Origin of the sequence: Mesobacterium hydrothermale (assembly GCF_035818635.1) — a bacterium.
GTDB lineage: Bacteria > Pseudomonadota > Alphaproteobacteria > Rhodobacterales > Rhodobacteraceae > Mesobacterium_A > Mesobacterium_A hydrothermale.
On sequence record NZ_JAYLLH010000001.1, the window covers coordinates 113,484 to 169,832 of the forward strand.

Here is a 56,349-nt window from a genome sequence, read left to right on the forward strand (position 1 = left end):
TCCTCCATGTCATAGGCGGTGCCACGGATGCCGATCTGGACCACGCGTTTCGGGTCGAGCAGGCCTTCTTCCACGGCGCGGCGGAAAGGTGTGCCGTGGGTGTACAGGGTGCCGCCGAAATAGCTGTGGAAGAGGTCGGTGTGGCTGTCGAAATGGATCATCCCGACCGGTCGCTGGCGGGCCAGCGCGCGCAGCACCGGCAGGCTGGTCAGGTGGTCGCCGCCGGCAGTCAGCGGCCGGATGCCTTCCTGTACCAGCTGTTCGTAGAAGGCGGTGATCCGGGTCATGCTGTCCTGGATATCGGCCGGGTTGGGGCCGACGTCGCCAAGATCGGCGCAGTTGACCCGTTCGAACGGGCGGAGGCCGGTGATGCCGTTCTGTGCCCGGATCATGGTGGAGGCGTCGCGCAATTGGCGCGGCCCGTGGCGCGGGCCGGGGCGGTTGGTTGTGCCGCTGTCCCAGGGTACGCCCACCAGGCCGATCTGCACGTCGCCGAAGCGCGGGTGATCGGGGGCCAGGTGCGGCAGGCGCATGAAGGTGGGCACCCCCGCGAAGCGCGGCAGGTCAAACCCGGAGACGGGGTGGAAATAGGGATCAGAGGACATTGTCGGCTCCTTCGCGGTTGAGCGCAGACTGTCGGGCCGGGACGGGTTTGGCAAGGGTGCGCGGCGCGTGCTGGCGGGTCAGGACAACCGGGCGTGGCGGGTCAGCGGCCCGTCGCCCTGGGCGTCGATCCGGGTGAGGGCAGTGGCGATGGGTTCGTAAGCCACGGTCATGGTCCAGGCGTTGGCGTGAATCAGGGTGTCGGCGTCGACCGCCATGGCGACATGGCCTTTCCAGAAAAACAGGTCGCCGCGTGTCGCCGGCGTGCCGGGGGGCAGCGTCTGGCCCAGGGACTTTTCCTGCAGGTCGCTGTCGCCGGGGCAGTCGATGCCGCAGGCGTGCAGCGCGGTTTGCACGAGGCCGGAACAGTCGATGCCGAGCGCCGAGTTGCCGCCCCAGAGGTAGGGCGTGCCGAGCAGGCGTTCTGCGACGGTGACCGGATCGGAGTCCGGATGCGGGAGGGGGGCGAGGTTGTTGGCGCGGAACCACTTGGTGTCCGTTCCGATGCGGACCCCGGCCCAGGTGTCGACCTGTTCGGTCACCTGCACCGCGCTGTCGTAGGGCAGGACAACCGGTGTGCCCGGCTGCTTGACGCTGCGGCTGTCAAGGCCGATGGCGCGGGCGACGGCGACGCGGTGGGTCCGCGGTTGCGCCGGGCCGAGGTGGTGCGCCGCGACCCAGCCGACATAGCCGTCGCGGGTGGCAAAGCCGAAGGCCCAGGGCCCCTGCGTGTCGAGCAGGGTAAAGCCCGCGCCGGTCAGCAACTGGCGGTCCCGCTTGCCGTCCGGGGCGTTCAGCAGGTCGACCGGGTGCGGGGCGGTGACCATCTGAGGGGTGCCGTCGGTGAACCTGTCCGCGGCAATCAGGCCTTGCAGGCTGCTGTGGGCGACGTGGCCGTTGCTGCGCAACGGGCGGCGATCGGTGGGGGCGGTCACAGGCCCAGCACCTGCGGCAGCGCGTCGAGGATGGCGCGCGGGCCCTGACCGACGCCGCCCTTGGGGCGGGCGGGGGCGTTGGACGGGTTCCAGCCATAGATGTCGAAATGGGCATAGCGCGGCGTCGCCTCGACGAAGCGGCGCAGGAACAGGGCGGCGGTGATCGACCCCGCCATGCCGCCGCCGGGGGCGTTGTCGAGATCGGCGATGCCGGGTTCGATCATCGCTTCATAGGGGGTGTGGAAGGGCAGGCGCCAGACCGGATCGGCCATGCGCGGGGCAGAGTCGGCCAGGGCCTGCGCCACGTCGTCGTCATCGGTGAAGAACGGCGCGAGATCAGGACCGACGGCGACACGCGCGGCCCCGGTCAACGTGGCCATGGAGATCAGGAAATCGGGCATCTCTTCGTCGGCATGGGCCAATGCGTCGGCCAGCACCAACCGGCCCTCGGCGTCGGTGTTGTTGATTTCCACGGTCAGACCCTTGCGGCTGGTCAGGATGTCTCCGGGGCGGAAACTGTTGCCCGAGACCGCGTTTTCCACCGCCGGGATCAGCACGCGCAGGCGGATCGGCAGGTTCAGCGCCATGATCATGTGGGCCAGGCCCAGCACGTTGGCGGCGCCGCCCATGTCCTTTTTCATCAGCGCCATGGAAGAGCCCGGTTTCAGGTTCAGCCCGCCGGTGTCAAAGCAGACGCCCTTGCCCACCAGCGTCAGCGATGGGCCGGTATCGCCCCAGCGGATGTCGATCAGGCGCGGGTCGTCATCGGCGGCGCGGCCGACGGCGTGGATCATCGGGAAATTCTGCGCCAGCAGTGCCTTGCCCACGGTGACGCAGATCGTGGCGCCGAATTCGGTGGCAAGCGAGCGCGCCGCCTCTTCCAGCGCGGTCGGACCCATGTCAGAGGCCGGGGTATTGATCAGGTCGCGGATCCGGGCCTCTGCCGCGGCGTAGATCTGAAGGCGGTCGGCGTCGATGCCGTCGGGGGCCACCAGCCGGGCCTGCGCTGGTTTGCGGTCGCGGTAGCGGGCAAAGGCATAGCCGGTCAGCAACCAGCCAAGCGCCTCTTCCGCTTGTGCGGCGTCGGGCAGGCCCGAGGCGATGCGATAGGTGCCCGCGGGCAGGCCGGGCACGGCGGCGGCCAGCGCAAACCGGCCCCGGCGGCGCTGCGCCTTGGTACCATAGCCGATCAGCACCGCCGCTGCGGTGCCGTCCTCGGACGGGATCGCCAGGCTGCTGCCGATGCCAGCGGAAAACCCGTTGGCGGTGACCCAGGCGCGGACGCGGTCGGACTGGCTGTCGGCCCAGGCATCGACCTGGTCAGGGGACAGGACGTGGACGGGACAGGCGTCGGCGTCGGGCAGGGCAAATTCGATGGGCATCTTGCGGGTTCCTTGGGCACTTGCCTGACAAGGGTACCTGCCCAAGGCGCGGCTGCAAGCGGAATTGGTGTCAGACCAACTGGTCGTGGGTGTCCCAGATCGCGGTCAGCGACTGTTCCCCGACCCGGATCAACCGCGCGGTGGTGGCCTGCAACGCGGTGCGGTCGCCATCGTCCAGGCATTGCTGCACGTCGCCGGCGACCCGTACAAGGCCCGCCAGCCCGATCTGTGCAGCAATGGCCGCCACAGAGCGAGCCGTGCGATGCAGATCTTTCATGTCTCCGGTTTCCAGAAATCGTTCGACCCTGCCCAACCTTTGGCCCAGTTCCTCGAGCGCGCGACAGATGACGCCTTCGGCCACGCTGGTGCCCAGTTGTGCCCGGAGCAGGTCAATCTGATCGGATTCCACAAATGCCCGTTCTTTCACGGGCAGCACTGTAATTTGTCCCACCGGGACCCCCTTGATCACTCACCGGGGGCAAGAATGCGTGTCGGGGGTTCCCAAACGGTTAGCCGCGTTTCATCTTTTCTCTCGAATTTCGGGTGAATCCTGCGTATCGACACGACGACTCAGAACAGGAGAGACCTTGATATGCCCGCACGTGCGCTGCCGTCCTATCTGATCCAACGTTACCAGGGCTGGAAGGCCACGACCTATGCCGAGAATGGCGCATGGTACAAGCGGCTGGCAAGCGAAGGCCAACGTCCGCGGGCAATGGTGATTTCGTGCTGCGATTCGCGTGTACATGTGACGGCGATCTTTGGCGCCGACACCGGCGAATTCTTCATCCACCGCAATATCGCGAACCTTGTTCCGCCGTACGAGCCTGACGGGCAGCAACACGGCACCTCTGCCGCGGTGGAATACGCGGTGACGGCGCTGAAGGTGTCGCACCTGATCGTGATGGGGCATTCGAACTGCGGCGGGGTTCAGGGCTGCCTGGACATGTGCACCGGCAAGGCGCCGCATCTGGAAGAAACGTCAAGCTTCGTCGGGCGCTGGATGGATATTCTGCGGCCCGGCTTCGACCGGGTGGCGGGCATCGCGGACGATGCCGAAAAGGCGCGCGCGCTGGAGAAAGAGGCCGTCGTTGTCTCGCTTGAGAATCTGATGAGCTTTCCCTTCGTCAAGGCCGCCGTCGAGGCGGGCGACCTGACCCTGCACGGGCTGTGGAACGAAATCGGCGCGGGCGAGCTGGAGTGGTACGACAGCAAGACCGGGACCTATCAGCCGGTCTGAGCCTTAGACCTGCAACGCCGCAGTGGTGCCGCCCGGCGCCATGCTGACCACCGGCCGGCCGATGCGGCCTGCCAGGCTGCGCAGCGGCACGCCCAGCGATTGGCCAGTGCAGATCGCGCTGCCGGAGTCGCGGTCGATCACAACGAGGCGGCCGTGGCGCAGAGCCAGGCCATAGCCCTTTTCCCCCAGCTTCTGGGTCAGCCCCCGCCAGTCGGTGGCGGTTTCGAAGATCGGGGTCAGGAAGCCGCGCAGCAACAACAGCGATTCACTGTCGAGCGGGGCGGGCAGGGCGTCGGACTGCTGGCCGTGCCAGTCTGTATCGAGGTTCGGTTGCATGTGCATGGTCGGTCTCCTGCATGTGCAATCAGGCTGGGCGCGGATTCGGGCCGGAAAAGGGCCGGTGCGGACCGATTTTGCGGCTGGCGGGGGGATTCTTGCGGGCGGTTGCTGCAAGCAACGCCTTGTTTGCGCAAACATATTTTCCGGCCGATCCGGCAAAGAAAAAGGGCGGCCCGCGGGACCGCCCCTTGCAATCGTTTCCGGTCGGACGATCAGCCCTTCTTCAGGCACTCGCGGCCAAGAAGTTCGGCGATCTGCACCGCGTTCAGCGCCGCGCCCTTGCGCAGGTTGTCGGACACGCACCACAGGTTCAGCCCGTTCTCGATGGTCGAATCCTGGCGGATGCGGCTTATGAAAGTGGCGAAATCGCCGACGCATTCCTTCGGCGTGACGTAGCCGCCGTTCTCGCGCTTGTCGATTACCATGATCCCCGGTGCTTCACGCAGGATGTCGCGGGCTTCATCCTCGTCCAGGAATTCTTCGGTTTCGATGTTCACCGCTTCGGAGTGACCGACGAAGACCGGCACCCGCACGCACGTCGCGGTGACCTTGATCTTGGGGTCGATGATCTTCTTGGTCTCGGCCACCATCTTCCACTCTTCCTTGGTCGAGCCGTCGTCCATGAAGACATCGATGTGGGGGATGACGTTGAACGCGATTTCCTTGGTGAACTTCTTGGCCGGCACGTCGGCGGTGGGGTTGTAGACCGCCTTGGTCTGTTCCCACAACTCGTCCATGCCGTCCTTGCCCGCACCCGACACCGACTGGTAGGTCGAAACGACGACGCGCTTGATCGTGGCGCGGTCGTGCAGCGGCTTGAGCGCGACAACCATCTGCGCGGTCGAGCAGTTCGGGTTGGCGATGATGTTCTTCTTGGCATAGCCATGGACCGCCTGGGGGTTCACCTCGGGGACGATCAGCGGAACGTCGGGGTCGTAACGATAGAGCGACGAGTTGTCGATCACCACGCAACCGGCGGCCGCGGCCTTGGGCGCGTATTCCTTGGTCGGACCAGAGCCGACGGCAAACAGCGCCATGTCCCAGCCGGTGAAATCGAACGTGTCCAGATCCTTGGTTTTCAGGGTGGTGTCGCCAAAGCTGACCTCGGTGCCAAGGGATTTTCGCGACGCGAGCGCGGCGATCTTGTCGACCGGGAACTGGCGCTCGGCCAGGATGTTCAGCATTTCACGGCCCACGTTTCCCGTGGCACCGACGACTACGACCTTGTAGCCCATGGTCTTACTCCTTTTACGGTCAGCCGGGCCGGACGCGACATGCGCGCGGCGCGGACTGGCGCGCCTCTTACCGCAGGCGGGGCGTAGGTGAAAGGGGTTTGGCCGCGGGTTGCGCGGATTTCATGACCTGCGCAAAAAACGGGCACGCTTTTTGGTTGCGCTATCATCGAAATCGAGGGATTTTGCCCGTGAAGCGGGCGTCGATCCACGTCTTGACCAAAAAAGACGCATTAACCCTCGTTTCACCGGTGGAAATTCGCCGGTCTTTGCAGGTGCAGAAAAACTTTGCTTGTCCAAGCTTTGTGCAAATCGGTATAGAGATGCTGAGTATTTAAGATGGCGTTTTGGATTCAGTACGATTCTGTGCGGGTTCTGTGTGTGCTCCGTGGGTGTTTGCGGAACAAGAAAGAGCGGCGGTTATCGCGAGGGAACACGAATTGCTTTATCGGTTCGTCACATCATTGAACTGGCGGCAGAAGGGCGGGATTTTCCTTCTGCTTGACGTCCTCTCGGTCGTCGTCGCGTTCGTGACGTCCGTTTACCTGATGATGCCGTCTTACCGGTTCAGCGCGACGCTCTATGATCTTCTGCCGATGCTGGCGTTTCTGGCCGCGCTGAGCGTGCTGGTCGCCGTGCGCCTGGACCTGCCGTACCTGCGGCTGAACGCCTACGAGTCGCGCGGGCTGCACCGTACGGTGCAAATGGCGATCGTGCTGGGCGCGTCGGGGGCGCTGATCAACCAGTTCCTGCAAGTCAACGTACCGCTGTCGCTGTTTTTCGTGTTTACGCTGATGGTCGCATTCCTGGGGATCACGTCGCGGCTGGCGCTGCGGCAGATCACACTGTGGATCTACAGCCAGAACAATGACCGGATGCGGGTTCTGATCTATGGCGCGGGCCAGACCGGGCAGCAGCTTGTCGCGGCGCTGCGCACCGACGACAAGGTCGTTCCCGTGGCGTTCATCGACGACAATCCCACTATTCAAAGCCTGACCGCCGCAGGGTTGCCGGTGTTTGCCCCCAGCAGCATCACCGAACTGGTGCGCGAGAAGAAAATCGACCGCGTGGTTCTGGCGATGCCGTCGCTGAGTCAGCCGCGGCAGGCGCGCATCGCTCATGGGCTGCGCGAAATGGGCTGCGAGGTTCATGCGCTGCCATCCTTCGCCGAACTGGTGGGCAGCGGTGACCTGGACAAGCGGTCGACTCCGGTGGCAATGGACGACCTGCTGGGCCGGACCGGTCTGGCCTCGGAGTTGCCCGGCGTCAGCCATGCCTACAGCAACCGCCGCATTCTGATCACCGGGGCCGGCGGGTCGATCGGATCAGAGCTTTGCCGCCAGTTGATCGCCTGCAAGCCCGAGCGTGTGGTGCTGCTCGATCACAGCGAGCTGGCGCTTTACAGCATTGACAAGGAACTGCGCGACCTGACCACCGGACTGAAGATCGTTCCGGTTCTGGGCTCGGTCTGTGACGAGGACCTGGTGCGCCAGACGCTGGTCGAGCACGAGATCGACGTGGTTTTGCATGCTGCGGCCTACAAGCATCTGCCGATGGTGCAAACCAACGTGATCTCTGGCCTGAACAACAATGTGATCGGCACCAAGATCATGGCCGACGCGTCGCGCGAGGCAGGGGTCGAGCGGTTCATCCTGGTGTCGTCGGACAAGGCGGTGCGCCCGACCAACGTGATGGGCGCGTCGAAACGTCTTGCGGAACTGGTGGTGCAGGACCTGGCGACGCGGTCTGACAATACGATGTTTTCGATGGTGCGGTTCGGCAACGTGCTGGGCTCTTCGGGGTCCGTCGTGCCGCTGTTCGAGGAACAGATTTCCCGTGGCGGTCCCGTGACGCTGACACATGGCGCGGTCACCCGCTATTTCATGACGATTTCCGAAGCGGCGCGGCTGGTGCTGCTGGCGGGATCGTTCGCGCGTGGCGGTGACGTCTTTGTTCTGGACATGGGCGACCCGGTGCCGATCAAACGCCTGGCGCAACAGATGATCGAGGCAGCGGGCTATACCGTGCGCGACCGTCATAACCCCAACGGCGATATCGAGATCAAGATCACCGGGCTGCGCCCCGGCGAGAAGCTGCACGAAGAATTGCTGATCTCTCCTGACATGCTGACCACCCCGCACAACAAGATCCTGCGGGCACAGGAAAGCTATTTGTCGGAAATCGAGATGGCGACCGCGCTCAAGGACCTGCGCAGGTCGATCGAAGGGCGAGACGTGGACGGCGCAATGGCGGTGATCAACCGCTGGGTCGAAAGCAGCGTCGAGAAAAAGCCGAGCCGCGTAACCTCTTAAAGACTGGCCCGCAAGGCTTGAAGCGTAAGGTCAGGCGGGGCGTCAGCGCCCCGGTATGTCCTCTCTTGGCGCGACAGGCCCCCAGGTGTCGATGATCTGTACCGCCTCTTCGGCGGTTTCGACAAACCGGAACAGGTCCAGATCCTCGGTGGAAATTGTCCCGGCCTCGGCCAGGGCGTCCCAGTTGATGATCTTTTCCCAGAACGCGCGCCCGAACAGCAGGAACGGCACCCGCCGCATCCGGCCAGTCTGGATCAGGGTCAGCGCCTCGAACATTTCATCCAGCGTACCAAAGCCGCCGGGAAAGACGCAGATCGCGCAGGCGCGCATCAGGAAATGCATCTTGCGGATCGCGAAATAGTGGAAGTTGAAGCACAGCTCTGGCGTGACATGCGGGTTCGGGGCCTGTTCATGCGGCAGCACGATGTTGAGCCCGATCGAAATGCCGCCCGCGTCCGCCGCGCCCTGGTTGCCTGCCGCCATCACGCCGGGGCCACCACCGGTAACCACCACGTTTTCGCGGTTGTTCGAAGCGACCGAGCGTTCCGTCATCAACCGGGCGAAGTCCCGCGCGACGTCATAGAACCGCGACAGTTCGGCCAAGGCCGGGGTCTTGGCGCTGGCTTTGTTGGCGGGTTCGGGGATGCGCGCGCCGCCGAACAGGACAACCGTCGAGGCGATCCCCTTTTCGTCCAGCAGAAGCTGCGGTTTCAGCAATTCCAGCTGCAGGCGGACCGGACGCAGTTCGTCGCGACACAGGAAATCGTCATCGGCAAAGGCCAGTCGATAGGTCGGGGACCGGGTCTGCGCCGTGTCGGGCACATGGCCCGCGGTGTCGCGGTCAAGATGGGCGTCGCGGAAAATGCTGTGGCGGTCTTCGGTCATCTGGGTTTCCTTGTTCACCATCCTCAATGCCTATAGCGTCCGGTGCAAATGCACCAGAGCAGGGGACGGCAATGACCGATTGGACGGCAGAGATCGACGCGGCGGCAACACGGATCGCGGGACATGCGCAGATCACTCCGGTGATGGAAAGCGCGGCCCTGGGGCTGCCCTGTGCGGTGGCGCTGAAGCTGGAGCAGTTGCAGCACACCGGCAGCTTCAAGGCGCGGGGGGCGTTCAACACGCTTGTGGCGTCAGATGTGCCGGCGGCCGGTGTCGTCGCGGCCTCGGGGGGCAATCACGGGGCGGCGGTCGGCTATGCCGCGCGGTCGCTGGGGTATCCGGCGCGGATCTATGTGCCGGAACTGGCGGGGCCCGCGAAAATCGCGCTGATCGAACGGACAGGGGCCGATCTGACGGTGGTTCCGGGCGAATATGCCGATGCGCTGGACATGGCCCGGCGGTGGGAGGACGAGCAGGGTGCGATGCAGATCCACGCTTATGACGCGCCTGCGACGGTGGCCGGGCAGGGTACGGTGATGCGGGAATGGGAAGCGCAGGGGCTGCAGGCCGACACGGTGCTGATCGCGGTGGGCGGTGGCGGGCTGATCGCCGGCGCGCTGGCGTGGCTGCAGGGGCGGCGCAAGGTCGTGGCGGTGGAGCCCGCGACCTGCAACACGCTGTCGGCGGCGCTGACCGCCGGCGCGCCGGTGGATGTGCCGGTTTCGGGCGTGGCCGCCAACGCGCTGGGGGCGCGGCGGATCGGGGCGATCTGCTTTGGTCTGGCGCAGACCCATGGCGTGACAAGCGTCGAGGTGACGGATGCCGCCATCGTCGATGCGCAAAAGCGGCTGTGGCAGGCGCACCGGCTGCTGGTAGAGCCGGCGGGCGCTACGGCGCTGGCGGCGCTGACCTCGGGCGCATACACACCCGAACCGGGGGAAAAAGTCGCCGTGCTGGTCTGCGGCGGCAACATCGCGCCGGACCCGCTGGGCTGACGCGCGGTTTCTTCGCATTGTCTGCCACCGGTTGCGCGGCTATAGGGCGTCCAACATCAGATTCACCGGGAGGGTCCCCAATGTCCAACGCACAGCTTGAAACCGCCATCGAAGCCGCCTGGGAGGCGCGTGACACCATCACCCCGATGACCGGTGGCGAAACCCGCGAAGCCATCGAGGATACGCTGAACGCGCTGGACAGCGGCGCGCTGCGCGTGGCCGAGAAAATGGAGAACGGCGACTGGCATGTGAACCAGTGGGCCAAGAAGGCCGTGCTGCTGGGGTTCCGCATCAAGGGCATGGAAATCCACGACAACGGCCCGCAAGGGTCCGGCTGGTGGGACAAGGTCGACAGCAAGTTCAAGGGCTGGGGTGACACCCAGTGGAAGGCGGCCGGGTTCCGCGCCGTGCCGAATTGCGTGGTGCGCAAGTCGGCCTATATCGCGCCGGGCGTGGTGCTGATGCCGTCCTTCGTGAACCTGGGCGCCTATGTCGACGAAGGCACCATGGTGGACACCTGGGCCACCGTGGGCAGTTGCGCCCAGATCGGCAAGAACGTGCACCTGTCGGGCGGTGTCGGGATCGGTGGTGTGCTGGAACCGATGCAGGCAGGCCCCACCATCATCGAGGACAACTGTTTCATCGGTGCGCGGTCCGAGGTGGTCGAGGGCTGCATCGTGCGCGAAGGCTCGGTCCTGGGTATGGGCGTGTTCATCGGCAAATCCACCAAGATCGTCGACCGCGAAACCGGTGACGTGATGTACGGCGAAGTGCCGCCCTATTCGGTGGTTGTCGCGGGCTCCATGCCGTCGAAGAACGGCATCAACCTGTATTGCGCGGTGATTGTGAAGCGGGTGGACGAGCGGACCCGGTCCAAGACCGGTATCAACGAACTGCTGCGCGACTGATCGCACAGACGGGGGCAGGGTGGGTTTGAAACCTGCCCTGCGCCGACAAGGGGGCACGCATGTCCAAGGACAAACCAGCGAAGAAACAGCAGGTCTATACCCTGCTGGTGCAGGTCGGGCGCAAGAAGGACGACGGGCTGCCCAAGGGCAGCACCGGCGCCGCGCTGATGTGTTATGCCAGCGGCGTGGACGAGGCCGAAGCGGTGCGCGAAACCGTGGCGATCCTGAAGCAGGCCGATCTGGCGCCGCTGGACGTGACCGGCTACGGCACCGAGGACGAGCGCCGCGCCCAAGGCCACGTGATCGACGAGGAAGAGGCCGCGCTGATGGCACGCGCGCTGGAAGAAAACAGCGTCATCGTTGCGCAGATGACCCCGTTTTTCGACAAGGACTGAGCGTTCAGGCCGCGCGGGTCGCGGCCAGCGACGCGGTTTCGGTTGCGCCCAGCAGCGGATAGGGCGACGGCCCGTGTTCCGGCAGCAAGTGCAGCGGGCCCTGCGCCAGAAGGCTTTGTTCCAGCCGGTCCTTCTGTCGCCGGATGCGGCCGATGTTCAGTGTATCGAGCGGCACGCCATGGCACAGCACCGCAACCGGTTCGGGCAGGACAAGCTGGGCAAGGTTGACGAAAGGCGCGCGGTGCGGCGCGTCATCGGTCTGCGCAAAGCCGCGTGGCAGGTTCGAGATCGCAAGGCGCACGGCATCAGCGCCATAATCATACTCCACATCGCCCCCGGTCACCACCAGCCGCTGCTGCGGCGTGGCGACCAGATCGCGCTTCAGCCCGAAATGGGGCGCGCGCAGCCGGACCGGGCGGAAACTGCCGACTGCCGGAACGGACCGCCGGACGACCTGCAACACCGGCATCACCGCGCCGGACAAGGTGCGCACCGTGTCACCCGGCTTGAGCTGTTTCAGCGGCACCGGGCCGTGCGGCGTGTCGATCGCGGTGTCGTCATGCAGCGACGGGGCCGGTCCGATGGGTTCGACCCCGTCAGAGACCGCCATGAACCCGGCCTGCGCAGCCAGCCCGTTCAGGTGCCGTTCGCGCGCCAGCGCCCACATGTCCGACAGCATCAGCGCGGCCGGGGCGCGACCCATCGCATAATGCAGGCTGTCGTCATCGGGGTTCTCGACGGCCAGGCGCGAAACATTGGCCGGACTGTCCCAGGAGAAACTGATCCGCAGCCGCGCCGGATCGCCGGTCAGCGGCAGCGAGGCGTGGAACACGTCGCGCCCCACGGTGATAACCAGAACGATGCCCATCGCCGGCACCCATTGCAGGGAAAACAGGCCCTGTGCGCCTTCGGTGCGGGTCATCCGCAGCAGGGTGGGGCCGGTGGCCAGCGTCGGCGCGGGTGTTTCGACAATCAGCGTGCCGCGCGGGATCGCCTGTTCCACCCCTTTCAACCGTCGCGCCGCCAGTTGCGGGGCAATCCAGCTTTGGCCGTCGCCGTCGAATGATAACCAGCCCATGCCTGTGTCCTTCTGCTTGCCGCCGTGCGGACAAATCGGAAAAATCGTCAGTCTTGAAAACGCTGCCCGGCCGTGAACGGCTCTTTTTATGCTGGGTTGTGTAGCACAAGCCCGAGTCTCGCCCAAGCAGAATTGCGGTTGCGGTTTGCAGCGGATCGCCAGACCGGGTAGCAAATGGGCAAAGCTGACCAAGGACATCTGCCCATGACGCCGCTCGATCCTGCCGACCTGACCGCGAAACTGATCCGCTGCCCCTCTGTCACGCCCGACGAAGGCGGCGCGCTGGTCCTGCTCGAAGAAGTGCTGAGCGCAGCCGGGTTCACCTGTACCCGTGTCGACCGCGGCGGCGTGTCGAACCTGTTTGCCCGCTGGGGCGACAAGGGGCACGACCGGACCTTTGGCTTCAACGGGCATACCGACGTGGTGCCGGTGGGCAACCCGGACGACTGGTCGGTGCCACCGTTTTCAGCCGAGATCCGCGATGGCTGGATGTATGGGCGCGGTGCGACCGACATGAAGTCTGGCGTGGCGGCCTTTGCCGCGGCGGCGGTGGATTTCGTACGCGAGACGCCGCCGGACGGGGCGATCGTGCTGACCATCACCGGGGATGAAGAGGGCGACGCGGTGGATGGCACCGTGGCCCTGCTGGACTGGATGCAAGATCAGGGCGAGGCGATGTCGGTGTGCATCGTGGGCGAACCCACCTGTCCCGACCACATGGGCCAGATGATGAAGATCGGGCGGCGCGGGTCGCTGTCGGCGTGGTTCCGGGTGTTGGGGGTGCAGGGGCATTCAGCCTATCCGCACCGCGCGAAAAACCCGCTGCACGCGATGGTGCGGTTGATGGACCGGCTGGCAAGCCACGAACTGGACACCGGGACCGACCATTTTGACGCCTCGACGCTGGCGGTGGTCAACATAGACACCGGCAACACCGCGACCAACGTGATCCCGGCGGAATGCAAGGGCGCGGTCAACATCCGGTTCAACGACGACCATTCCGGCGCCAGCCTGTCGGACTGGCTGCGGGCCGAGGCGGCGAAGGTCGACGCGGAATTCGGTACGACGACCGAGGTGGCGATCAAGATTTCCGGCGAAAGCTTTCTGACCCCGCCGGGGCCATTGTCGGACCTGGTGTCGCGCGCGGTGGCGGCGGAAACCAACCGGGTGCCCGAGATGTCGACGACCGGGGGCACGTCGGATGCAAGGTTCGTGAAAAACCACTGTCCGGTGGTTGAATTCGGCCTTGTGGGGCGCACGATGCACCAGGTCGATGAACGGGTCGAGGTGGCGCAGATCCACCAGTTGAAAACGATCTACACCCGGATGCTGCGGGACTATTTCGCGTGATCATCACGGTGACGGACGATCTGGCCGCGTGCCACGCGCTGCGGCGGGCCGTGTTCATCGAGGAACAGGGCATCGCCGAGCCCGACGAGTGGGACGACCTGGACGGGCAGGCGGTTCATTTCCTGGTGCTGGATGACGCGCAACCGGTGGCCACCGCGCGGCTGATCCCGGCGGGTGACTTTGGCAAGGTCGGGCGCATCTGCGTGCTGCCGTCGCATCGCGGCGCCGGGCTGGGCGCGGCGCTGGTGCGGCACGCGGTCGATCATTGCCGGGCGACGCCCGGCGTGACACGGGTGTTTTTAAGCGCGCAGGCCCACGCCATTCCGTTCTATGAACGGTTGGGCTTCGTGCCCGACGGCGTGGATTACGACGACGCCGGGATCCCGCATCGGGACATGTGGCTGAGCCTGTGACCCGTCATCTGGTTGTCATGCTGAAAGAGCCGCACCCGGGCCGGGTCAAGACCCGGCTGGGTCGCGATATCGGCATGGTGGCGGCGGCGTGGTGGTTTCGGCACCAGACCGCAGGGCTGTTGCGGCGTCTGCGCGACCCGCGCTGGCAGGTGGTTCTGGCGGTGGCCCCCGATGCCGAGGGGCTGCAAAGCCGGATCTGGCCCGGGGATTTCCCGCGTCTGCCGCAGGGGGCGGGCAATCTGGGCGACCGGATGGCGCGGGTTTTCCGCAGCCTGCCGCCCGGCCCGGTCTGTATCATCGGCGGCGATATTCCCGGTGTCCGGCCGCCCCACATCGCCCGCGCCTTTGCCGCGTTGGGCGATCACGACGCGGTGTTCGGGCCGGCGCCCGATGGCGGCTATTGGCTGGTCGGGCTGAAATGCAGCGCGGCGGTGCCGGCGGGCCTGTTCGACGGGGTGCGCTGGTCCAGCGCGCATGCGCTGGCCGACAGCGTCGCCACCCTGGCGGGCAAGCGGGTGGCGCTGGTCGATGAATTGGCAGATGTCGACACCGCCGCCGATCTGCTGCACCTTGGCAGGTGACGGCCCCCGCGCCGCGTGCTAGGCCAAAGTCATGAGCAAGCTGCCCACCAAGGCCGAGATTCTTGAATGGATCGCGGCGAACCCGACCCTTTCTGCGAAACGCGACATTGCCAAGGCCTTCGGGATCAAGGGTGCCGCGCGCATCGACCTCAAGCGCCTGCTGAAAGAGCTGGAGGATGAAGGCCATCTTGAAAAGCGCAAGAAGACCTATCGCGATCCCGACCGGCTGCCGCCGGTCAGCGTATTGCAGGTCAAAGCGCCCGATGCCAACGGCGACCTGTTCGCCCGTCCGCTGGAATGGCACGGCGAAGGGGTGGAACCCACGGTTCTGATCCTGCCGCGCGCGTCCGATCCGGCACTGGGCGAAGGCGACCGCATCCTGGCCAAGTTGCAAGCGGTGCACGAGGCCGACCACAACTATGAGGCGCGGCTGATCCGGCGGATCGGGGCCAACCCGCACAAGATCGTCGGGATTTTCCGCAAGACCGCCGAGGGCGGACGCATCCTGCCCATCGACAAGGGCGCGGACAAGGAATGGTTGGTGACCGCCGCCGCGACCGGCGGCGCGCAGGACGGTGAATTGGTCGAGGCCGAACAGGCCGGGCCGAAGAACCGTCTGGGCCTCCCCAAGGCGCGGATCGTGATGCGGCTGGGCGATCCCAGCGCGCCGCGCGCGGTGTCGCTGATCGCGATTCACCAGCACGGCATCCCCGACGATTTCCCCGACGACGTGGTCGCCGAGGCCGACGCGATGAAACCGGCGGGCCTGAAGGGCCGCACCGACCTGCGCGACTTGCCGCTGATCACCATCGACCCGGCCGATGCGCGCGACCATGACGACGCCTGTTTCGCCGAACCGGATGATGATCCGAAGAACCCCGGTGGTCATGTGATCTGGGTCGCGATTGCCGATGTGGCGCATTACGTGACGCCCGGATCGGCGCTGGACCGCGAGGCGCGCAAGCGTGGCAATTCCAGCTATTTCCCTGACCGGGTGGTGCCGATGCTGCCCGACCGGCTGTCGGGCGACCTGTGTTCGCTGCACGAAGGCGTGCCGCGCGCCTGTATCGCCTGCCGCATGGTGGTGGATGCCGACGGCAACAAGCGGTCGCACAGTTTTGTGCGCGGGCTGATGCGATCACCGGCCTCGCTGAACTATGCCGAGGTGCAAGAGGCGATCGACGGCACCCCCAACGACAAGACCAGGCCGCTGGTCGAGCTGGTGCTGAAGCCGCTGTATGCCGCCTATTTCGCCCTGCGTGCCGCGCGTGAACGGCGGCAACCGCTGGATCTGGACCTGCCGGAACGCAAGGTGGTGTTGGATGACGATGGCAAGGTGACCTCGGTCAACTTTGCCGAGCGGCTGGATGCGCACCGGCTGATCGAGGAATTCATGGTGCTGGCCAATGTCTGCGCCGCCGAAACGCTGGCCGCGAAGAAGGTGCCGCTGCTGTACCGCGTGCACGAGGAACCGCCGGCGGAAAAGCTGGAGTCGCTGCGCGACACCGCGATGGCGGCGGGCCTGGTGCTGGCCAAGGGGCAGGTGCTGAAGACCGCGCATCTGAACAAGCTGCTGCACGACGCGCAGGGCACCGAGGATGCCGAACTGATCCACCTGGCGACGCTGCGCAGCATGACGCAGGCCTATTATTCGCCCGCCAATTTCGGGCATTTCGGGCTGGCGCTGCGGTCTTACGCGCATTTCACCTCGCCCATCCGGCGCTATTCCGACCTGATCGTGCATCGCGGCCTGATCACCGCCCATGGCTGGGGCGACGACGGTCTGTCGCATTGGGACATGGAAAACCTGGAAACCACCGCCCAGCACATCAGCGACACAGAACGCCGGTCGATGATGGCCGAGCGCGACACCACGGACCGGTACCTTGCGGCCTATCTGTCGGACCGGATCGGGGCGGAATTCACCGGCCGGATCAGCGGGATCGCCAAGTTCGGCGTCTTCGTCAAGCTGGACGAAACAGGCGCCGACGGGCTGATCCCGATGCGCAACCTGGGGCACGAGTATTTCCATTTCGACCGGGACAGCGGTACTTTGATGGGGGCCGACAGCGGCACGATCATCACGCTTGGGCAGCATGTTACCGTGCGTCTGACCGAAGCGGCCCCGGTGACCGGGGGCATTGCGCTGGAACTGCTGACGCTGGAAGACGCGGCCATGCCGCAGGGTCGCGGTGCATTCCGCAAGGGGGGCAAGCCCGGGCGCGGCAAGCCGCCCCGGCGCAAGCTGGTGCAAGCGAAGAAGAAAGACGCCAAGGCCAAGGTCAAGCGACAGCGCACCCGGCAACGATAGCGTCGTCAGACCCGGTGGTAGGGGCTGCCCGACAGGATCGAGGCAGCACGGTAGAGTTGTTCCGACAGCATCACCCGCGCCAGCATGTGCGGCCAGACCATCTTGCCAAAGGACAGCAGGAAATCTGCCTCGGCGCGCAGACCCGGGTCGATCCCGTCGGCGCCACCGATCATGAACGCAAGATCGGAACAGCCGCCGTCGCGCCAGCGCCCCAGCCGGTCAGCAAAATCGGGGGATGTCATGACCTGCCCGCGTTCGTCCAGGGCGCACAAAACGGCCCCCTTCGGCAGCGCACGGCGCAGCAAAGCGGCCTCGGCCGCCATGCCACCGCCCTTGCGGTCCTCGACTTCGGTCACGGATGCGGGACCAAGCCCCAGCGCCCGGCCGGTCTTGTCGAACCTGTCGAGATAATCTGAAATAAGCTCGCGTTCAGGACCGGCCCTGAGCCGGCCCACCACGCACAGGTGGACACGCATTCAGACGGCGGTCTTGGTGTCCGCGCCCATCGGCTGCCACATCTTTTCCAGCTGATAGAATTCGCGCACTTCCGGACGGAAGACATGCACGATCACGTCGCCGGTGTCGATCAGCACCCAGTCGCCTGTTTCCTTGCCTTCGACCTTGGCGAAGACGCCATGGTCCTGTTTCATCGCCTCGGTCACCTTGTCGGCAATGGCAGCCACCTGCCGGGACGACCGCCCCGAGCAGATCACCATGTAATCGCCAATCGAGGATTTGCCGCGCAGATCGATCTGCACGATGTCCTCGGCCTTCATGTCATCGAGTTCCTTCAGGATCGCGGCCAGCAATTGTTCGCTGGTTGCGTCCGTGCCTTCGGTGCCGGTCATCGGCACCCCCGGGTCAACGGCCATGGCCGTGTCAGCGGTAAGAGACAGATCAATGTCCTCCATGCAGCGCGCCGCCAAATGCCCCGGCGCCGGGCCTCGTGATCAAAAAGGTAGCACTTTGGGCACAGAATCTCAACGTTTCCACACCCGCGCCACACGCGAAGGCGGTTCCTTGCTTGGATTTGCGGCAAAGGTCAACGCAATTTCTTGAGGATCCGCAGCGAGGCATAGCCATCCGGCACCAATCCCACGGACTTTTGATAGGCCCGCACGGCGGCGATCGTCAGCGGCCCGATCTTGCCGTCGATCTTGCGGGTGTCGAACCCCTGCGCGGTCAGCCGCTGCTGTAATTCGATGCGTTCATTGAACGTCAGCGCCCGGTCTTCGCGCGGCCAGCCCGACCGGATCGGGCCGGCACCGGTGATCCGGTTGGCAAGGTGACCCACGCCGATGACATAGGCATCGGCGGTGTTGTAGGTTTCGATCACGTCGAAATTCTTGAAGATCATGAAGGCCGCGCCTTCGGCCCCGGCGGGCAGCAGGATCGACGCCTTGCCATGGTCGGGCACGGCGCGCCCGTCCATCCCCTGGATCCCCAGCCTGGCCCAGTCGGAGGGCAGTTTCAGGATATCGCGGTTGGCCAGTTCATAGTCGAACCCTTCGGGGATCGTCACCTCGACCCCCCAGGGCAGGCCTTTGACCCAGCCGTTTGTCTTCAGGTAATGGGCGGTCGAGGCCAGCGCGTCGGTCGGATCGTCCGACCAGATATCGCGGCGCCCGTCGCCGTTGAAATCGACAGCAAGCCGCTGGTACGAGCCCGGGATGAACTGCGTGTGGCCCATTGCCCCGGCCCAGCTGCCCTGCAGCTTGTCCGGCGTGGTGTCGCCGGATTGCAGGATCTTCAGCGCGGCCAGCAATTCGCCTTCGAAAAAGCTGCGGCGGCGGCCTTCATAGGCCAGCGTCGCCATGGCCGAGATCACCGAGGTGTTGCCCCGGAACGTGCCATAGGCCGATTCCAGCCCCCAGATCGCCACGACAAATTCCTTGTCGACGCCATAGGCCGCCTCGATCCGGTCCAGCAGGCGCGCATTCTTCGCCAGCGCTGCCTTGCCGTTGGCGATCCGCGTGTCCGAGGCCGCGCTGTCGAGATACTCCCAGATCGTCTTGGTGAATTCCGATTGGGTCTTGTCACGGCGCACGATTTCCGGGTCATAGCGCACCCCCTTGAAGGCGCGGTCATAGACCTTGCCGGTGATGCCCGCAGCAACCGCACGGGGGCGGAAGGACTTGACCCAGATTTCGAACCCGGCCTGTTCTTCGGCGGATGCGGTGACCGCCGGGGTGGGCAGGGCCGGTGCCGCCGGCCGGGCCGACGGGCGCAGCGATGCGTTGGGCGCGATGGAGACAAGCGCAACGGTGTCCGCCGCCGGGCGCCCGATAGGGCGCAGCGACCGTTCGGGGGCGGCCGTGGCGGTGGTGGCGGCGAGAATGGCGATCAGGGCGCTTAGGCGCGGGGACATGGGCGACTCGTTTTTGTTTTTGAAGGGCTGCTCTTGGGACAGGCTAGCGCGACTGTTTCGGTTCTGGAAGCAATCCGTTCGAGTTGTCGCGACTGTCCGCCGATCCACGGATCTGTTCCAGAAACGCCCTCAGCATCGGTGCCCTGCGCGGCCGAAAGCTGGTGTCGCTGACGACAAGGTCGCGCATCCGGTCCAGCCGGAAGGCGCGGTAGTCGCCGCGCAGCAGGCACCAGGTCAGCAGGCAATGGCTGGCTTCGAAATAGACGATGGCCAGCGGGCAGACCGCGCGCCGCGTGTCCTGCCCTTGCCCGTCGCGATAGGCGAAACTGACTTGAACCTCGTCCCACGCCGCCCGGCGCAACTGGCGCGCGTCGATCCCCGGTGGCGGCGGAGGGGCAAACCGGTGCGCGGTCAGGACCGCGTGCTGCAATCGCCTGGACTGCGCCTCTGGCACCCGGGCGCGCAGCTTGGCCAGGGCGCTGGTCGCGGCCTCTTTCAGGGCGGGGTCGCCCACGGCCTGAACCTCGCGCAGGCCCAGCACAAGTGCCTCAAGCTCTTCGTCGTCGAACGCCATGGGGGGCAGGCTGGCGTCTTCGATCAGGGTGTAGCCATAGCCTGCGGCGCCGTCGATCACCGCGCCCAGCCCCCGCAGCGTGTCGATGTCTCGATACAGGGTGCGATCCGACACACCGGTTTCCAGCGCCAGTCGCTGGGCGGTGACGGGGCTGGGCAGGCTGCGCAGGGCTTGCATCAACTGGAATAGACGGGCGGTGCGGGACATGCGATCAGCATAGACTGACTTCCTGACAGGAATCGACAGCAGATCCGTGTTATTGCAGGGGCTGTTCACGATCAAAGGATGCCCGATGCTGACCCTTCTGACTTTTGCCGGTGACAGCCATGACCCGTCTTTCAGCCCGTTCTGCGTCAAGGCGATGTGCCTGTTGCAGATGTCGGGGCTGGACTGGCAGCGCAAGGATGTCGCGATGCCGCGGAACACCCCGCATGGCCGGTTGCCGGTGCTGCTGGATGGCGACCAGGTGATCGCCGACAGCAGTTTCATCCAGGCGCATCTTGAGGCCAGGGGTGTCGAATTCAATGCCGGACTGAGTGCCGCGCAAAAGGCCCAGTCCCACGCGCTGATCCGCATGGTCGAGGAAAACCTGCGCTGTGGGCTGGTGACCGACCGTTGGCTGAACGCGGAAAACTGGCTGTGGGTCAAACAGGCGTTTTTCGGCAAATTGCCGGGGCCGTTGAAGGGAATCGTTCCGAATATCGTGCGCAGGAAGGTGCGTAGGGCGATGGAGGCGCAGGGGATCGCACAGTTCGATGAGCCCGACCGGCTGGCCCGACTGGGTGCCGATCTGGAGGCGCTGACGGTGGTTCTGGGGGATCAGCCCTTTCTTTTCGGGGATGCCCCGACGGCGGCGGATGCCGCAATCCTGCCGGTGCTGAGCATGATCGACGGGCTGCCGAATGACACCGGCTTGCGCCGGTTGATGCGCGCAAACGCGGCGCTGGTGGCCTATGTCGATCGGGCCAGGCCGGTGCTGTATCCCCCGGCAGAGGGTCAGGTGTAGGCGATGATCAGCAGCAAGACGCCAAGGAGGACGCGATAGATGACATAGGGTGTGAAGCTGACCGACTTCAGCAGCCGCATCATCAGGCTGAGCGCCAGAAGCGCCGAGACAAAGGCAAAAACCGCTGCGATGCCGCCGTCGCGGGCGGCTTGCGCGTCGGCGCTGGCCGCGACCTCGGCCCCAAGAAGGATACCGGATGCGGCGATGGTGGGGATCGACATCAGCATCGCCAGCTTGGCCCCGCCTTCGCGTTCGTAGCCCAGCTGCCGGGCGGCGGTGATGGTGATGCCGGACCGAGAGGTGCCGGGGATCAGCGCCACCGCCTGCCACAGGCCCATGATCACCGCGTCGCGCAAGGACCAGTCCGTATCGGTCTTGGCGGTGCCGCCGGTCTGGTCGGCCCAATAGAGCACGATCCCGAACAGCAGCATGGTCCAGCCGATAACCTTGATCGAGCGCATCGCATCGCTAAGACCTGTGAGGTTCAGGACAAGTCCGACCACCACCACCGGGATCGTGGCCACGATCAGCAGGAAGGCCAGTTGTGCGCCGGGAGTGTCGATCCTGCCGCGAAAGACACGGGGCAGCCCGATCAGCCCGTCTTTCACGTCGCGCCAGAAATACAGGATCACGGCGGCCAGGGTGCCAATGTGAACGGCGACGTCGATCACCTGTCCCTGATCGTCCCAACCGGCCAGATTCGGCAGAAGAATCAGGTGACCCGAGGACGAAATCGGGAGAAACTCGGTAACGCCCTGCAATACGGCGAGCAGCAGCAGGTGATACAGTGCCATGGCGTGACCTTTTATGTCGCGGGTGGGGTTTGGGTATCACCTGAACGATTCCAAAGGGAAGCGGTATTTTGGGTCCGTATCGGACCTTATAGTCACCATGCCGCGCCGGAAATCTGCAACCTTGCGGCAAATATTCTCAATATAGGACAGCATTGCTGACTTTTCATTCCTGAAACTCTTGCTTAGAAGGGCGGCTCAGACGGAATCCACGGGAGACAGTGGCCATGGCCAAGCAGCCTATGCTGAAATTCGTACAGATCGAGCGGGACATGCCGGAAAAGCGTGCGGCGGATCTACGCAAGAAGGATTTCGACGAGATTTATGCCGAGTTCGCCGCGGCCAAGGCGGAAGAGCAGGCCAGCAGGTGCAGCCAGTGCGGCGTGCCCTATTGCCAGTCGCATTGCCCGCTGCACAACAACATTCCCGACTGGCTGCGCCTGACCGCGACCGGCCGTCTGGAAGAAGCCTATGCCACCAGCCAGGCGACGAACACCTTCCCGGAAATCTGTGGCCGCATCTGCCCGCAGGACCGCCTGTGCGAAGGCAATTGCGTGATCGAACAGTCGGGCCACGGCACCGTGACCATCGGCTCGGTCGAGAAATACATCACCGACACCGCCTGGGACAACGGCTGGGTCAAGCCGATTGCCCCGGTGGCCGAGCGCACCGAAAGCGTGGGCATCATCGGTGCGGGCCCCGGTGGCCTGGCCGCCGCTGACATGCTGCGCCGCGCCGGTGTGCAGGTTACGGTCTATGACCGCTATGACCGCGCGGGCGGGCTGCTGACCTATGGCATCCCCGGCTTCAAGTTGGAAAAAGACGTGGTCATGCGCCGGGTCGACCTGCTGAAAGCGGGTGGTGTGACCTTCAAGATGGGCGTGAACGTGGGCGAGGACATCTCGTTCGATGACATCCGCGCGGCCCATGACGCGGTGATCATCGCCACCGGCGTCTACAAGAGCCGCGATCTGGGCGGGCCGGGCAGCGGGGCTGCCGGCATCGTCAAGGCGATCGACTATCTGACCGCGTCGAACAAGGCGTCGAACTTTGGCGACACGGTGGCAGAGTTCGAAAGCGGTGTGCTGAACGCCAAGGGCAAGAAGGTTGTGGTGATCGGCGGCGGCGATACCGCGATGGACTGCGTCCGCACCGCGATCCGCCAGGGCGCGGAAAGCGTGAAGTGCCTGTATCGCCGCGACCGCGCCAACATGCCGGGCTCGCAGCGCGAAACCCAGAACGCCGAGGAAGAAGGCGTTGTGTTCGAATGGCTGACCGCGCCGGTGGGCTTTACCGGCGATGCGGTCAATGGCGTGATCGTGCAGCGGATGCGCCTTGGCGCGCCGGATGCGTCGGGCCGGCAAAGCCCCGAGGTCATCGACGGTTCGGACTATACCGAGGATGCCGACCTGGTGATCAAGGCGCTGGGTTTCGAGCCCGAGGACCTGCCCCAGCTGTGGAAAACCCCCGGCCTAGAGGTGACCCGCTGGGGCACGGTGAAGGCAGAATTCACCAGCGGCCGCACCTCGATCGACGGGGTCTATGCGATCGGCGACATCGTGCGCGGCGCGTCCCTGGTGGTCTGGGCGATCCGCGATGGCCGCGACTGTGCCGAAGCGCTGCTGAGCGACCTGAACGCCAAGGCCGCGGTGGCCGCGGAATAAGCCGAAAGGCGGATGCACACGGCATGCACATTCCATGCACAAACCATGCGCATGGGGTGTGACCCAGAAAAGCGCGACAGGACAGAAGAGCTGACCTGTCGGATCAGGAAACCGGAAACCAAGGTGAACGGCGCATGAGCGAGCAGCGGACGGGACGATGCATGTGTGGCGCGGTGCGCTTTACCGCGACCGACGTGCCCTCCAAGGGCGGGATCTGCCATTGCGAGATGTGCCGCCGCTGGACCGGGTCGGCGCTGATCGGGATCACGGTGCCGACGGGCAGCATCACCTGGCAGGGCGAGGCGCCGTCGGTGATCCAGTCGTCGGACTGGGCCGAGCGGGGGTTCTGCGGCAAGTGCGGTTCTGGCCTGTTTTTCCGGGTGACGCTGCAAGGCGACTGGTTCGGGAACACCGAACTGCCGGTGGGGGTGTTCGACGACCCGAACGGGTTCGAGATCACCAACGAGATATACATCGACCACAAGCCCGACAGCTATGCCTATGCCGGCATGGACGGGCGGAGGTTGCTGACGCGCCAGGAGTGCGTCGAGAAGTTTGGCGTGCTGGACGGCGGCGGTCCCGAGGACTGAGCGCGGCGCGCGTGACGATGACGGGACGCGGGGGCCAGCCCCCGCGACCCCCGGGATATTTGGGGCCAGAAGAAGGACCCCGGGTTTACTGAGTGCCGCCATTGCGCGGCCGGACAAGGAGAAGTGCCATGACCGAATTCGACGCGAACTGGGCCGCCGAGATGGCGGCCAAGCGCAAGTGGATGGCCGAGAACGGTCTGTATTCCGAAGAGGAAGAGCATTCCTCTTGCGGGGTCGGGCTGGTCGTTTCGCTGGATGGCAAGCCAAGCCGCAAGGTTGTCGAGGCCGGGATCACCGCGCTGAAGGCGATCTGGCACCGGGGCGCTGTCGATGCCGATGGCAAGACCGGCGACGGGGCGGGCATCCACGTGCAGATCCCGGTGGCCTTCTTCTATGACCAGATCGACCGCACCGGCCACACGCCGCGCAAGGACGAACTGATGGCCGTGGGCCAGGTGTTTCTGCCGCGCACCAACTTTGGGGCGCAGGAAACCTGCCGGACCATCGTGGAATCCGAAGTCTTGCGGATGGGGCATTACATCTATGGCTGGCGCCACGTGCCGGTGACGGTGGACTGCCTGGGTGAAAAGGCCAATTCGACGCGGCCCGAGATCGAACAGATCCTGATTTCCAATGCCAAGGGCATTGGCGAGGAAGAGTTCGAGCGGGAGCTGTATGTCATCCGCCGCCGGATCGAGAAGGCCGCCGCTGCCGCGGGCATCAACGAACTGTACATCGCGTCGCTGTCGTGCCGGTCGATCATCTACAAGGGCATGATGCTGGCCGAGCAGGTCGCGGAATTCTATCCCGACCTGAAGGACGCGCGGTTTGAATCGGCCTTCGCGATCTATCACCAGCGCTATTCGACCAACACTTTCCCGCAGTGGTGGCTGGCGCAGCCGTTCCGCATGCTGGCCCACAACGGCGAGATCAACACGCTGAAGGGCAACCTGAACTGGATGAAGAGCCACGAGATCCGCATGGCGTCGTCCACCTTCGGAGAGCTGGCGGAAGACATCAAGCCGATCGTGGCCAGCGGGTCGTCGGATTCGGCGGCGCTGGACGCGGTGTTCGAGGTGCTGGTTCGCGCCGGCCGGTCGGCGCCGATGGCCAAGACCATGCTGGTGCCGGAATCGTGGTCCAAGCAGGCGGTGGAACTGCCGCAGTCCTGGCGTGACATGTATTCCTACTGCAACTCTGTCATGGAGCCGTGGGACGGCCCGGCCGCGCTGGCGATGACCGATGGCCGCTGGGTCTGTGGCGGTCTGGACCGCAACGGCCTGCGCCCGATGCGCTATGTCGTGACCGGGGACAACCTGCTGATCGCGGGATCCGAGGCGGGCATGGTGCCGGTGTCGGAAACCAACGTGCGCGAAAAGGGCGCGCTGGGCCCGGGCCAGATGATCGCGGTCGATATGGCCGAGGGCAAGCTGTACCACGACACCGAGATCAAGGACCGTCTGGCCAACAGCCAGCCGTTCGGGGAATGGGTCGGCAAGATCAACGAACTGGACGAAGAACTGGCCAAGGTGACCGAAGTCCCGCTGTTCGAAGGCGCGGAATTGCGTCGTCGCCAGATCGCCGCGGGCTATAGCACCGAAGAACTGGAACAGATCCTGGCACCCATGGCCGAGGATGGCAAAGAGGCGATTGCTTCGATGGGGGACGACACGCCGCCCGCCGTCCTGTCCAAGAAGTACCGGCCGCTGAGCCATTACTTCCGCCAGAACTTCAGCCAGGTGACCAACCCGCCGATCGACTCGCTTCGGGAATACCGGGTGATGAGCCTGAAAACGCGGTTCGGCAACCTGAAGAACGTGCTGGATGAATCCAGCGCGCAGACCGAAATTCTTGTCGTGGACAGCCCGTTCGTGGGCAATGCGCAATTCACCGAACTGCTGAAGCAGTTCAATGCCGAATGCGTCGAGATCGACTGTACCTTCCCGGTGGGATCGGGCGACGGCGCGCTGCGGGATGGTCTGGCCCGGATCCGGGCAGAGGCCGAGGATGCGGTACGGTCCGGTGCCGGGCATCTTGTGTTGACCGATCAGCACCAGGACGAAGGCAAGATCGCCATGCCGATGATCCTGGCCACCAGCGCGGTGCATTCGCACCTGACGCGCAAGGGGCTGCGGACTTTCTGTTCGCTGAACGTGCGGTCGGCAGAATGCGTGGATCCGCATTACTTTGCCGTGCTGATCGGTGCGGGGGCGACCGTTGTGAACGCCTATCTGGCCGAAGATTCGCTGGCCGACCGGATCAAGCGCGGGTTGCTGGACATCCAGCTGACCGAGGCGGTGGCGCGGTATCGCGAAGCCATCGACCAGGGCTTGCTGAAGATCATGTCGAAGATGGGGATCTCGGTGATTTCGTCCTATCGCGGCGGTCTGAATTTCGAAGCGGTGGGCCTGAGCCGTGCCATGGTGGCGGAGTATTTCCCCGGCATGGTGTCGCGGATTTCCGGCATCGGGGTCAGCGGCATTCAGAAGAAGGCCGAGGACGTGCACGCGCTGGGCTTTGGCGGCGGTCAGGACGTGCTGCCGGTGGGCGGCTTCTACAAGGCGCGCAAGTCGGGCGAGACCCATGCCTGGGGCGCACAGACGATGCACCTGCTGCAGATGGCCTGCAACAAGGCGTCCTTCGAGCTGTGGAAGCAGTATTCCAAGGCGCTGCAAGCCAACCCGCCGATCCACCTGCGCGACCTGCTGGCGATCAAGCCGCTGGGTGAACCGATCCCGCTGGAGGAGGTGGAGTCGATCACCTCGATCCGCAAGCGGTTCGTGACCCCGGGCATGTCGCTGGGCGCGCTGTCGCCCGAGGCGCACAAGACGCTGAACGTGGCGATGAACCGGATCGGGGCGAAATCCGACAGCGGTGAGGGTGGCGAGGATCCGGCGCATTTCGTGCCTGAACCGAATGGCGACAACCCGTCGGCCAAGATCAAGCAGGTGGCGTCGGGCCGGTTCGGCGTCACCGCCGAATACCTGAACCATTGTGAAGAGCTTGAGATCAAGGTGGCGCAGGGTGCCAAGCCCGGCGAGGGTGGCCAGTTGCCCGGCATGAAGGTCACCGACCTGATTGCCCGTCTGCGCCATTCGACCAAGGGCGTGACGCTGATTTCGCCGCCGCCGCACCACGATATCTATTCGATCGAGGACCTGGCGCAGCTGATCTATGACCTGAAGCAGATCAACCCGCGCGCCAAGGTGACGGTCAAGCTGGTGGCTGCGTCGGGTGTCGGCACGATCGCGGCCGGTGTGGCCAAGGCCAAGGCCGACGTGATCCTGATTTCGGGTCACAACGGGGGCACCGGTGCGTCGCCCGCAACGTCGATCAAATATGCCGGCCTGCCCTGGGAAATGGGTCTGACCGAAGCGCATCAGGTGCTGTCGATGAACAACCTGCGTGGCCGCGTGACCCTGCGGACCGATGGCGGGTTGCGGACCGGTCGGGACATCGTCATGGCGGCGATGCTGGGGGCCGAGGAATACGGCATCGGTACCGCGGCGCTGATCGCGATGGGCTGTATCATGGTGCGCCAGTGCCAGTCGAACACCTGCCCGGTGGGCGTCTGTACCCAGGACCCGGCGCTGCGTGAGAAGTTCACCGGCAATGCCGACAAGGTGGTGAACCTGATCACCTTCTACGCGCAGGAAGTGCGCGAAATCCTGGCAAGCATCGGGGCCCGTTCGATGGACGAGGTGGTCGGCCGGGCCGACCTGCTGCGACAGGTCAGCCGCGGGGCAGAGCATCTGGACGATCTGGACCTGAACCCGCTGCTGATTCGCGTCGATGGGTCCGACGACATCGTCTATGACCGGGCCAAGCCGCGCAACGCCGTGCCCGACACGCTGGACGCCGAGATCGTGCGCGATGCCCATCGCTTCCTTGAGGATGGCGAGAAGATGCAACTGTCCTATGCGGTGCAGAACACGCACCGGACCGTGGGTACGCGCACGTCGAGCCACATCGTCAAGAACTTCGGGATGAAGAACGCGCTTCAGCCCGATCACCTGACGGTGAAGCTGACCGGTTCTGCCGGGCAGTCGCTGGGGGCGTTCGCGGCGCCGGGGCTGAAGCTGGAAGTGTCGGGCGATGCCAACGACTATGTCGGCAAGGGCCTGTCGGGGGGCATCATCGTGGTACGTCCGCCGCAGGTCAGCCCGCTGACCGCGTCGGAAAACACGATCATCGGCAATACCGTGCTTTATGGCGCGACCGATGGCTATCTGTTCGCAGCAGGCCGCGCCGGCGAACGCTTTGCCGTCCGCAACTCGGGCGCGAAAGTGGTGGTCGAGGGCTGCGGCTCGAACGGGTGCGAATACATGACCGGCGGCGTCGCGGTGATCCTGGGCAGCATCGGTGCCAACTTTGGTGCCGGGATGACCGGGGGCATGGCCTATCTGTACGATCCGGCAGGCCAGGTGCGTGACATGATGAACATGGAAACGCTGGTTACCTGCCCGGTGGGCGAGGGCCACTGGCATGACGAGCTGAAGGGCCTGATCGAACGCCACCTGGCGGAAACCAACAGCCGCAAGGCGCAGGATATCCTGCAGCATTGGGACATGGAAAAGGACAACTTCGTGCAGGTCTGCCCGAAGGAAATGCTGAACAAGCTGGCACACCCGCTGGCCGAGCTGGACGCGGCCATTCCGGCCGAATAAGGCAACGCGTGATCAAGAAAGACAGGGGCAGGCTGCAAGGCCTGCCCTTTTTGGTTGAAAGCCGCCCAGACATTTCGCTCGATTTCGCTGAAATGCCCGTGTGGCTCCGCATTTCCGCCCAGATCTGACCGTCTATTCAATCACAAGTCGAACAGGTCTTGTCGCCCTCGACTGTTGTGTGTTCCGGTACAAGTTGTCATCCCGACCCGTCCTGGTGCTCACAATGGACGGTTGTACCACAGGGGTCCGCAAGGTAGCGATTGCGGACCCCGCACACGTGTGTTTGCGCTGGTTCCGCTGCGTGGCTGCGGTTAATATCCGTCGCAAATGGCAGGCGGGCAGAAGACTAAATCCAAAGCCGGGAAGACAGCGAAACCCGACGCGACACCGCGGCGGTTTCGTCCGTTCCGATGGCTGATGCGCTGGACACTTCGCGGGGTCTCGGCGCTGTTTCTGCTGGTGGTTCTGGTCGTGCTGGTGGTTCGGTTCCTGAACCCGCCGACAACCTACTACATGTTCAGCGAAAGCCGCCGGCTGGGCGGCGTCGATCACCAATGGGTCCAGGCCGACGGAATCGCGCCGGTGATGCTGCGGTCGGTGGTGGCCGCCGAGGATGCCAATTTCTGCAACCACTGGGGGTTTGACGTGGCCGCGCTGCGGGCCGCGATTGCCGAAGGCGGCACGCGCGGGGCCTCGACGATCAGCCAGCAGGTGGTCAAGAACGTGTTCCTGTGGCACGGGCGCAGCTACAGCCGGAAGGCGCTGGAGGCGTTCATCACCCCGGTTCTGGAAGGCGTCTGGACCAAGCGACGGATCGTGGAAGTCTATCTGAACGTGGCCGAGTTCGACGAGGGCGTGTTCGGGATCGAAGCGGCGTCGCGACACTATTTCGGTGTCGGGCCCGAGGCGTTGAGCGCAGTGCAGGCGGCGCGGCTGGCGGCGGTCTTGCCGTCCCCCAAGACCCGCTCTGCATCGCGGCCTACCCCCGCTTTGCGGCGGCGCGCGTCGGCGATCCTGGACGGGGCGGAAACCATCCGCCGCGACGGGCGCGCACGGTGTTTCGAGGCAGATCAGTAGGGCGGGAAGGCGCGTGTGCCGCGCCTGCGAGAGGCTCTGCCTCTCGCGCTCTCCGGGATATTTTCGGCCAGAAGAGGGAGGCGGCCGGTCCGGCTGCGGCGCGGTGGCGTCAGGGGGCGTGCATCCGTTCCACATAGGCGCGCAGTTCCTCGGCCTCGTGCCGGGCTTCGCGCAAGCCGTCCATGGCGGCGGACAGTTCGGCCTCTGTCTGGGTCAACTGGTTGGTCAGTTCCGCTTCGCGCTGTTGCAGGTAGGTGATCGCCTGGTCGCGGGTTTCCTCGGCCTCGTGCAGTTCCTGGCTCATGCGCTCGAGTTGATCGACATCGGCCTGGCTGACCCGGGTGAAGCGCGACAGAAGCCAGTGGGCGAACCAGCCAAGGCAGAAGGCGACGAACAGGATGATCGCGGTCGCGATGATGAATTCGGTCCTATTCACTGGCGTTTGTCCCCTGCTGGTCCGTGGCGGTATCCGCGGCATCCGTGTTGGTGCCGGTGTCATCGGCGTTTCCGGTGTCTTGGCCGGTTTGCGACAGGCTTTCAAGCGTTGTCGTGCTGTCCTGTGCAGGCGCTGGCCGGATCAGGCGAAACTCGATCCTGCGGTTGGCTTCGCGGCCTTCCTCGGTCCCGTTGTCGGCGATCGGGTTGGCTTCGCCATAACCCTTGGCGGTGTAGGCGCTGGTCGGGATGCGGCGGTCGAGCAGGGCCTGAAGCACCGCTTCCGCACGGGCCTGGCTGAGGTCCAGGTTCATCGATTCGCGGCCCTGGCTGTCGGTGTGGCCCTGGATTTCCAACGGAATGTCGCCGCAGAGTTTCAGCAATTCCGCGACTTCGTCCATGATGTCCTTGGCCGACGCATCCAGCGTGGCGGAGCCCGGTTCGAAGGTGATCTTGCGGTCGCCGATGACCTCGACGATCTGGGCTTCGCATTCCTCGGGGGTGGGGATGCCCAGCACCGGGTCGAGTTTTTCCAGGTAGGTGACGTTGATTTCGAAGTCCTGGCCCTCGCCCAGCTTTTCGGCCAGCAGGGCGGCGATTTCATCGGTGGCGGTGGGGTTTCCGGTGTTGCCGGTGACCGAAATCAGGTCGGGCGTGATGATGACCGCGCCGTTGTTCAGTTCGGCCAGCGCCTCGAGCCCGGCCAGTACGCGCACGGACCAGGCCGGGGTCAGGCTGTCGTCGACGCGGGCGGCCATGCGCACCACGCCGGACCCGAAGCGGGCCTGGGCAAAGCTTTCGGCGGTGACCCGGGCGATGTCGCTGTTGATGCGGCCACGCAGGGCGACAGCGCCTTCGGGGCTGAGCGTGGCGGTGAATTCCGGCGGACCCTGATCGGAAACATCGGGTGTTTCGGGCAGCACGGCGGTCAGGGCAAAGACCGGCGGCAGCGCGTTTTCCAACTCTCCGATGACCTGATCGTAGAGGTCGGGATCGGTGTCTTCGCGGGCAATCAGGCTGATGTCGGCATCGGAAATGGTGACGCTGTCGCCGCCCAGTCTTGCCAGCGCGTTCAGCGACAGTTCCACCGCTTCGGCCCAGCGGCGTGTCGGCACGCCCAGCCCGATACGGCAGTCGGCCTTGTCTTGCAGGCCAATCGCGGCGGCGGCGGCAAGAATGCGGGTCCGGCTGTCTTCTGTGTCGGCGGAACAGGCGTCAAACCGCGCGCCGTCCTCGTCGATGACGAAGCGCAGGGTGAAGGGGGTGATGACCGGGCGCGGAGCGGTCAGGTCCAGCGCCAGCTTCACGTCCGGCGGGGTGCGGCGGACAAGATCCGCCTCGAGTCGGCGTTTTTCTTCGCCGCTGCCCGCCATCGCGGTGACCGAAACCTTGTCGATCTCGACCGAGATCTTGGAGCGGGGCAGGTCGCCCAGGGTCGACAGCGCGAATTCCAGGGCGTCATCCCAGCTTGCGGGAGCGTCGAAACTGGCCCCTTCGAGGAAATCCGACACCGGCACGTCGCGGCCGACCTTGCGCTGGATGCGGTCCAGCAGTTCTGCGCGGTCGGTTTTCGCCGGGATCAGCCCGATCAGCGACAGCCCGGCATCGTTGCGCAGGATTTCGACCGAGAAGCGCGGCGGCGTCAGGCCTTCGCTTTCAGTGACGGTCATCTGGTCCAGCACCCGGGCGGCATCGACCACCCGGCCCGCGGCGCTGACCGCCTGAAAACGGTCAGCCTCGGTCGGGGCGTTGCCGGCAAGAAAGACCTGAAGGCCGTTGGCGTCGACCGTGGCCCAGGTCAGGCCTTCGCGGTCCAGTTCGGACTGGACCCCGACGATGGACGCGTCTTCGATCAGGCGCGACGAGAAATAGGCCGCGACGATGGCAAGCGCCCCGGCAATGACAAAAGCCGCGAGGGTCAGGAACAGCGATGACAGGCGCATGGGCATCCGGGGTCCGTTAATTCGAGCCCGTGATACGCCGGGTGCGCGGTCGGTTCAATCACACGAAAACGGCAACGGCGAAAAACAGCACAGGCAGCAGACCGGTGTCGCGGTTGGCGCGGAACAGGATCAGCAGCACCGACGGGTCGTCGATGTCCAGTTTCCGCATCTGCCAGACCATGTGCCAGCCCATCGCCCAGGGGCCCACCAGCGCCAGCACCATCGTCAACGGGTTGGCCGCCGGAACCGCGGTGATGATCGCAAGCGCCATCAGCGTGACGGTGGCAACAAGGAACCGGCGCAGCCAGATCGCGGTGTTGTCGCCGAACAGGCGCGCGGTGGATTTCACCCCGATCAGCGCGTCGTCTTCCTTGTCCTGGTGGGCATAGATCGTGTCATAGAACAATGTCCAGGCCATGCCTGACAGGTACAGAAGGACAGCCGGCAGGCCCAGGCTGCCGCTGTGCGCGGTCCAGGCCAGCAATGCGCCCCAGTTGAACGCGATGCCCAGAAAGACCTGGGGCCACCAGGTGAACCGCTTTGCGAAGGGGTAAATCGCGACCGGCAACAGCGAGATCACCCCAAGGGCGATGGCCATCGGCGGAAAGGTCAGCAGGATGGCAAAGGAAATCAGCGATTGCGCCGCCGCCCAGGCCAGCGCCTGTTTCACGCTGACCTGCCCGGACGGGATCGGGCGCGACGCGGTGCGCGCGACCGACCCATCGAAGTCGCGGTCGGTGATGTCGTTCCAGGTACAGCCCGCGCCCCGCATCAGGAAGGCGCCGATGGCGCAACCGACAAAGATCCACAGGTCGAACAGCCGGACCTGACCGTCGCTGACCATCGACAGCAGCAAGCCCCACCAGCAGGGCAGCAGCAAAAGCCAGGTGCCGATCGGCCGGTCTGCGCGGCTGAGGCGCAGGTAGGGGCGCGTGGCCGGCGGGGCAAGATGATCGACCCAGTTGCCTGTCACCGCGTCGGAAACCTGGCCGTCAGCAACGGGCGGATTTTCCCGGCCGTCGGCCAAGCGCGGGTTTTCCCGGCCTGCGGCCAAGCGCGGGTTTTCCCGGCTTGCGGCCTCTGGCGTTGTCTTGGGTCCGGTCATATGGTGCGCCCCATGAGTGCGAAGGTTCGCCTGTATGTAGATCACCCGCTGGGCGCGGGTCAACCTGTCCCGCTGACGCGGGAGCAGGCGCATTACTTGTTCGGGGTGATGCGGCTGGCGCAGGGCGATCTTGTTGCGCTGTTCAACGGGCGCGACGGCGAATGGCAGGCGCAGGTGGCCGAGGCGGGCAAGCGCGGCGGGTCGCTGGTGTGCGAAACGCAGTCGGCGGGGCAGGCGGTGCCGCCCGACGTCTGGCTGCTGTTCGCCCCGATCAAGAAGGCGCGCACCGATTTCATCGTCGAAAAGGCCGTTGAAATGGGCGCGCGGCGGATCGTCCCGGTGCAGACCGATTTCACCAATTCCGAGCGCATCCGGCAGGACCGGTTGCAGGCCCACGCGGTCGAGGCGGCGGAACAGTGTGGCGGCACCTTCGTGCCCGAGGTGGCCGATTTGCACCGGCTGGACCGGCTGCTGGCCGACTGGCCCGAGGGGCGGCAGCTGATGTTCTGTGACGAAGCGTCGGCGGCGGGGGGGCTGGACGGTGCGCCGCAAGGGCCGTGGGCGATCCTGGTCGGGCCAGAGGGCGGGTTTTCGCAGGCCGAACGCGACCGGCTGCGGGCGCTGCCCTTTGCCCGTACCGTCAGCCTTGGCCCGCGCATCCTGCGCGCCGATACCGCTGCGGTGGCGGCGCTGACGCTGTGGCAGACAACATTGGGAGACTGGACATGATCCGCAAGGCGACCAACGCCGATATCGGCAAGATCGCGATGTTCCTGGAACACCATATCGACACGTCGATGTTCCTGATGGCCAACCTGATGGCCTTTGGCACCGAGGATACCGAGCATCCGCATGGCACGCGCTATTTCCTGCGCGAAACCGGCGACGGGGTGAACGGCGTGTTCGGGGCGACCAACAACGGTTTCTTGCTGATCCAGATGCCGCGCCTGACCAACGCCGAGGCGCAGTTCTATGCCGCCATGATGCAGGGCTATACCATGGCGGGCATGACCGGCGACGATGAACAGGTGTCGATGGTGCTGGACGCGCTGCCGCTGCCCGAGGATGCCTGGGCGGTGAATGACGGGCAGGCGCTGTTCGCGCTGGACCTGGCCGACCTGCCGGACGGTATCGCCGGACCGGTGCGCGCGTCCGAGGACAGCGACCTGCCGCTGCTGATCGACTGGGTCACGCACTACCTGACCGAGACCCAGACCGGCGATCCGGCCAAGGCGGCGGCGCAGGCGCAGGCGTTCATCGACCAGCGCCAGCCCTATCTGCTGATCGAGGACGGCCAGCCGGTGGCGATGGCGGCGCTGAACGCGCGGGTCGGCGATACCGTACAGGTGGGTGGCGTTTTCGTCCCAAAGCCTCTGCGCGGGCAGGGGCGGGCCGGGCGCATGGTGGCCGGGCACCTGGCTGAACTGGCGGACGAAGGCGACACCCGGGCGCTGCTGTTTGCCGCGTCGGACGATGCCGCGCGGGCCTATCGCAAGATCGGGTTCCAGCGCGTCGGCACCTACCGCGTGGCGATGCTGCGCGAACCGGTCACGCTGGGCAACCCGCGGTGAGCCTGATCCGGCCCGAGGTGCGCGCCGCGCTGCTGCGCTGGCAGGAACTGATCGTTGGCGCGCTGGTTCTGGCGCTGGGGCTCTATTGGGCGCTGGGCACCGGCGGTGTGCTTGGCTGGATCGGTTACGCGGTGATCGTGCTGGGGCTTGGCCTTGTCGCGATGGGCGTGCAGCGCGGGCGGTTCCGGCGCGGGGCCGGGGGCGCAGGGGTGGTGCAGATCCTCGAAGGGCGGATCACCTATTTCGGGCCGATCAGCGGTGGCATGGCCAACCTGTCGGAACTTAGCGCGCTGAAGCTGGACCCGTCGTTGACACCTGCCCATTGGGTGCTGGAGCAACCGGGCGAGGTGCCGCTGTTGATCCCGGTCGATGCCGAACAGGCCGAGGCGCTGTTTGATGTCTTCATTTCCCTGCCCGGGCTGCAAAGTGGACAGCTGTTGCGGGCGCTGGAGCATCCGGGGGATCAAACGGTTGTGATCTGGCGGCGCAACGGCCCGCCGGGCCATGTCGCCCGATTGCATTGACACCCCTCGCTTTTCCGCTCATGGCTGGACGCTCAGACTGACGCGAACGGGAGAGCCCCCATGTCCATCCCCCAATCCGGTGGCGGACCGATCGAACGGCACGAACAACTGGCCGAATACCTTGCCGAGGGCTGCAAGCCCAAGGAAGACTGGCGGATCGGCACCGAGCACGAGAAATTCGGGTATCTGACCGATACCCATGCGCCGCTGCCCTATGACGGCGAGCGGTCGATCCGGGCCGTGCTGGAAGGGTTGCGCGACCGCTATGGCTGGGGCGAAGTGCGCGAGGCCGGGGTGCTGATCGGGCTGGAAAAGAACGGCGCGAACGTGTCGCTGGAACCGGGGGGTGCGCTGGAACTGTCGGGTGCCCCGCTGGAAACCATTCACCAGACCTGCGACGAGGTGAACGAGCACCTGCGCGAGGTAAAGTGCATCGCCGACGAAATCGGCGTCGGGTTTATCGGGCTGGGCGCGGCACCGGACTGGTCGCACGAAGAAATGCCGCTGATGCCCAAGGGGCGCTACAAGCTGATGGACGCCTACATGGGCACCGTGGGCAAGACCGGCACCACGATGATGCGCCGCACCTGCACCGTGCAGGTGAACCTGGATTTCGGATCCGAGGCGGACATGGTGAAAAAAATGCGCGTGGCGCTGGCGTTGCAGCCGGTCGCAACCGCGCTGTTTGCCAATTCACCGTTCTTCGAGGGCAAGCCCAACGGGCTGAAAAGCTATCGGTCGTGGGTCTGGCGTCACCTTGATCCGGCGCGGACCGGGATGCTGCCCTTTGTGTTCGATGACGGTTTCGGGTTCGAGGCCTATGCGGAATATGCGCTCGATGTGCCGATGTATTTCGTCTATCGCGACGGCAAGTACATCAACGCGCTGGGCCAGTCGTTCCGCGACTTCCTGAAGGGGGAATTGCCGGCGTTGCCGGGGGAAAAGCCGACCCTGTCGGACTGGGCCGATCACCTGACCACGATCTTCCCCGAGGCGCGACTGAAGAAATTCATCGAGATGCGCGGCGCCGACGGTGGCCCGTGGCGGCGCATCTGCGCGCTGCCGGGGTTCTGGGTCGGGTTAATGTACCACCAGGACAGCCTGGATGCGGCCTGGGACATGGTGAAACACTGGGACGACGAAACCCGCGAAGCCTGGCGCGTCGAGGCCAGCGAGCGGGGTTTGCAGGCGATTGTCGGTGGCCGTCGGATGATCGACCTTGCCGCTGAAGTCGTCGACATCTCGCGCGCGGGTCTGAAGGCGCGGGCCCGGCCCGGGCTGGGTGGCATGGTGCAGGACGAACGCCACTTCCTGCACGCGCTCGAAGACAGCATCGAGACCGCCAAGACCCCGGCGGACGAATTGCTGGACGCCTATAACGGCCCGTGGAATGGCGACCTGAGCAAGATCTACAAGGAATTTTCCTACTGATCTTGCCCTACTGGGCTTTGAACAGATGCGGCTGGCTGGCTTCCAGATCGTCCAGCAGCCGCTGGTAGCCGGTATAGATCCCGTTCCAGCGGATGCGGGTGCCGTTTGTGGCCTGAACATACCAATGGCCCGAAAGATCGGTGCCGATATCGGTGATATCGTCCAGCGCGATGTTTCCCCGGGCCGGGCCGAAGGGCGGAATGCCAAAGCCGGTCGGGCCGGAAATCGTGTGATCTGTCCATGTCACCGCATAGACCGGGCAAAGATTGCCGAGAATCGCCAACCCGATCAGGACAAAGCCCAGCGCCAGCGCCAGCGCTGTCTGCTGCTGCCCGGTGCTGTAGCCCGCGCGGAAATGGACAAAGGCCGAAAGAGACAACCAACCCACCGTCAGGCTGAGCGCGGCGACAGCGACAATCACCACCCGGCTGGGGCGGATGCGGTTTTCACCGCGATTGCCATAGCTGTGCGCCCGACGGTGTCCGATCGCCGAATACAGGGCAAACAGTCCGGCTCCGAACAGGCTTGCCTGGAACAGATGTGCAATCACCCACGCGGTCATGAAACGTCGCCGGTTCGATCGTTTTGCGTCAGGGGTGGTCAGCCGTGGGCTTCGTCCGCGGGGGCCGGTTTACCCAGGATCTTCTGACGGTAGAGCGCCTGAATCTCTTCGCGGCGGGCGGCCTGGGATTCCGGTGTCTGGGCCTTTTTCGACTGTTCCAGCGTCAGGTAGGCATTCCACGGGTTGTGCGCCTGCGGTTTCTGCCCGCCCTTGCGGCTTTTGGCCGGGGCGGCGCCCTTTTGAGCGGTCTGGGTGGCCAGCAGAGCGGCACCGCCCACGGCGTGGTGGTGATAGACCGGGCTGGGCCCAAAGCGGTTTTCAAACCGCTGCGACGGCCACAGCATCAGGGCCAGAAATCCCAGCGATGTCAAAAGCATGAATATCTGATAGGCAAAGATCGGCGCGGTGCTGCCGGCCATCAGCGCGGCCATCGCGGCAGCCATTGCGAAGGGATACCCGATCTGCGGCGCGTATATCATCAGCAGCCAGAACCCGGAAAAGCCGACGTCGTGCAGACGGCGGATGGTAACGGTGTGGTAGGGCAGGAAATTCAGGATCAACACGTAGGGTGTCCACCAAGCCGCAATGTTCCAATCGAAATCGGCGGCACTTTCGGCACGCATGATCTTGTCGAAATCGGCGAACACCGCGGCCGCGGTCAGTGCGGTCGAAAACAGCATGAACCACCAATACTCTGCGCGCGTCGCCCGACCCCGGACAGAGAAATATTTGACATAAACCGTCTGGACGGCGTCGAGTGGTCCCATCATCGACTGATACCCTTTGTACTATTCCCGCTAGAATTTTGTTAACGGGAAAGCCCTCGTGAGGGCGGCAATGGGTCAATTTCAGGGCAACCTGGTTTTTTTGTCAGGGCAGCGCCACGTCGAGGAACGCGTCGATCTGTGCGTCGGTCATCGACCAGTCGGTCACGAAACGCGCCGTCAGCAGGGTGTCGGGATCCCCGTTGTAAAGCGTACCGCCGCTGAGGTGGTACCGTGCGCCGGCCGCGGTTGCCCGCTGGTGCCACGCGCGCGGCAGGCTGGCATAGATCATGTTGGCGGTGGGGTCGTTCTCGATCACCACACGGTTCGACTGGCGCAGGCCCTGGGCCAGACGGGCGCAGGCGGCATTTGCCCGGGTTGCCAGATCGCGCCACAGGTTGTCGGCAAGATACGCGTCCATCTGCGCAGCCAGGAAACGGGTCTTGGAAAACAGGTGGCCGCCGCGCTTGCGCCGGTGGGCAAAGCTGCGGGCCATGTCAGGATCGAAGAAGATCACCGCTTCGACCCCCATCAGCCCGTTCTTGGTGCCGCCAAAAACCGCGACATCGACACCCGCCTTCCACGACATTTCGGCCGGGGTGCAGTTCAGCGCAACGCAGGCATTGGCAAAGCGCGCGCCATCCAGGTGCACCGGCAAGCCATATTCCTTGGCGATGCCGGTCAGCGCGCGCAGTTCCGCAAGCGTGTAGACATTGCCGCGCTCGGTCACGTTGGTGATCGACACCGCGCCGCGTTCAGGGCCGTGCACGCCCCTGTTGCCTTCGTTTTCAATCGTGGCGCGCAGGGCATCCGACGTCATCCGGTCGGTGCCCGGCACCAGCACCAGCTTGGCCCCGCCGGTGTAGAATTCTGGCGCGTTGCATTCGTCTTCCTGGATATGCGCCACCGGCGAACAGAAGACCGCCTGATAAGGCTGGACCAGCGTCCCCAGCGCGATCACATTCGCCGAGGTCCCGGTGGCGGTCAGGTAAACCGCCGCCTCGGGAGCTTCGAACAGGTTGCGCAGTTTTTGCTCCACGGCTTCTGTCAGGGGGTCGGTACCATAGGCCATGGCATAGCCGTCATTGGCGCGGGCCAGGGACTCCAGAACCTGCGTGGGGACGGGACCAGAGTTGTCAGAGGCGAAATGCATCAGGTGGGCTCCTCGATGATGTGGTCTTCCCAGTCGTCTTCGTCGATCTCGAATTCGGCCACGGTGCGGTGCTGCATCGACACGCCCGCCGTGTGCACGGTTTCCGGATCGCCCGAGATCAACGGGTGCCAGTCGTAAAGCGGCTTGCCCTCCCAGACCAGCCGGTAGGCGCAGGTCTGCGGCAGCCAATAGGCATGGTCCTCGATGTTCGAGGGTTTCATGACGATACATTCCGGCACGAACTGGTGCCGGATCGGGTATTGCGCGCAGCGGCAGGTGGTGTCGTCGAACAGGCGGCAGGCCACGCGGGTCAGGGCGACCTCGCCCGTCTCCTCGTCTTCCAGCTTGTTCAGGCAGCACTTGCCGCAGCCATCGCACAGCGCCTCCCACTCGCGCGGGGAAAGGTTGGTCAGCGCCTTGTGTTCCCAGAACCGATGGCCCAGGCCGTCGCGGTCGATCGGATCGGTCATAGCGCGGCCAGGATGTCGCGGGCGCGGACGCAGTCGGCATCCATCTGGGTGATCAGCGCGTCAAGGCTGTCGAATTTCAGTTCGGGCCGCAGGAACTCGACCAGCCCGACCGACAGGGTCGATCCGTACAGGTCGCCCTCGAAATCGAACAGGAAGGTTTCCAGGTTCGGCACCTCGCCGTCGAACATCGGTCGCACACCCAGGCTTGCCGCGCCGTGATAGCTGCCCTTGTGCGGCCCGTCCTGCACATCGACCAGCACGGCATAGACGCCAAAGCGCGGCGGATGCAGCCCGTCGATCCACATGTTGGCGGTGGGAAAGCCCAGTTCGCGGCCACGCTGTTCCCCGCCCACAACGGTGCCTTCGATCCGGTGCCAGTGGCCCAGCATCTGGCGCGCATCGCGCGGCCGTCCGTCGGTCAGCGCGGTGCGGATCGCGGTCGACGACACCTGCCCCGAGACCCCCTCGATCAATGCCGCGACGGTGACACCGAACCCCATCTCGGCACCGAAACGCTGCAAGTCTTCCGCCGTGCCAAGCCGCTCCTTGCCGAAACAGAAATCCTCGCCCACCACCACATGCACCAGCCCCAGCCCGTCGGCGATGACCTTGCGGGCAAAGGCCTCGGGTTCCAGCCCGGCCAGCGCGGCGTTGAAATTCAATTCGTAAAGCCGGTCCACCCCCAGCTTTTCCAGCCGGCTGGCGCGCGCGGCGCGGCTCATCAGGCGAAAGGGCGGGGCGTCGGGGGCGAAATACTCGCGCGGGTGCGGCTCGAAGGTCAGCACGCCCAGCGGGGCCCCGGGCGCGGCATCGCGCGCCAGTCCGATCACGGCCTGGTGGCCAAGGTGGACCCCGTCGAAATTGCCGATGGCCGCGGTGGCACCGCGGTCGGCAGGGGTCACATATTGATAGTCGCGGATGATACGCATGGTCGCAGGGGTAGCGCCCGCACCCGGCGGGTGCAAGACAGCTGTCTTCTTCTGGCGAAAAATATCCCGGGGAGTGTGAGGGGCAGCGCCCCTCACCCCGACCGACGCCCGCGCGTCAGTCGAACTTGCGCGACGGCGCCAGCACCATGGCTTCGCCGATCAAGACCTTCTTGCCGTCGACCAGGCATTTGCAATCCAGCTTCACCCGGCGCTTGGCGTGGTCGATGTCGATCACCGTCACCTCGGCATGCACCACGTCGCCAGGCCGTACCGGGCCCAGGAACTTCAGCGACTGGCCCATATAGACCGTGCCATGCCCGGGCAGCTGTTCGCCGATCACGGCGGAAATCAGCCCGGCGGTCAGCATCCCGTGGGCAATCCGCCCTTCGAAAATCGTGTCGCGGGCATAGTCGTCGTCCAGGTGCACCGGGTTGCGGTCGGTCGAGACCTCGGCAAACAGTTCGATGTCGCGATCAGTGACCTGCTTGCGCAGGTGACGGGTCATGCCCATCTCGATATCTTCGATGCAGATCGTGCCACGCGGCAGATTGTCGAGCATGTCAGCCTCCTTGACCATCGGCGAAGTAACTTTCGGACGATTATGAGATCAGTCTTGAAATTTTATTACTTCGCGACTGCAGCAATTTCAAGGAGAAATTATGTTACCGCAAGAAACCGATGCTGAAGGTGGGATTAGCGTTTTCCTTGTTCAGATAGGCGCTTAGCGCTTCGGCGTCGGGCTGCTGCGTCGTTTTGGTCTCAGTTGCGGCCAATCCGCCGGTGATGAACAGGGAATCGATGTCCTCGCCCATGGCGCCCTTGATGTCGGTGGCGATGCCGTCGCCGATGGCCAGGATCCCGGCGCTGTCCACCTGTTTGCTAAGCGCCGACAGGCGGCGGCGCGCCAGGTCATAGATCGGCGGATGCGGTTTGCCGAAATACAGGCTTTCGCCGCCCATCTCGGTATAGAGCCGCGCCAGCGCGCCGGCGCACCATTCGCGTCTCTCACCCCGATCCACCACGATATCGGGATTGGCGCACAGCAGTTTCAGCCCCTTCTGCTTGGCATACAGGAACGCCGGGCGGTTCACCTCCAGCCCGGCATGGGGATCGAACGGCCCGCAACAGACGATGCCCTCGGCCTCCTCCAGTTCGACCCGTGCGATTGGCACCGGGGTCTCGATCAGCTTCAGCGGCTCGAAGAACGGCAGGTCAAAGTCGATCCCCATGAACCAGACCTTCTGGCCCACCGCGCCCTGGTACATCGCCGCCCGCGCGCTGTCGCCGCTGCTGGCGATGTCGTCGTAGCAATCCGTCGGCACGTTGAACCGCACCAGTTGCTTGGCCACCTCGTGCCGCGACCGCGGTGCGTTGGTCACAAGGATCACCGTGCCGCCCCTTGCGCGATAGGCCTGCAAGGCCGCGACCGCCTCCGGATAGGCGGTGACGCCATTGTGCACACAGCCCCACAGATCGACGAACAGCGCGTCGTAACGGTCCGAGATCTCGGACAGGGCGTGGATGATCTGGCTCATGTCAGGGGTCCTTTCGCGCGGTGGTGCGGCTGGTATGCCGAAGCGGCGGGACAAGGCCAAGCCCTTTCACAAACGAAAAGGGGCGCCAACGGGCGCCCCTCTCGCAATGTCGGGTCCGCTGACGGATCAGACCTTCAGGTTCGGAATGATCTGCTTCTTGCGGCTCATGATGCCCGGCAGAACCACGGTGTCACCGGTCACGCTGGCACCAAAGCTCTTTTCAGCCACGGCTTTCACCAGGTCGTTCGGCACCAGCAGCGTGGCTTCCTCGTTCAGGATGTCGACAACGAACAGCAGCACCTGGTCGGCGCCGTCTTCCTTGGCCACGTCGACCATCGACGCCATCAGGCTGTCCTTGCGGTCCAGCACCAGCTTGGGCGCGGTGGTTTCCAGCACGGAAACGCGGAAATCGGTGCCGTCGACAGTGTATTCCTTCGAATCCATCCGCAGCAGTTCGGCGTCGGAAAACGCGCTGACGTCCGATTTCGCTTCGAACATCTCGGACGCATAGGCGGCGATATCGACACCCAGCTCCGCAGCCAGCTTCTCGGCCACGGCCTTGTCATGGGCGGTGGTGGTCGGGCTGCGGAATTCCAGCGTGTCGGACAGGATGCAGGACAACGCCGCGCCCTTGATCGCCTCGGGCATCCTGGCGGCGTCCTCGCCCATCAGGTCGACCATGATCGTCGCGGTGCACGCCAGCGGGCGCACGGTGATGTCGATCGGCCCCTTGGTTTCCAGCCCGCCCACCAGCTTGTGGTGGTCGATGATGGCGGTGATGTCGGCCGCGTTGATATCGGCGGGCAGTTCGGCCGGGTTGTTGGTGTCCACGATCACCACCGGGGTGCCTGCGTCCACGGCCGAGATGATTTCCGGCTTGTCCAGCGACCAGCGGGTCAGAACGAACGCGGCCTCGGTGTTGGGCTCGCCCAGCAGAACGGGCTTGGCGGCAACGCCTTTGACCTCGTTCAGGTACCAGGCCCAGATGATCGGGCTGCCGGTCGAATCGGTGTCGGGGGATTTGTGGCCGAAAACCAAAGTGGTCATGAAACTGTCCTCGAATTCAGATGTCAGGATTTGGCGCGCTTATAAAAGCGCTTTTGACAAATGTCACGCGCTCATGCTGCGCTGCGGCGAAAGCGCGCCGGAACCACGCCGCCCCCCGCGTTTCCCCAGTCTTTGGTTTTCCAAATACCTCGGAGGTCTGGAGGCAGAGCCTCCAGGGCGCGCGCTGGCGCGCCATCGGCGTGCACGGCACGCCGCGCTCGGATCGGGCGCAGCCCGATCCGAGCCGTTGACGTCAGCCTTTGCCGGTCAGGGCTGCCGCCGGATCGTCCGTTCCAAGCTCTTCGAAATCGAAATTGTCCAGCCGCCGTGCCCGCCGCCCGGCCTTGTCGGCGCTGATCTTGATGTCGGAAATATCCTTGGCCGCCTGAGAGAAATGCCGGTCAAGGTTTTCGACCCGCGCCCCCAACCGGTCCACGTCGGCGTAAAGCAGGCCCAGTTCCTTGCGGATCGCACCGGCCTGTTCGCGCATGCGGGCATCCTTCAGGATCGCGCGCATCGTGTTCAGCGTGGCCATGCAGGTGGTGGGCGACACGATCCAGACCCGCAGCCCGAACCCCTCGCGCACCAGCTCGGCGAAATTCGCGTGCAACTCGGCATAGACCGCCTCGGACGGCAGAAACATCAGCGCGCCATCGGCGGTTTCGCCTTCGATGATATAGCGATCGGCGATGTCGCGGATGTGCTTGCGCACCGCAAGCCGCATCTGCTGCGCGGCGCGGTTGGCCTGCTCCTTGGTCTCGGACCGGCGCAGCATTTCATAGGCTTCCAGCGGGAACTTGCTGTCGATGCAGATCGGTCCGGGCGGGTTAGGCAGGTGAATCAGGCAATCCGCGCGCCGCCCGTTCGACAGCGTCGCCTGCAACGTATAGCTGTCCGAGGGCAGCGCCTTGGACACGATGTCGTGCAGCTGGATTTCGCCAAACGCGCCGCGGGTCTGCTTGTTCGACAGGATATCCTGCAGCGAAAGCACGTCACCCGACAGCTTGGTGATGTTTTCCTGCGCCTTGTCGATGGTCTTCAGCCGTTCCTGCAATTCACCCAGCGAATGCGCGGTGCGCCGGGACGCGCCGTGCAGGTTGTCGGTGATCTGGGTCTGCACTTCGGCCAGGCGCTTTTCCATCAGTTGCAGCATGGCGGTCTGGCTTTGGGCCTGCGCCTCCGACACGTGATGCAACCCGCCGGCCAGCCGTTCCTGCCCATCGCCCAGCATCTGGACCCGCTGACCCAGCGTGCCCAGTTGCTGCGCCAGCGGTTCGGCCATGCGCGCGGACCGGCCCGCCGCGCGCACCGCCATGATCAGCAGGATCACGATCAGCAGCGCCAGCGCCGCCCCCAGCAATCCGGCCAGAACGGCGGGATCGTCCAGCGTGTAGGTGGTTTGCCCGATGGTGATCATGTGCGTCCGAACAGCCGTTCGATATCGGCCAGCTTCAGTTCGACATAGGTCGGACGGCCGTGGTTGCACTGGCCGGAATGCGGCGTCGCCTCCATTTCGCGCAGAAGTGCGTTCATTTCTTCCGCGCGCATCCTGCGGCCCGACCGGATCGAGCCGTGGCAGGCAAAGCGGCTGAGGATCGCCTCGAGCTTTTCCTGTACCAGCTGGGTGCTGCCGCTGTCGGACAGTTCGTCAAGGATATCCAGCACCAGCGCCTTGGCGTTGACCTCTCCCAGCAGGGCAGGGGTTTCGCGCACGGCGACGGCGTTGCCGCCGAAGGGCTCAAGCGTCAGCCCCATGCGCGACAGGTCGTCCGTGACGGACAGAAGGCGGGCGATGTCGTCGGGCGACAGGTCGATGATTTCGGGAATCAGCAAGGCCTGCGCGGCGACCCCGGTTTTGGCCATCTGGCGTTTCAGCTTTTCATAGACCAGCCGTTCATGCGCGGCATGCTGATCGACGATTACCATGCCATCGGCGGTCTGGGCGATGATGTAGTTTTCATGCACCTGCCCGCGCGCCGCCCCGAGCGGCAGCGAATCGGGCTCGGTCGCGGTGTCGCACTGCAGGTCCACCGGGTCGACCACGCGGGCGCTGAAGGCATCGCCGATTTCGGCAAAACCGGGCGCTTGCGCTGCCCAACCGGCGGACCGCGCGGCGGGCGAGGGGCGGTCCATCTGGTAGACGCGCGGCTGTTGCGGTGCCTCTGGCCGGAACGCGCCCAGCGTCGCGGCGGCCACGGTCGACGACGCGCGGTGCCCGGCTTCGGCCAGCGCGTGGCGCAGGGCCGAGACGATCAGCCCGCGCACCAGCCCGGGATCGCGAAAGCGGACCTCGGATTTGGCGGGGTGCACGTTCACGTCCACTTTGTGCGGATCGCAATCGACGAACAGCGCCACGGCGGGGTGGCGGTCGCGGGACAGGAAATCGGCATAGGCCCCGCGCAACGCCCCGATCAGCAGCTTGTCCCGCACCGGGCGGCCGTTGACGAAGAAATACTGCGCCACGGCCGACCCGCGCGAATAGGTCGGCAAGGCGGCCAGACCGGTCAGGCGGATGCCCTCGCGGTCGGCGTCGATGCTCAGCGCGTTCTCGGTGAAGTCGCGCCCCATCACGGTGGCCAGCCGCCCGCGCAGCGCGTCGAACAGATCGCCCTGTTCGGGATCGGCGCGGAACGTGATGCGGTCGGCCCCGCCGCTGACATCGCGCAACGTGAACCCGACCGAAGGTTCGGCCATGGCCAGCCGGCGGATCACGTCGCCGACAGCTTGCGCTTCGGCCCGGTCGCTGCGCAGGAATTTCAGCCGCGCAGGGGTGGCATAGAACAGGTCGCGCAGGGTGACGACGGTGCCGCCGTTCAGCGCCGACGGCTTCACCGCCGACATCGCGCCACCCGCGACGGTCAGTTCGGCCCCGTCCTGCCCGGCGGCGCGGGACTGGATCATCAGCCGCCCGACCGCGCCGAGCGAGGGCAGCGCTTCGCCCCGGAACCCGAAGGAATGAATGTCGAGCAGGTCCGAACCGTCGATCTTTGACGTGGCGTGGCGCGACAGGGCCAGCGGCAGGTCGTCGGGCGCCATGCCGCAGCCGTCATCGGTGACCCGGATCAGTGTTTTCCCGCCATCGGCGATTTCGACCGTGATCCGCCGCGCGCCCGCGTCGATGGCGTTTTCCACCAGTTCCTTGACCGCCGACGCCGGGCGTTCCACGACCTCGCCCGCGGCGATGCGGTTGATCGCTGCGTCGTCCAGTTGCCGGATAATCGGGCGGATGTTGGGGGAATGCTCGTTCATTCCACGATATCTAGCAGGGCTCCCGCGATTCTGAAACGGCAAAGGCCCCCCTGTTATGGTTCCTGCATCTTGCCCATATTAGAATGGCCCCGGCAGCCCAAGCGCTGCATCATGACCAAGGAGACATGTCGTGAAAACTGAAACGGTCGATGGAAAGACCCTGGAAACCTGGACCCCGGCCGAGGTCGCCGACGCGGTCAACAAAGGCGAGGTTGTGCTGATCGACGTGCGCACGCCGCAGGAATACATGTTCGAACATGTCGAAGGCGCACTGCTGTTGCCGCTGTCGTTCTTCAAGGCCAGCGCCTTGCCCGGACAAAGTGACAAGCGCATCGTGTTCTATTGCGGTTCGGGCGTGCGGTCCGAGAGGGTGTCGCGTGCGGCGCTGGACGGCGGGCTAGACCTCGTGGCGCATCTGGAAGGCGGCTTTGGCGGCTGGAAAGCGGCCAAGTTGCCCTATATCGGCACCAACATGGCGACCGGTGCGCCGCAGGCCGTGACGCCCTGAGCGCCGCCGCCATCCGGTGAAAGAAGAGGGGGCCTGTGCCTCCTCTTTTTGTTGCCGGTTGTGTGGTGCCGCGCAGACAAGAAAAAGCCCGGGCGCGAACGCCCGGGCAGGTTGTCTCAAAAGCTGACAGGAAGGAGGAGATCAGCTCTTGGAGAATTCGGGATAGGCTTCCATCCCCAGCTCGGCCATGTCGAGACCCATGATCTCTTCTTCTTCCGAGACGCGGATGCCCACGACCATCTTCAGGATGAACCACAGCACGGCCGAGACCACGAAGACGAAGATACCGACGATCACGATCGAGATCAGCTGGCCGCCGATGGTTGCATCGGGGTTGGTGAAGACCACGGCGATGGTGCCGTAGATGCCCGCCATCAGGTGAACCGGGATTGCGCCGACAACGTCGTCGATCTTCAGCTTGTCCAGCAGCGGCACGGCGAAGACCACGATCACGCCACCGAAGGCACCGATCAGGGTTGCAGCCCCCAGAGTCGGGGTCAGCGGTTCCGCGGTGATCGACACCAGACCGGCCAGAGCGCCGTTCAGGACCATGGTCAGGTCGACCTTCTTGTAAAGCACCTGAGTCAGGATCATCGCGGCGATGGCACCACCGGCAGCCGCGGTGTTGGTGTTGGCGAAGATCCGCGACACGTCGGCGACGTCACCCACGGTGCCCATGGCCAGCTGCGACCCGCCGTTGAAGCCGAACCAACCCAGCCACAGGATGAACGTGCCCAGCGTTGCCAGCGGCAGGTTCGAGCCCATGATCGGCACGGTGCGGCCTTCCTTGGTGTACTTGCCGATCCGCGGACCCAGGATCAGCGCGCCGGCCAGAGCAGCCCAGCCACCCACGGAGTGCACGACGGTCGAGCCTGCGAAGTCAAGGAAGCCGTACTGGCTGTCCAGGAAACCGCCGCCCCACTTCCACGACGCCTGGATCGGGTAGATGATACCGGTCAGGACAACGGTGAAGAACAGGAACGGCCACAGCTTGATACGCTCGGCCAGGGTGCCGGACACGATCGACGCGGTGGTGGCGCAGAACATCAGCTGGAAGTAGAAGTCCGAGCCGGTCGAGGCATAGCCATAATCGTCGGCCCCGTCGCGGGCCACGCCCACGGCTTCCAGAACGGCAACGCCAAAGGCGCCCAGATAGCCGCCGGTTTCGTCAGAGCCGACCGACCAGTTGCCCAGCGGGTACATCAGGTTGTAGCCGATCAGGTAGTACATGACCGCGGCGATCGCGAACAGCGCGATGTTCTTGGTCAGCTGCATGGCCACGTTCTTGGACCGCACCAGACCCGCTTCCAGCATGGCAAAGCCTGCGGCCATCCACATGACCAGGAAGCCGCCGATCAGGAACAGCAGCGAGTTGAAGATAAAGATCGAATCCGACGATGCGTCGGTGCCGGGGGTGGCATCCTGCGCAAGGCCCATCACGGGCAGCGCGATCAGCGCGGCAGCCGGGGCGAGCGTCTTGAGAAGTTTCATATGTCCGTTTCCCTCTGTCTTATCGGTTGCCGCGTCAGATTGCGTCGGCGTTGGTTTCGCCGGTGCGCACGCGGATCGCCTGCTGCACGTCCAGAACGAAGATCTTGCCGTCGCCGATCTTGCCGGTTTGCGCGGTCTTGGTGATCGTTTCGACAACCTGGTCTGCCATGGCAGCGGCGACGACGATTTCCAGCTTGATTTTCGGCACGAAATTCACCGCGTATTCTGCGCCGCGATAGATTTCGGTATGGCCAGACTGCGAGCCGAAGCCCTTGATTTCGGTCACCATCATGCCGCGCACGCCCACGGCGGTCAGCGCCTCGCGGACCTCCTCGAGCTTGAACGGCTTGATCGTTGCAATGATGAGTTTCACCTTTGTCCCTTTCGGTTGCTTGAGCAGGTTTCGCAGGGCGCAGCCCGCGTTTCGCCATCGCAGAAAGCGCGCAGAGGGGCGATTTAGGAAGGAGTCGCACCGGAATCCGGGGCGAGCGCCTCAAAAAGTTGCACAAAAAATGCACAAACGACATGTATTGATTAAACTTTAACCGAAACTAAAACCGAAACTTTGGGCGCTTTGAGGTCAACATCGGCGCGCGAAGCCTGTATGCTACATGAAAAAGACAAGTGTCCGGGCAGTCAGCATGAGTGATTCAAAACGGCCAAAGAGCCGGTTGGTGGCCGATCGCCGCTATCCGTCGGCTTCCGCGCAAAAGCCCAAGCCGCAGCCCAAGCCAAAGGCCGCGGCCCGGAAACCTGCGCGCAAACAGCCGGCCCGGGGCAAGAAGCGCAACCCGCTGGTCGCCTTTTTTCTGGGAATTTTCACCTGGACCTTCCGGCTGGTGTGGCGGCTGTTCGTGCGGGTGTCGGTGGTGGTGGCGCTGATCGTGGCGCTGGCGGTGGGCTACATCTATACCACGCTGCCCAACCTGTCGGACCTGCTGGACGGACGGGCACGCGGGTCGGTCACCATGCTGGATCGCAACGGCCAGATCTTCGCCTGGCGCGGCGACCAGTTCGGCGGCGTGGTGACCGCGCAAAGCGTGTCGCCGCACCTGCGCAACGCGGTTGTCGCCACCGAGGACAAGCGCTTTTACAGCCATTTCGGCCTGAGCCCGCGCGGCATCGCCAGCGCGATCCGGATCAACCTGTCCGAAGGGCGTGGACCACTGTCTGGGCATGGTGGTTCGACCATCACCCAGCAGACCGCCAAATTGCTTTGCCTTGGCGTGATCTACGACCCCGACGAATGGGACAGCGAGGCTGACTATGTTGCCGACTGCCGCCGGGGATCGCTGGTGCGCAAGGGCAAGGAGGCGCTGTTCGCCCTGGCGATGGAGGTGAAGTTCTCCAAGGACGAGATCCTGTCGATTTACCTCAACCGTGCCTACATGGGCGGCGGCGCCTATGGGGCCGAAGCCGCGGCGCAGCGCTATTTCTCGAAACATGCGGCTGAACTGAACCCGGCAGAATCGGCAATGCTCGCCGGGCTTCTGACGGCGCCGACGTCGCTGGCACCGACCAGCGATCTGGAACGGTCCCAGGATCGGGCCGCCACCGTGCTGCGCCTGATGAACGAACAGGGGTATCTGAACGCCGAAGACACCGCTTATTACCAGCAGCACCCGGCCACCCTGTCCGAGGCCGCAGATACCCGCCGCGGGGGCTATTTCGCCGATTGGGTCATGGTATCAGGCCCGGATTTCTTCACCCGCAACACGACCGAAGACGTGGTGATCCGCACCACGCTCGACCCGCGTATCCAGACCGCAGCGGAAGATGCGATGACCGAGATCTTCTCGACCAAGGTCAAGGAAGGATCAAAGGCGCAGGCAGCGATCGTGGTGATGAGCGCGGACGGGGCGGTGCGCGCCATGCTGGGCGGCCGTCAAGTCAAGGCGTCTGGCGTGTTCAACCGTGCCACGCAGGCGAAACGCCAGACCGGGTCGGCGTTCAAGCCCTTCGTCTATGCAACCGCGCTGGAACTGGGCTACAGCCCGCTCGACACGGTGGTGGACGAACCCTATTGCCTGAACATCCCCGGATCGGGCCAGTGGTGCCCGAAGAACTACAGCAATGAATACAAGGGCCGTGTCACCCTGACCGAAGCGCTTGAAGACTCGCTGAACATTCCGGCGGTGAAAGTATCGGAAAGCGTCGGCCGCGATCTTGTGCACAAGGTGGCTTATGATTTCGGTATCCGCTCGGAACTTGCCGACAGCCCGGCGCTGGCCCTGGGCAGTTCCGAGGCCAGCCTGCTGGAAATGACCGGAGCCTATGCCGGCATCCTGAATGGCGGGTCATCGGTGACCCCCTACGGGCTTGTCGATCTGCGCCTCAAGGGCGAGACCGAGCCGCTGATGGGCACCGGTGGCGGCATCGGGGAACGGGTGATCAACGAATCCGCCGCGCGCAAGCTGGTCTGGATGATGGAAAAAGTGGTCAGCCAGGGCACCGGGCGGCGTGCGCAACTGCCGGGCTGGCAGGTGGCCGGCAAGACCGGCACCAGCACCGAGGCGCGCGACGCCTGGTTCATCGGCTTTACGGCCGACTACGTGGCGGGTGTCTGGATGGGCTATGACGACAACACGCCGCTGAAAGGGGTTACCGGCGGTGGCTTGCCGGCCGAGATCTGGCACGAAACCATTGCCCGCGTACACGCGACCGATACACCCAAGCCGCTGCCCATGGTCGCCCCGGAACCGCCGCGTCCGGAATCGGTGTCACAGCCCGCGCCGCAACCGCAACGGAAAAAACGCGACACGTTCCTTGATCAACTGATGCGCGACATTCTGGGGGGGGGGCGCAACTGACGCCGTGGGACTGTTGTGCCCTTTCATCTTTCAATAAATACTCAAAACGCGCCGCCGGGTGGCCAGTGATGCGTTTTGAGTATTTGGAGAAAGATGAAAGGCAGGTCAGCCCGCCTTGCGCAGGTCCGCGATCATCGCATCGATATCGCCGCGCCGCCTGTCCAGCATGGCGCCGACCTCGGTGCGTTCTGTCAGCAGCATGTTGATGCCATCGATGTAGATGTTGAAGAACAAGTCCTTGCCGGTGCGGTCCGAGACATGGAAATTCACCTCGAACGGGGCTTCGCCGCGCAGAAAGGCGGTGGTCGTCACCTCGTAGTAGTTCTTCACGCTCTTCGAGCCCTGGACCTCGAGCCGTCCGCCGATGAATTCGCGGAACCGCTTGCCGTACTTGCGCGAGATGTAGCCGGTGAAGGCGTCTGTGAACGCCTTTTTCTGGGACGTGCTGGCGCGGCGCCCGTCGACCCCCATCGCGTAGGCGGCAATGTAGGAAATATCGCCGAACTGGCGGAAGATGCGTTCGAAATCGCCATACATCGCGGATTCGGACTTGCCGCTGTCGATGACGCGGTTGATCTGGTCCACCAGCTTGTCGACCAGCGACTTTGCCTCGGCAGTGTTCAATGCCAGCGCCGGCAACGGAAACACCGCCGCGGTCGATGCGGCGAGGAAGGTTCTGCGGGAAAACGTCATCGGATCAAAACCCTTCGGTATCCAGTGCGTAGGGATCAATATAGGTATCTTTCGCCTCTTCACCCAGTTCGAAGCGACGGTTCTGCAAGTAAATCAGGCGTGCCTGAGCATAGCTGTCGGCGCTTTCGTACAGGATCGAGTCGACCGTGTCGCTGTAGCGGCCGCGGTCACCCACCTTGGACGCTACGCGCGTGGCGGTACCGTAGTAGCGCTCGGGCCTGGGCAGGGCGTATTCCAGCGGGTTCGTGAACATATCGACCACTCTGCCCGCGGTGTCGCGTTCGGTCGACGGCCCCAGCAAGGGCAGTTCGACATAAGCCCCTTCCGGGACGCCCCAGACCTGGAGTGTCTGGCCGAAATCGCTGGGCCGTTCGGGCAGGCCCATGTCGGTCGCCGGGTCGAAAAGCCCCAGAAGCCCGATGGTCGAATTGATCGTGAAGCGGAAGAAATTGTGCATCACCCCTGCGACATCGCCTTGCAATGTCTGGTTCACCATCGAGGCGGGCGTACCCAGATTGTCGGCGAAGTTCGACACCACGTCCTGCACTTCGTCCGGGACGACCGTGGCATAGCCCTTGCCCGCCGGACGCACCAGCGCGCGATCCAGACCCTTGTTGAATTCGTGGGTGCGGCGGTTGGTGGTTTCATACGGATCCCAGATGCCATCGGGCGCCTGGCCCGGGCCGGGAGTGGAACAGGCCGCAACGGACAGCGCAAGGGCAGTGGCGGCGAACAGGCGTGGCAGGGTCCAGGTCACGGTGAAATCCGGCTATTGAAACGGGCGGTCACGAATACCATCGTCCTTACCTAGTGCGTTTGTCAGCGGGACCCAATGGCGCGCCCCGCAATCCATGGGGTTGTGGCACAAACGATACAACGCTGGTGCGAAACTCAAACTTGCCGTATTCCTACCGAAAAAGCGGGTGCAATACCCCAGAGCATAGAAAATCCGGACGGGATTACCAATGGCATTAAAGAATTTTGACGCTGGCCTTGCCGAACTGAAGGCAGCGCGGCGCGAAAGCCGCCCCTATTACTGGTTCGTTGCGGTCTTCAGCTTCCTTGTGAACCTGCTGATGCTGACCGGTCCGATCTACATGTTGCAGGTCTACGACCGCGTGCTTGGGTCACGGTCCGAGGCGACATTGCTGGCGCTGACGCTGCTGGTGGCGTTTCTTTATGGCTCCATGGGCTTGCTGGACTATGTCCGCGGTCGAATCATGGGGCGCGTGGCGGCCCGGTTCCAGTCACGGCTGGACTTGCGGGTGTTCGATGCGGTGATGCGGCGGGCGGCGATCCGCCCTGACGAGCTGTCGGCCAGCGGGCTGCGCGATCTTGAATCGGTGCAGCGGTTGATGTCGTCACCGGTGCTGATGTCGCTCTTCGACATTCCCTGGACGCCGTTCTTTCTGTTCGGGATCATGCTGTTCCACCCGTGGCTGGGCTATCTGGCGATGGGCGGCGGGGCGATCCTGATCCTGGTCACCATCCTGAACCAGGTGTTCACAAAGTCCCCCACGCTCAAGGCAAACGCGGTGTCGATGCGCGCCAATCAGGTTTCCGAGCAGATCCGTAACGAGGCCGAGATGGTGCAAAGCATGGGGATGCAGAAATTTGCGTTTCTGCGCTGGCACGCGGCGCGGAAAGAGGCGCTGCGCAGCCAGATCGGCTCGGCCGACCTGCTGGGCACGTTTTCTGCCACAACGAAGACCTTCCGCCTGTTCCTGCAATCGGCGATGTTGGGGCTTGGGGCGTATCTGGTGCTGGCGGGCGAACTGACCCCGGGGGCGATGATCGCTGGCTCGATCCTGATGGGGCGCGCGCTGGCGCCGATCGAACTGGCCATCGGCCAGTGGCCGCTGGTTCAGGCTGCGCGCAAGGGCTGGCAGAACCTGGCCCAATTGCTGAGCGAAGTGCCCGAAGAACAGCCACGCACCCCGCTGCCGGCCCCGCGCGCCAAACTGGATGTGCAGCAACTGACCGTTGTTCCGCCGGGACAGCAGCAGGCAGCGCTGCGCATCGTCAGTTTCTCGCTCGAGCCGGGCACGGCACTGGGTGTGATCGGCCCGTCGGGTGCAGGCAAATCCACGCTGGCGCGGGCGCTGACCGGCGTCTGGCGGCCTGCGGGCGGCAAGATCCGGCTGGATGGCGCGACGCTTGAGCAATACGGAAACGAGGCGCTGGGGCGTCACATCGGGTATCTGCCGCAGCGGGTCACGCTGTTTGACGGCACGATTGCCGAAAACATCGCCAAGCTGTCGCCCGACGCCGATCCGCAGAAGATCGTCGAGGCGGCGAAAAAGGCCGACGCGCATGACATGATCCTGAAACTGCCCGACGGCTATGATACCCGCGTGTCGGCAGCGGGCGGGCGGCTGTCCGGCGGGCAGATGCAGCGCGTGGGCCTGGCCCGGGCGATGTACGGCGATCCGGTCTTGCTGATCCTGGACGAGCCGAATTCGAACCTTGACAACGAGGGCAGCGAGGCGGTGAACACCGCCATCCGCGCGATGAAAGCCGAAGGCAAATCGGTCCTGATCATGGCGCACCGTCCGGCGGCGATCAAGGAATGCGACCTGCTCTTGATGCTGGATGGCGGTGCCCGCACCGCGTTCGGGCCCAAGGAAGAGGTCCTGCGCCAGGTCGTGCAGAACCACCAGCAAATCCAGCAAGGCGGCACCGGAGGCGTGCGATGAGCGATATCAACAAAGAGGTCAACAAGGCCTTCCCGATGCGCGGCCCGATGTTGCTGGGCATCATCGTTTTCGCGGTCCTGGTGGGCGGGTTCGGCTATTGGGCGGTGACCACGAATATCTCGGGCGCGGTGATTGCGTCGGGGCAGATCGTTGTCGACCAGAACCGCCAGGTGATTCAGCATCCCGATGGCGGGGTGGTCGATGAAATCCTTGTTGACGAAGGCGACCTTGTCGCGGTCGGACAGCCGTTGATCCGGCTGGACCCGACGTTGCTGAATTCCGAACTGACCATCGTCAAGGGCCAGTATTTCGAACTGGTGGCGCGCCGCGCGCGACTGGATGCCGAACGCGACGATGCGGCAGAGGTGGTGTTTGACCAGGTGCTGCTGGACGAGGCAGAGCTTGACCCGACCATCGCGGATCTGGTCGATGGTCAGATCGCGCTGTTCGACGCCCGGCGCGCGTCGATCGCGCGCGAGGTGGATCAACTGCACAAGCGTGCCGACCAGATTTCCGAACAGGTCAAGGGCATTGACGCGCAGCAGGATGCGCTGTCCACCCAGATTTCGCTGATTGCCAGCGAACTGGCCGACCAGCAGTCGCTGCTGGACCGCGGACTGGCGCAGGCCAGCCGGGTGTTGTCGCTGCAGCGCGAACAGGCCCGCCTTGCCGGGCTGGTGGGGGAACTGACCGCACAGAAGGCGCAGGCCAACGAACGGATCACCGAGATCGAGATCGAGGTGCTGAAGCTGGAAACCCGCCGCCGCGAAGAGGCGATCACCATGCTGCGTGACCTGCAATACCGCGAACGCGAACTGGCCGAACAGCGCCGCGCGCTGGAAGAGCGCCTGAGCCGGATGGTCATCACCGCGCCGGTGTCGGGCGTGGTCTATGGATTGCAGGTTTTTGCCGAACGGTCGGTGATCCGGCCCGCAGAGCCGGTGATGTACCTGGTTCCGCAGGATCGCCCGTTGGTGATTTCGGCGCAGGTGCCGACCATCCACATCGACCAAATCCACCTTGGCCAGGAAGTGGTGCTGAAGTTCTCGGCGCTGGATCAGCGTCAGACGCCAGAGCTGTTTGGCTCGGTCGTCAAGGTCTCGCCCGATGCGTTCACTGACGAAACCACCAAGATGAGCTTTTACCGGGTCGAATTGCAGCTGCGTGAAAATGAAATCACCCGGCTGCCGCCCGATACCACGCTGATTCCGGGCATGCCGGTCGAGGCGTTCATTCGCACCGCGGACCGGACGCCGGCCAGCTATCTGACCAAGCCGTTCATGGATTACTTCGCGAAGGCGTTCCGCGAATAGGCCCATTGCAATTCCCATCGAAGCGGGCCAGCGTGGCGGCAAGATCAGACCAGAGGGAGGTCCCCATGACCAATGCGATCGAGGCCCGTTTGACCGAACTGGGCGTCACCCTGCCGGACGCGCCGGCCCCGGCGGCGAACTATGTGCCGTTCGTGCTGAGCGGCAACATGTTGTATGTGTCTGGCCAGATTTCGAACGGTCCCGACGGGCTGATCCTGGGCAAGCTGGGCGCGGGCATGACCGTTGAAGAGGGCGCCGCCGCCGCCAGGACCTGTGCGCTGAGCCTGCTGGCGCAGGTGCGCGCGGCCTGCGACGCTGACCTGACCCGGCTGAAGCGCGTGGTCAAGCTGGTCGGCTTCGTCAACTCGACCGCCGATTTCACCGACCAGCCCAAGGTCATCAACGGCGCGTCGGACTTCATGGT

At 64.7% G+C, this 56,349-nt stretch carries 54 protein-coding genes (2 of these 54 running past the window's edge); 24 read left to right on the forward strand and 30 right to left on the reverse strand.

Going from position 1 to position 56,349, the window contains the following annotated elements:
* From speB to VK792_RS00545, 4 genes are all read right to left on the reverse strand, one after another.
* Positions 1–605: the 5' portion of an agmatinase gene (speB, locus tag VK792_RS00530; RefSeq protein ID WP_326295242.1), read on the reverse strand. Its footprint begins 352 nt before the window's first position; the window shows 605 of its 957 coding nt (coding positions 1–605); it begins with the start codon at positions 603–605; its stop codon lies off the left edge, out of view.
* Positions 606–683: 78 nt separating this feature from the next.
* Positions 684–1,538 carry a C40 family peptidase gene (locus VK792_RS00535; RefSeq protein WP_326295244.1) on the reverse strand — a complete coding sequence of 285 codons (855 nt, stop codon included), beginning with the start codon at positions 1,536–1,538 and terminating at the stop codon, positions 684–686.
* Positions 1,535–2,920, reverse strand: a complete 1,386-nt coding sequence (locus VK792_RS00540) for a leucyl aminopeptidase family protein (RefSeq protein ID WP_326295246.1) — start codon at positions 2,918–2,920, stop codon at positions 1,535–1,537. Before VK792_RS00540 ends, VK792_RS00535 begins: the two co-directional genes overlap by 4 nt.
* Before the next feature lie 70 nt (positions 2,921–2,990).
* On the reverse strand, positions 2,991–3,371 hold the full coding sequence (locus VK792_RS00545) for a hypothetical protein (RefSeq protein WP_326295247.1): 381 nt from the start codon (positions 3,369–3,371) through the stop codon (positions 2,991–2,993).
* 141 nt (positions 3,372–3,512) lie between these two features.
* On the opposite strand from VK792_RS00545, the gene VK792_RS00550 reads away from it, so the two are divergent.
* Positions 3,513–4,160, forward strand: coding sequence for a carbonic anhydrase (locus VK792_RS00550; RefSeq protein ID WP_326295250.1), 648 nt, complete (start codon positions 3,513–3,515; stop codon positions 4,158–4,160).
* A 3-nt stretch (positions 4,161–4,163) separates the two neighbouring features.
* Here the strand turns inward: VK792_RS00550 and VK792_RS00555 are convergent, their stop codons facing one another.
* Together VK792_RS00555 and VK792_RS00560 are read right to left on the reverse strand one after the other, a co-directional pair.
* Complete coding sequence (locus VK792_RS00555; protein ID WP_326295252.1) at positions 4,164–4,502, reverse strand: hypothetical protein; 339 nt, start codon at positions 4,500–4,502, stop codon at positions 4,164–4,166.
* A 209-nt stretch (positions 4,503–4,711) separates the two neighbouring features.
* Entirely contained in the window at positions 4,712–5,734 is a 1,023-nt protein-coding gene (locus tag VK792_RS00560) for an aspartate-semialdehyde dehydrogenase (RefSeq protein WP_326295255.1), read from the reverse strand.
* 109 nt (positions 5,735–5,843) lie between these two features.
* Here VK792_RS00560 and VK792_RS00565 point away from each other — a divergent pair, with 109 nt between their 5' ends.
* The gene (locus VK792_RS00565) at positions 5,844–6,236 is read left to right on the forward strand and encodes a hypothetical protein (protein WP_326295258.1); all 393 of its coding nucleotides are present in this window, start codon (positions 5,844–5,846) and stop codon (positions 6,234–6,236) included.
* A 25-nt stretch (positions 6,237–6,261) separates the two neighbouring features.
* Positions 6,262–8,043, forward strand: a complete 1,782-nt coding sequence (locus tag VK792_RS00570) for a nucleoside-diphosphate sugar epimerase/dehydratase (RefSeq protein ID WP_326295260.1) — start codon at positions 6,262–6,264, stop codon at positions 8,041–8,043.
* Between the two features lie 42 nt (positions 8,044–8,085).
* Here VK792_RS00570 and VK792_RS00575 read toward each other — a convergent pair whose 3' ends face one another.
* The gene (locus VK792_RS00575) at positions 8,086–8,928 is read right to left on the reverse strand and encodes an LOG family protein (RefSeq protein WP_326295263.1); all 843 of its coding nucleotides are present in this window, start codon (positions 8,926–8,928) and stop codon (positions 8,086–8,088) included.
* A 71-nt stretch (positions 8,929–8,999) separates the two neighbouring features.
* Here VK792_RS00575 and VK792_RS00580 point away from each other — a divergent pair, with 71 nt between their 5' ends.
* The 3 genes from VK792_RS00580 to VK792_RS00590 all read left to right on the forward strand — a co-directional run bounded on the left by VK792_RS00580 (position 9,000) and on the right by VK792_RS00590 (position 11,226).
* Entirely contained in the window at positions 9,000–9,923 is a 924-nt protein-coding gene (locus VK792_RS00580) for a threonine/serine dehydratase (protein ID WP_326295265.1), read from the forward strand.
* 80 nt (positions 9,924–10,003) lie between these two features.
* On the forward strand, positions 10,004–10,831 hold the full coding sequence (gene dapD, locus VK792_RS00585) for a 2,3,4,5-tetrahydropyridine-2,6-dicarboxylate N-succinyltransferase (protein ID WP_326295267.1): 828 nt from the start codon (positions 10,004–10,006) through the stop codon (positions 10,829–10,831).
* Between the two features lie 59 nt (positions 10,832–10,890).
* Entirely contained in the window at positions 10,891–11,226 is a 336-nt protein-coding gene (locus VK792_RS00590) for a DUF8846 family protein (RefSeq protein WP_326295269.1), read from the forward strand.
* A 4-nt stretch (positions 11,227–11,230) separates the two neighbouring features.
* On the opposite strand, the gene VK792_RS00595 is transcribed toward VK792_RS00590, so the two are convergent.
* Positions 11,231–12,304, reverse strand: coding sequence for a Hint domain-containing protein (locus tag VK792_RS00595; RefSeq protein ID WP_326295270.1), 1,074 nt, complete (start codon positions 12,302–12,304; stop codon positions 11,231–11,233).
* A gap of 204 nt (positions 12,305–12,508) precedes the next feature.
* On the opposite strand from VK792_RS00595, the gene dapE reads away from it, so the two are divergent.
* The 4 genes from dapE to rnr are packed head-to-tail and all read left to right on the forward strand — an operon-like array spanning position 12,509 to position 16,959.
* On the forward strand, positions 12,509–13,654 hold the full coding sequence (gene dapE / locus VK792_RS00600; RefSeq protein ID WP_326295271.1) for a succinyl-diaminopimelate desuccinylase: 1,146 nt from the start codon (positions 12,509–12,511) through the stop codon (positions 13,652–13,654).
* Positions 13,651–14,067: a GNAT family N-acetyltransferase gene (locus VK792_RS00605; protein WP_326295273.1), complete on the forward strand. Its 417-nt coding sequence runs from the start codon at positions 13,651–13,653 to the stop codon at positions 14,065–14,067. Before dapE ends, VK792_RS00605 begins: the two co-directional genes overlap by 4 nt.
* On the forward strand, positions 14,064–14,648 hold the full coding sequence (locus VK792_RS00610) for a TIGR04282 family arsenosugar biosynthesis glycosyltransferase (RefSeq protein WP_326295274.1): 585 nt from the start codon (positions 14,064–14,066) through the stop codon (positions 14,646–14,648). The genes VK792_RS00605 and VK792_RS00610 overlap by 4 nt, the downstream gene beginning before the upstream one ends.
* Positions 14,649–14,679: 31 nt before the next feature.
* Positions 14,680–16,959, forward strand: a complete 2,280-nt coding sequence (rnr, locus tag VK792_RS00615; protein WP_326295276.1) for a ribonuclease R — start codon at positions 14,680–14,682, stop codon at positions 16,957–16,959.
* A gap of 5 nt (positions 16,960–16,964) precedes the next feature.
* On the opposite strand, the gene rlmH is transcribed toward rnr, so the two are convergent.
* From rlmH to VK792_RS00635, 4 genes are all read right to left on the reverse strand, one after another.
* Positions 16,965–17,435 carry a 23S rRNA (pseudouridine(1915)-N(3))-methyltransferase RlmH gene (gene rlmH, locus VK792_RS00620; RefSeq protein ID WP_326295279.1) on the reverse strand — a complete coding sequence of 157 codons (471 nt, stop codon included), beginning with the start codon at positions 17,433–17,435 and terminating at the stop codon, positions 16,965–16,967.
* The gene (gene rsfS / locus VK792_RS00625; protein ID WP_435404817.1) at positions 17,436–17,807 is read right to left on the reverse strand and encodes a ribosome silencing factor; all 372 of its coding nucleotides are present in this window, start codon (positions 17,805–17,807) and stop codon (positions 17,436–17,438) included.
* A 194-nt stretch (positions 17,808–18,001) separates the two neighbouring features.
* On the reverse strand, positions 18,002–19,327 hold the full coding sequence (locus VK792_RS00630) for a lytic murein transglycosylase (protein WP_326295281.1): 1,326 nt from the start codon (positions 19,325–19,327) through the stop codon (positions 18,002–18,004).
* Positions 19,328–19,370: 43 nt separating this feature from the next.
* On the reverse strand, positions 19,371–20,108 hold the full coding sequence (locus VK792_RS00635; RefSeq protein ID WP_326295283.1) for a helix-turn-helix transcriptional regulator: 738 nt from the start codon (positions 20,106–20,108) through the stop codon (positions 19,371–19,373).
* An 85-nt stretch (positions 20,109–20,193) separates the two neighbouring features.
* On the opposite strand from VK792_RS00635, the gene VK792_RS00640 reads away from it, so the two are divergent.
* Positions 20,194–20,907 carry a glutathione S-transferase family protein gene (locus VK792_RS00640; RefSeq protein ID WP_326295286.1) on the forward strand — a complete coding sequence of 238 codons (714 nt, stop codon included), beginning with the start codon at positions 20,194–20,196 and terminating at the stop codon, positions 20,905–20,907.
* On the opposite strand, the gene VK792_RS00645 is transcribed toward VK792_RS00640, so the two are convergent.
* On the reverse strand, positions 20,898–21,701 hold the full coding sequence (locus VK792_RS00645) for an undecaprenyl-diphosphate phosphatase (RefSeq protein ID WP_326295288.1): 804 nt from the start codon (positions 21,699–21,701) through the stop codon (positions 20,898–20,900). The two genes, VK792_RS00640 and VK792_RS00645, sit on opposite strands and share 10 nt — an antisense overlap.
* Positions 21,702–21,925: 224 nt before the next feature.
* Between VK792_RS00645 and VK792_RS00650 the strand changes: the two genes are divergently transcribed.
* From VK792_RS00650 to mtgA, 4 genes are all read left to right on the forward strand, one after another.
* Entirely contained in the window at positions 21,926–23,362 is a 1,437-nt protein-coding gene (locus VK792_RS00650; RefSeq protein WP_326295290.1) for an NAD(P)-dependent oxidoreductase, read from the forward strand.
* A 134-nt stretch (positions 23,363–23,496) separates the two neighbouring features.
* Positions 23,497–23,952: a GFA family protein gene (locus tag VK792_RS00655; RefSeq protein WP_326295291.1), complete on the forward strand. Its 456-nt coding sequence runs from the start codon at positions 23,497–23,499 to the stop codon at positions 23,950–23,952.
* Positions 23,953–24,080: 128 nt separating this feature from the next.
* Complete coding sequence (gltB, locus tag VK792_RS00660; RefSeq protein WP_326295293.1) at positions 24,081–28,619, forward strand: glutamate synthase large subunit; 4,539 nt, start codon at positions 24,081–24,083, stop codon at positions 28,617–28,619.
* A gap of 327 nt (positions 28,620–28,946) precedes the next feature.
* The gene (gene mtgA / locus VK792_RS00665) at positions 28,947–29,696 is read left to right on the forward strand and encodes a monofunctional biosynthetic peptidoglycan transglycosylase (protein WP_435404814.1); all 750 of its coding nucleotides are present in this window, start codon (positions 28,947–28,949) and stop codon (positions 29,694–29,696) included.
* Between the two features lie 109 nt (positions 29,697–29,805).
* Here mtgA and VK792_RS00670 read toward each other — a convergent pair whose 3' ends face one another.
* From VK792_RS00670 to ubiA, 3 genes are read right to left on the reverse strand one after another with little or no spacing between them, the layout of a single operon-like run.
* Positions 29,806–30,132 carry a hypothetical protein gene (locus tag VK792_RS00670; RefSeq protein ID WP_326295297.1) on the reverse strand — a complete coding sequence of 109 codons (327 nt, stop codon included), beginning with the start codon at positions 30,130–30,132 and terminating at the stop codon, positions 29,806–29,808.
* On the reverse strand, positions 30,125–32,080 hold the full coding sequence (locus VK792_RS00675) for an OmpA family protein (RefSeq protein WP_435404815.1): 1,956 nt from the start codon (positions 32,078–32,080) through the stop codon (positions 30,125–30,127). Before VK792_RS00675 ends, VK792_RS00670 begins: the two co-directional genes overlap by 8 nt.
* Positions 32,081–32,132: 52 nt before the next feature.
* Complete coding sequence (gene ubiA, locus VK792_RS00680; RefSeq protein ID WP_353962931.1) at positions 32,133–33,179, reverse strand: 4-hydroxybenzoate octaprenyltransferase; 1,047 nt, start codon at positions 33,177–33,179, stop codon at positions 32,133–32,135.
* Positions 33,180–33,191: 12 nt separating this feature from the next.
* Between ubiA and VK792_RS00685 the strand changes: the two genes are divergently transcribed.
* The 4 genes from VK792_RS00685 to VK792_RS00700 are packed head-to-tail and all read left to right on the forward strand — an operon-like array spanning position 33,192 to position 36,705.
* Positions 33,192–33,908, forward strand: a complete 717-nt coding sequence (locus VK792_RS00685; protein ID WP_326295301.1) for a 16S rRNA (uracil(1498)-N(3))-methyltransferase — start codon at positions 33,192–33,194, stop codon at positions 33,906–33,908.
* Complete coding sequence (locus VK792_RS00690) at positions 33,905–34,750, forward strand: GNAT family N-acetyltransferase (RefSeq protein WP_326295303.1); 846 nt, start codon at positions 33,905–33,907, stop codon at positions 34,748–34,750. Before VK792_RS00685 ends, VK792_RS00690 begins: the two co-directional genes overlap by 4 nt.
* On the forward strand, positions 34,747–35,274 hold the full coding sequence (locus VK792_RS00695) for a hypothetical protein (protein ID WP_326295306.1): 528 nt from the start codon (positions 34,747–34,749) through the stop codon (positions 35,272–35,274). The genes VK792_RS00690 and VK792_RS00695 overlap by 4 nt, the downstream gene beginning before the upstream one ends.
* 60 nt (positions 35,275–35,334) lie before the next feature.
* Positions 35,335–36,705, forward strand: a complete 1,371-nt coding sequence (locus VK792_RS00700) for a glutamate--cysteine ligase (RefSeq protein WP_326295308.1) — start codon at positions 35,335–35,337, stop codon at positions 36,703–36,705.
* A gap of 7 nt (positions 36,706–36,712) precedes the next feature.
* Here the strand turns inward: VK792_RS00700 and VK792_RS00705 are convergent, their stop codons facing one another.
* From VK792_RS00705 to mutL, 10 genes are all read right to left on the reverse strand, one after another.
* On the reverse strand, positions 36,713–37,267 hold the full coding sequence (locus VK792_RS00705) for a hypothetical protein (protein ID WP_326295310.1): 555 nt from the start codon (positions 37,265–37,267) through the stop codon (positions 36,713–36,715).
* Between the two features lie 38 nt (positions 37,268–37,305).
* The gene (locus tag VK792_RS00710) at positions 37,306–38,037 is read right to left on the reverse strand and encodes a DUF805 domain-containing protein (protein ID WP_326295313.1); all 732 of its coding nucleotides are present in this window, start codon (positions 38,035–38,037) and stop codon (positions 37,306–37,308) included.
* 100 nt (positions 38,038–38,137) lie between these two features.
* Positions 38,138–39,184, reverse strand: coding sequence for a threonine aldolase family protein (locus VK792_RS00715; protein ID WP_326295316.1), 1,047 nt, complete (start codon positions 39,182–39,184; stop codon positions 38,138–38,140).
* A complete protein-coding gene (locus VK792_RS00720) occupies positions 39,184–39,654 on the reverse strand; it encodes a YcgN family cysteine cluster protein (RefSeq protein WP_326295317.1) in 471 nt (156 codons plus the stop codon). The genes VK792_RS00715 and VK792_RS00720 overlap by 1 nt, the downstream gene beginning before the upstream one ends.
* A complete protein-coding gene (locus VK792_RS00725) occupies positions 39,651–40,583 on the reverse strand; it encodes a bifunctional riboflavin kinase/FAD synthetase (protein WP_326295318.1) in 933 nt (310 codons plus the stop codon). Before VK792_RS00725 ends, VK792_RS00720 begins: the two co-directional genes overlap by 4 nt.
* A 115-nt stretch (positions 40,584–40,698) precedes the next feature.
* A complete protein-coding gene (locus VK792_RS00730) occupies positions 40,699–41,142 on the reverse strand; it encodes a MaoC family dehydratase (protein WP_326295320.1) in 444 nt (147 codons plus the stop codon).
* A 103-nt stretch (positions 41,143–41,245) separates the two neighbouring features.
* Entirely contained in the window at positions 41,246–42,118 is an 873-nt protein-coding gene (locus VK792_RS00735) for a TIGR01459 family HAD-type hydrolase (protein ID WP_326295323.1), read from the reverse strand.
* Positions 42,119–42,244: 126 nt separating this feature from the next.
* Positions 42,245–43,165, reverse strand: coding sequence for a manganese-dependent inorganic pyrophosphatase (locus VK792_RS00740; RefSeq protein ID WP_326295325.1), 921 nt, complete (start codon positions 43,163–43,165; stop codon positions 42,245–42,247).
* 253 nt (positions 43,166–43,418) lie between these two features.
* Positions 43,419–44,582, reverse strand: a complete 1,164-nt coding sequence (locus VK792_RS00745; RefSeq protein WP_326295327.1) for a DNA recombination protein RmuC — start codon at positions 44,580–44,582, stop codon at positions 43,419–43,421.
* The gene (gene mutL / locus VK792_RS00750) at positions 44,579–46,414 is read right to left on the reverse strand and encodes a DNA mismatch repair endonuclease MutL (RefSeq protein ID WP_326295328.1); all 1,836 of its coding nucleotides are present in this window, start codon (positions 46,412–46,414) and stop codon (positions 44,579–44,581) included. The genes VK792_RS00745 and mutL overlap by 4 nt, the downstream gene beginning before the upstream one ends.
* A gap of 130 nt (positions 46,415–46,544) precedes the next feature.
* Here mutL and VK792_RS00755 point away from each other — a divergent pair, with 130 nt between their 5' ends.
* Positions 46,545–46,922: a rhodanese-like domain-containing protein gene (locus VK792_RS00755; RefSeq protein WP_326295331.1), complete on the forward strand. Its 378-nt coding sequence runs from the start codon at positions 46,545–46,547 to the stop codon at positions 46,920–46,922.
* A gap of 141 nt (positions 46,923–47,063) precedes the next feature.
* Here the strand turns inward: VK792_RS00755 and VK792_RS00760 are convergent, their stop codons facing one another.
* The gene (locus tag VK792_RS00760) at positions 47,064–48,413 is read right to left on the reverse strand and encodes an ammonium transporter (RefSeq protein WP_326295334.1); all 1,350 of its coding nucleotides are present in this window, start codon (positions 48,411–48,413) and stop codon (positions 47,064–47,066) included.
* 34 nt (positions 48,414–48,447) lie between these two features.
* Positions 48,448–48,786, reverse strand: a complete 339-nt coding sequence (locus tag VK792_RS00765; RefSeq protein ID WP_326295337.1) for a P-II family nitrogen regulator — start codon at positions 48,784–48,786, stop codon at positions 48,448–48,450.
* Positions 48,787–49,054: 268 nt separating this feature from the next.
* Between VK792_RS00765 and VK792_RS00770 the strand changes: the two genes are divergently transcribed.
* Positions 49,055–51,223 (forward strand): transglycosylase domain-containing protein, encoded by a 2,169-nt coding sequence (locus VK792_RS00770; RefSeq protein ID WP_326295340.1) that lies wholly within the window; start codon positions 49,055–49,057, stop codon positions 51,221–51,223.
* 105 nt (positions 51,224–51,328) lie between these two features.
* On the opposite strand, the gene VK792_RS00775 is transcribed toward VK792_RS00770, so the two are convergent.
* Together VK792_RS00775 and VK792_RS00780 are read right to left on the reverse strand one after the other, a co-directional pair.
* Positions 51,329–51,916, reverse strand: coding sequence for an MlaC/ttg2D family ABC transporter substrate-binding protein (locus VK792_RS00775; RefSeq protein WP_326295343.1), 588 nt, complete (start codon positions 51,914–51,916; stop codon positions 51,329–51,331).
* A 4-nt stretch (positions 51,917–51,920) separates the two neighbouring features.
* On the reverse strand, positions 51,921–52,673 hold the full coding sequence (locus tag VK792_RS00780) for an MlaA family lipoprotein (RefSeq protein WP_326295345.1): 753 nt from the start codon (positions 52,671–52,673) through the stop codon (positions 51,921–51,923).
* A gap of 208 nt (positions 52,674–52,881) precedes the next feature.
* On the opposite strand from VK792_RS00780, the gene VK792_RS00785 reads away from it, so the two are divergent.
* The 3 genes from VK792_RS00785 to VK792_RS00795 form a co-directional block, all read left to right on the forward strand.
* The gene (locus tag VK792_RS00785; protein ID WP_326295348.1) at positions 52,882–54,612 is read left to right on the forward strand and encodes a type I secretion system permease/ATPase; all 1,731 of its coding nucleotides are present in this window, start codon (positions 52,882–52,884) and stop codon (positions 54,610–54,612) included.
* Positions 54,609–55,925 (forward strand): HlyD family type I secretion periplasmic adaptor subunit, encoded by a 1,317-nt coding sequence (locus VK792_RS00790; protein ID WP_326295350.1) that lies wholly within the window; start codon positions 54,609–54,611, stop codon positions 55,923–55,925. Before VK792_RS00785 ends, VK792_RS00790 begins: the two co-directional genes overlap by 4 nt.
* 65 nt (positions 55,926–55,990) lie before the next feature.
* Positions 55,991–56,349: the 5' portion of a RidA family protein gene (locus VK792_RS00795; RefSeq protein ID WP_326295351.1), read on the forward strand. The gene runs 106 nt beyond the window's last position; the window shows 359 of its 465 coding nt (coding positions 1–359); the start codon lies at positions 55,991–55,993; its stop codon lies off the right edge, out of view.

Excerpts from the sequence above, each read along its gene's own strand:
- VK792_RS00540 (WP_326295246.1), bottom strand. The coding sequence starts at position 2,920 with ATGCCCATCGAATTTGCCCTGCCCGACGCCGACGCCTGTCCCGTCCAC.
- VK792_RS00550 (WP_326295250.1), top strand. The coding sequence starts at position 3,513 with ATGCCCGCACGTGCGCTGCCGTCCTATCTGATCCAACGTTACCAGGGC.
- VK792_RS00555 (WP_326295252.1), bottom strand. The coding sequence starts at position 4,502 with ATGCACATGCAACCGAACCTCGATACAGACTGGCACGGCCAGCAGTCC.
- VK792_RS00560 (WP_326295255.1), bottom strand. The coding sequence starts at position 5,734 with ATGGGCTACAAGGTCGTAGTCGTCGGTGCCACGGGAAACGTGGGCCGT.
- VK792_RS00575 (WP_326295263.1), bottom strand. The coding sequence starts at position 8,928 with ATGACCGAAGACCGCCACAGCATTTTCCGCGACGCCCATCTTGACCGC.
- VK792_RS00580 (WP_326295265.1), top strand. The coding sequence starts at position 9,000 with ATGACCGATTGGACGGCAGAGATCGACGCGGCGGCAACACGGATCGCG.
- dapD (WP_326295267.1), top strand. The coding sequence starts at position 10,004 with ATGTCCAACGCACAGCTTGAAACCGCCATCGAAGCCGCCTGGGAGGCG.
- VK792_RS00590 (WP_326295269.1), top strand. The coding sequence starts at position 10,891 with ATGTCCAAGGACAAACCAGCGAAGAAACAGCAGGTCTATACCCTGCTG.
- VK792_RS00595 (WP_326295270.1), bottom strand. The coding sequence starts at position 12,304 with ATGGGCTGGTTATCATTCGACGGCGACGGCCAAAGCTGGATTGCCCCG.
- dapE (WP_326295271.1), top strand. The coding sequence starts at position 12,509 with ATGACGCCGCTCGATCCTGCCGACCTGACCGCGAAACTGATCCGCTGC.
- rnr (WP_326295276.1), top strand. The coding sequence starts at position 14,680 with ATGAGCAAGCTGCCCACCAAGGCCGAGATTCTTGAATGGATCGCGGCG.
- rlmH (WP_326295279.1), bottom strand. The coding sequence starts at position 17,435 with ATGCGTGTCCACCTGTGCGTGGTGGGCCGGCTCAGGGCCGGTCCTGAA.
- rsfS (WP_435404817.1), bottom strand. The coding sequence starts at position 17,807 with ATGACCGGCACCGAAGGCACGGACGCAACCAGCGAACAATTGCTGGCC.
- VK792_RS00630 (WP_326295281.1), bottom strand. The coding sequence starts at position 19,327 with ATGTCCCCGCGCCTAAGCGCCCTGATCGCCATTCTCGCCGCCACCACC.
- VK792_RS00635 (WP_326295283.1), bottom strand. The coding sequence starts at position 20,108 with ATGTCCCGCACCGCCCGTCTATTCCAGTTGATGCAAGCCCTGCGCAGC.
- VK792_RS00640 (WP_326295286.1), top strand. The coding sequence starts at position 20,194 with ATGCTGACCCTTCTGACTTTTGCCGGTGACAGCCATGACCCGTCTTTC.
- VK792_RS00645 (WP_326295288.1), bottom strand. The coding sequence starts at position 21,701 with ATGGCACTGTATCACCTGCTGCTGCTCGCCGTATTGCAGGGCGTTACC.
- VK792_RS00650 (WP_326295290.1), top strand. The coding sequence starts at position 21,926 with ATGGCCAAGCAGCCTATGCTGAAATTCGTACAGATCGAGCGGGACATG.
- VK792_RS00655 (WP_326295291.1), top strand. The coding sequence starts at position 23,497 with ATGAGCGAGCAGCGGACGGGACGATGCATGTGTGGCGCGGTGCGCTTT.
- gltB (WP_326295293.1), top strand. The coding sequence starts at position 24,081 with ATGACCGAATTCGACGCGAACTGGGCCGCCGAGATGGCGGCCAAGCGC.
- mtgA (WP_435404814.1), top strand. The coding sequence starts at position 28,947 with ATGGCAGGCGGGCAGAAGACTAAATCCAAAGCCGGGAAGACAGCGAAA.
- VK792_RS00675 (WP_435404815.1), bottom strand. The coding sequence starts at position 32,080 with ATGCCCATGCGCCTGTCATCGCTGTTCCTGACCCTCGCGGCTTTTGTC.
- ubiA (WP_353962931.1), bottom strand. The coding sequence starts at position 33,179 with ATGACCGGACCCAAGACAACGCCAGAGGCCGCAAGCCGGGAAAACCCG.
- VK792_RS00685 (WP_326295301.1), top strand. The coding sequence starts at position 33,192 with ATGAGTGCGAAGGTTCGCCTGTATGTAGATCACCCGCTGGGCGCGGGT.
- VK792_RS00690 (WP_326295303.1), top strand. The coding sequence starts at position 33,905 with ATGATCCGCAAGGCGACCAACGCCGATATCGGCAAGATCGCGATGTTC.
- VK792_RS00700 (WP_326295308.1), top strand. The coding sequence starts at position 35,335 with ATGTCCATCCCCCAATCCGGTGGCGGACCGATCGAACGGCACGAACAA.
- VK792_RS00705 (WP_326295310.1), bottom strand. The coding sequence starts at position 37,267 with ATGACCGCGTGGGTGATTGCACATCTGTTCCAGGCAAGCCTGTTCGGA.
- VK792_RS00710 (WP_326295313.1), bottom strand. The coding sequence starts at position 38,037 with ATGATGGGACCACTCGACGCCGTCCAGACGGTTTATGTCAAATATTTC.
- VK792_RS00715 (WP_326295316.1), bottom strand. The coding sequence starts at position 39,184 with ATGCATTTCGCCTCTGACAACTCTGGTCCCGTCCCCACGCAGGTTCTG.
- VK792_RS00720 (WP_326295317.1), bottom strand. The coding sequence starts at position 39,654 with ATGACCGATCCGATCGACCGCGACGGCCTGGGCCATCGGTTCTGGGAA.
- VK792_RS00725 (WP_326295318.1), bottom strand. The coding sequence starts at position 40,583 with ATGCGTATCATCCGCGACTATCAATATGTGACCCCTGCCGACCGCGGT.
- VK792_RS00730 (WP_326295320.1), bottom strand. The coding sequence starts at position 41,142 with ATGCTCGACAATCTGCCGCGTGGCACGATCTGCATCGAAGATATCGAG.
- VK792_RS00735 (WP_326295323.1), bottom strand. The coding sequence starts at position 42,118 with ATGAGCCAGATCATCCACGCCCTGTCCGAGATCTCGGACCGTTACGAC.
- VK792_RS00740 (WP_326295325.1), bottom strand. The coding sequence starts at position 43,165 with ATGACCACTTTGGTTTTCGGCCACAAATCCCCCGACACCGATTCGACC.
- VK792_RS00745 (WP_326295327.1), bottom strand. The coding sequence starts at position 44,582 with ATGATCACCATCGGGCAAACCACCTACACGCTGGACGATCCCGCCGTT.
- mutL (WP_326295328.1), bottom strand. The coding sequence starts at position 46,414 with ATGAACGAGCATTCCCCCAACATCCGCCCGATTATCCGGCAACTGGAC.
- VK792_RS00760 (WP_326295334.1), bottom strand. The coding sequence starts at position 48,413 with ATGAAACTTCTCAAGACGCTCGCCCCGGCTGCCGCGCTGATCGCGCTG.
- VK792_RS00770 (WP_326295340.1), top strand. The coding sequence starts at position 49,055 with ATGAGTGATTCAAAACGGCCAAAGAGCCGGTTGGTGGCCGATCGCCGC.
- VK792_RS00775 (WP_326295343.1), bottom strand. The coding sequence starts at position 51,916 with ATGACGTTTTCCCGCAGAACCTTCCTCGCCGCATCGACCGCGGCGGTG.
- VK792_RS00785 (WP_326295348.1), top strand. The coding sequence starts at position 52,882 with ATGGCATTAAAGAATTTTGACGCTGGCCTTGCCGAACTGAAGGCAGCG.
- VK792_RS00790 (WP_326295350.1), top strand. The coding sequence starts at position 54,609 with ATGAGCGATATCAACAAAGAGGTCAACAAGGCCTTCCCGATGCGCGGC.